The sequence below is a fragment of the Streptomyces sp. NPDC043896 genome (genome assembly GCF_056435605.1).
Genome location: NZ_JBWKEE010000016.1, coordinates 128,265 through 180,652 on the forward strand (window position 1 = coordinate 128,265; position 52,388 = coordinate 180,652).

At 74.2% G+C, this 52,388-nt stretch carries 61 protein-coding genes, 1 tRNA gene and 1 pseudogene (1 of these 63 only partly in view); 34 read left to right on the plus strand and 29 right to left on the minus strand.

The genetic code is table 11. The features are described from left to right. Positions 1 to 106: 106 nt before the first annotated feature. Positions 107 to 1,561 (minus strand): argininosuccinate synthase, encoded by a 1,455-nt coding sequence (gene argG, locus AC069X_RS23315; RefSeq protein WP_478731000.1) that lies wholly within the window; start codon positions 1,559 to 1,561, stop codon positions 107 to 109. Positions 1,562 to 1,711: 150 nt separating this feature from the next. Further along, positions 1,712 to 2,296: an RNA 2',3'-cyclic phosphodiesterase gene (thpR, locus tag AC069X_RS23320; RefSeq protein ID WP_478731002.1), complete on the minus strand. Its 585-nt coding sequence runs from the start codon at positions 2,294 to 2,296 to the stop codon at positions 1,712 to 1,714. 60 nt (positions 2,297 to 2,356) lie between these two features. Here thpR and AC069X_RS23325 point away from each other — a divergent pair, with 60 nt between their 5' ends. From AC069X_RS23325 to AC069X_RS23340, 4 genes are all read left to right on the plus strand, one after another. Next, positions 2,357 to 2,602 carry a hypothetical protein gene (locus tag AC069X_RS23325; RefSeq protein ID WP_478731004.1) on the plus strand — a complete coding sequence of 82 codons (246 nt, stop codon included), beginning with the start codon at positions 2,357 to 2,359 and terminating at the stop codon, positions 2,600 to 2,602. Further along, positions 2,599 to 3,474: a hypothetical protein gene (locus tag AC069X_RS23330; RefSeq protein ID WP_478731006.1), complete on the plus strand. Its 876-nt coding sequence runs from the start codon at positions 2,599 to 2,601 to the stop codon at positions 3,472 to 3,474. Before AC069X_RS23325 ends, AC069X_RS23330 begins: the two co-directional genes overlap by 4 nt. Positions 3,475 to 3,565: 91 nt before the next feature. Continuing rightward, complete coding sequence (locus AC069X_RS23335; RefSeq protein WP_478731008.1) at positions 3,566 to 3,907, plus strand: antibiotic biosynthesis monooxygenase family protein; 342 nt, start codon at positions 3,566 to 3,568, stop codon at positions 3,905 to 3,907. A 136-nt stretch (positions 3,908 to 4,043) separates the two neighbouring features. After that, positions 4,044 to 5,246 (plus strand): FAD-dependent monooxygenase, encoded by a 1,203-nt coding sequence (locus AC069X_RS23340; protein WP_478731010.1) that lies wholly within the window; start codon positions 4,044 to 4,046, stop codon positions 5,244 to 5,246. 22 nt (positions 5,247 to 5,268) lie between these two features. On the opposite strand, the gene AC069X_RS23345 is transcribed toward AC069X_RS23340, so the two are convergent. Further along, on the minus strand, positions 5,269 to 6,030 hold the full coding sequence (locus AC069X_RS23345) for a DeoR/GlpR family DNA-binding transcription regulator (RefSeq protein WP_478731012.1): 762 nt from the start codon (positions 6,028 to 6,030) through the stop codon (positions 5,269 to 5,271). 161 nt (positions 6,031 to 6,191) lie between these two features. Continuing rightward, a complete protein-coding gene (locus tag AC069X_RS23350; RefSeq protein WP_478731014.1) occupies positions 6,192 to 7,121 on the minus strand; it encodes an MBL fold metallo-hydrolase in 930 nt (309 codons plus the stop codon). Between the two features lie 102 nt (positions 7,122 to 7,223). On the opposite strand from AC069X_RS23350, the gene AC069X_RS23355 reads away from it, so the two are divergent. After that, complete coding sequence (locus tag AC069X_RS23355; RefSeq protein ID WP_478731016.1) at positions 7,224 to 8,081, plus strand: helix-turn-helix domain-containing protein; 858 nt, start codon at positions 7,224 to 7,226, stop codon at positions 8,079 to 8,081. Between the two features lie 37 nt (positions 8,082 to 8,118). Here AC069X_RS23355 and AC069X_RS23360 read toward each other — a convergent pair whose 3' ends face one another. Both AC069X_RS23360 and AC069X_RS23365 read right to left on the minus strand, forming a co-directional pair. After that, positions 8,119 to 8,619, minus strand: a complete 501-nt coding sequence (locus tag AC069X_RS23360) for a GNAT family N-acetyltransferase (protein WP_478731018.1) — start codon at positions 8,617 to 8,619, stop codon at positions 8,119 to 8,121. A gap of 61 nt (positions 8,620 to 8,680) precedes the next feature. Then, positions 8,681 to 9,532 carry a GNAT family N-acetyltransferase gene (locus AC069X_RS23365; protein WP_478731020.1) on the minus strand — a complete coding sequence of 284 codons (852 nt, stop codon included), beginning with the start codon at positions 9,530 to 9,532 and terminating at the stop codon, positions 8,681 to 8,683. 153 nt (positions 9,533 to 9,685) lie between these two features. On the opposite strand from AC069X_RS23365, the gene AC069X_RS23370 reads away from it, so the two are divergent. Then, on the plus strand, positions 9,686 to 10,561 hold the full coding sequence (locus AC069X_RS23370) for a helix-turn-helix domain-containing protein (protein WP_478731022.1): 876 nt from the start codon (positions 9,686 to 9,688) through the stop codon (positions 10,559 to 10,561). 125 nt (positions 10,562 to 10,686) lie between these two features. Further along, entirely contained in the window at positions 10,687 to 10,809 is a 123-nt protein-coding gene (locus AC069X_RS23375; RefSeq protein ID WP_478731024.1) for a hypothetical protein, read from the plus strand. A 34-nt stretch (positions 10,810 to 10,843) separates the two neighbouring features. Here the strand turns inward: AC069X_RS23375 and AC069X_RS23380 are convergent. Beyond that, positions 10,844 to 10,918: transfer RNA gene (locus tag AC069X_RS23380), tRNA-Trp, on the minus strand. Between the two features lie 68 nt (positions 10,919 to 10,986). Continuing rightward, positions 10,987 to 11,373 carry a VOC family protein gene (locus tag AC069X_RS23385; protein WP_478731026.1) on the minus strand — a complete coding sequence of 129 codons (387 nt, stop codon included), beginning with the start codon at positions 11,371 to 11,373 and terminating at the stop codon, positions 10,987 to 10,989. Between the two features lie 189 nt (positions 11,374 to 11,562). On the opposite strand from AC069X_RS23385, the gene AC069X_RS23390 reads away from it, so the two are divergent. Continuing rightward, complete coding sequence (locus AC069X_RS23390; RefSeq protein ID WP_478731027.1) at positions 11,563 to 11,757, plus strand: hypothetical protein; 195 nt, start codon at positions 11,563 to 11,565, stop codon at positions 11,755 to 11,757. A 56-nt stretch (positions 11,758 to 11,813) separates the two neighbouring features. Here the strand turns inward: AC069X_RS23390 and AC069X_RS23395 are convergent, their stop codons facing one another. Continuing rightward, entirely contained in the window at positions 11,814 to 12,011 is a 198-nt protein-coding gene (locus AC069X_RS23395; protein ID WP_478731029.1) for a hypothetical protein, read from the minus strand. A gap of 313 nt (positions 12,012 to 12,324) precedes the next feature. Between AC069X_RS23395 and AC069X_RS23400 the strand changes: the two genes are divergently transcribed. Then, entirely contained in the window at positions 12,325 to 12,942 is a 618-nt protein-coding gene (locus AC069X_RS23400; RefSeq protein ID WP_478731031.1) for a hypothetical protein, read from the plus strand. A gap of 494 nt (positions 12,943 to 13,436) precedes the next feature. Next, positions 13,437 to 14,225, plus strand: a complete 789-nt coding sequence (locus AC069X_RS23405; RefSeq protein WP_478731033.1) for a CAP domain-containing protein — start codon at positions 13,437 to 13,439, stop codon at positions 14,223 to 14,225. A gap of 98 nt (positions 14,226 to 14,323) precedes the next feature. Here AC069X_RS23405 and AC069X_RS23410 read toward each other — a convergent pair whose 3' ends face one another. Both AC069X_RS23410 and AC069X_RS23415 read right to left on the minus strand, forming a co-directional pair. Continuing rightward, positions 14,324 to 15,430 (minus strand): DUF7847 domain-containing protein, encoded by a 1,107-nt coding sequence (locus AC069X_RS23410; RefSeq protein ID WP_478731035.1) that lies wholly within the window; start codon positions 15,428 to 15,430, stop codon positions 14,324 to 14,326. Between the two features lie 151 nt (positions 15,431 to 15,581). After that, a complete protein-coding gene (locus AC069X_RS23415) occupies positions 15,582 to 15,818 on the minus strand; it encodes a chaplin (RefSeq protein WP_478731037.1) in 237 nt (78 codons plus the stop codon). Between the two features lie 228 nt (positions 15,819 to 16,046). On the opposite strand from AC069X_RS23415, the gene AC069X_RS23420 reads away from it, so the two are divergent. Continuing rightward, the gene (locus AC069X_RS23420; RefSeq protein WP_478731039.1) at positions 16,047 to 16,934 is read left to right on the plus strand and encodes a TIGR03619 family F420-dependent LLM class oxidoreductase; all 888 of its coding nucleotides are present in this window, start codon (positions 16,047 to 16,049) and stop codon (positions 16,932 to 16,934) included. A gap of 16 nt (positions 16,935 to 16,950) precedes the next feature. On the opposite strand, the gene AC069X_RS23425 is transcribed toward AC069X_RS23420, so the two are convergent. After that, positions 16,951 to 17,406: a GNAT family N-acetyltransferase gene (locus AC069X_RS23425; protein WP_478731041.1), complete on the minus strand. Its 456-nt coding sequence runs from the start codon at positions 17,404 to 17,406 to the stop codon at positions 16,951 to 16,953. A gap of 335 nt (positions 17,407 to 17,741) precedes the next feature. Between AC069X_RS23425 and AC069X_RS23430 the strand changes: the two genes are divergently transcribed. From AC069X_RS23430 to AC069X_RS23445, 4 genes are all read left to right on the plus strand, one after another. Next, entirely contained in the window at positions 17,742 to 18,608 is an 867-nt protein-coding gene (locus AC069X_RS23430; RefSeq protein ID WP_478731043.1) for a DMT family transporter, read from the plus strand. Positions 18,609 to 18,828: 220 nt separating this feature from the next. Beyond that, on the plus strand, positions 18,829 to 19,662 hold the full coding sequence (locus tag AC069X_RS23435) for a hypothetical protein (RefSeq protein ID WP_478731045.1): 834 nt from the start codon (positions 18,829 to 18,831) through the stop codon (positions 19,660 to 19,662). Positions 19,663 to 19,794: 132 nt separating this feature from the next. Continuing rightward, a complete protein-coding gene (locus AC069X_RS23440; RefSeq protein ID WP_478731047.1) occupies positions 19,795 to 20,619 on the plus strand; it encodes a DUF1206 domain-containing protein in 825 nt (274 codons plus the stop codon). A 235-nt stretch (positions 20,620 to 20,854) separates the two neighbouring features. Further along, a complete protein-coding gene (locus tag AC069X_RS23445; RefSeq protein ID WP_478731049.1) occupies positions 20,855 to 21,091 on the plus strand; it encodes a hypothetical protein in 237 nt (78 codons plus the stop codon). A 43-nt stretch (positions 21,092 to 21,134) separates the two neighbouring features. Here AC069X_RS23445 and AC069X_RS23450 read toward each other — a convergent pair whose 3' ends face one another. Next, positions 21,135 to 21,953, minus strand: coding sequence for a class I SAM-dependent methyltransferase (locus AC069X_RS23450; protein ID WP_478731051.1), 819 nt, complete (start codon positions 21,951 to 21,953; stop codon positions 21,135 to 21,137). A gap of 116 nt (positions 21,954 to 22,069) precedes the next feature. Further along, on the minus strand, positions 22,070 to 22,909 hold the full coding sequence (locus AC069X_RS23455) for a class I SAM-dependent methyltransferase (RefSeq protein ID WP_478731053.1): 840 nt from the start codon (positions 22,907 to 22,909) through the stop codon (positions 22,070 to 22,072). Positions 22,910 to 23,180: 271 nt separating this feature from the next. Here AC069X_RS23455 and AC069X_RS23460 point away from each other — a divergent pair, with 271 nt between their 5' ends. Further along, entirely contained in the window at positions 23,181 to 23,606 is a 426-nt protein-coding gene (locus AC069X_RS23460) for a contact-dependent growth inhibition system immunity protein (protein WP_478731055.1), read from the plus strand. A 116-nt stretch (positions 23,607 to 23,722) separates the two neighbouring features. Here AC069X_RS23460 and AC069X_RS23465 read toward each other — a convergent pair. The 5 genes and pseudogenes from AC069X_RS23465 to AC069X_RS23485 form a co-directional block, all read right to left on the minus strand. Continuing rightward, a pseudogene (locus AC069X_RS23465) lies at positions 23,723 to 24,429 on the minus strand (IS630 family transposase); the annotation flags it as partial. A 90-nt stretch (positions 24,430 to 24,519) separates the two neighbouring features. Then, positions 24,520 to 24,867, minus strand: coding sequence for an ArsR/SmtB family transcription factor (locus tag AC069X_RS23470; RefSeq protein ID WP_478731057.1), 348 nt, complete (start codon positions 24,865 to 24,867; stop codon positions 24,520 to 24,522). A gap of 198 nt (positions 24,868 to 25,065) precedes the next feature. After that, the gene (locus AC069X_RS23475) at positions 25,066 to 25,440 is read right to left on the minus strand and encodes a hypothetical protein (RefSeq protein ID WP_478731059.1); all 375 of its coding nucleotides are present in this window, start codon (positions 25,438 to 25,440) and stop codon (positions 25,066 to 25,068) included. Positions 25,441 to 25,557: 117 nt separating this feature from the next. After that, entirely contained in the window at positions 25,558 to 26,229 is a 672-nt protein-coding gene (locus tag AC069X_RS23480) for a lysophospholipid acyltransferase family protein (protein ID WP_478731061.1), read from the minus strand. 135 nt (positions 26,230 to 26,364) lie between these two features. Beyond that, positions 26,365 to 27,402 (minus strand): helix-turn-helix domain-containing protein, encoded by a 1,038-nt coding sequence (locus tag AC069X_RS23485; RefSeq protein WP_478731063.1) that lies wholly within the window; start codon positions 27,400 to 27,402, stop codon positions 26,365 to 26,367. Positions 27,403 to 27,521: 119 nt separating this feature from the next. Between AC069X_RS23485 and AC069X_RS23490 the strand changes: the two genes are divergently transcribed. The 3 genes from AC069X_RS23490 to AC069X_RS23500 all read left to right on the plus strand — a co-directional run bounded on the left by AC069X_RS23490 (position 27,522) and on the right by AC069X_RS23500 (position 31,397). Continuing rightward, on the plus strand, positions 27,522 to 28,436 hold the full coding sequence (locus tag AC069X_RS23490) for an alpha/beta hydrolase (RefSeq protein ID WP_478731065.1): 915 nt from the start codon (positions 27,522 to 27,524) through the stop codon (positions 28,434 to 28,436). A 200-nt stretch (positions 28,437 to 28,636) separates the two neighbouring features. Then, positions 28,637 to 29,722 (plus strand): serine hydrolase domain-containing protein, encoded by a 1,086-nt coding sequence (locus tag AC069X_RS23495; RefSeq protein ID WP_478731135.1) that lies wholly within the window; start codon positions 28,637 to 28,639, stop codon positions 29,720 to 29,722. Between the two features lie 247 nt (positions 29,723 to 29,969). Beyond that, the gene (locus tag AC069X_RS23500) at positions 29,970 to 31,397 is read left to right on the plus strand and encodes an amino acid permease (RefSeq protein WP_478731067.1); all 1,428 of its coding nucleotides are present in this window, start codon (positions 29,970 to 29,972) and stop codon (positions 31,395 to 31,397) included. A 60-nt stretch (positions 31,398 to 31,457) separates the two neighbouring features. Here the strand turns inward: AC069X_RS23500 and AC069X_RS23505 are convergent, their stop codons facing one another. The 3 genes from AC069X_RS23505 to AC069X_RS23515 all read right to left on the minus strand — a co-directional run bounded on the left by AC069X_RS23505 (position 31,458) and on the right by AC069X_RS23515 (position 35,087). Then, positions 31,458 to 32,948 (minus strand): TerD family protein, encoded by a 1,491-nt coding sequence (locus tag AC069X_RS23505; RefSeq protein WP_478731069.1) that lies wholly within the window; start codon positions 32,946 to 32,948, stop codon positions 31,458 to 31,460. A 47-nt stretch (positions 32,949 to 32,995) separates the two neighbouring features. Then, entirely contained in the window at positions 32,996 to 34,534 is a 1,539-nt protein-coding gene (locus AC069X_RS23510; protein ID WP_478731071.1) for an SDR family oxidoreductase, read from the minus strand. Positions 34,535 to 34,694: 160 nt separating this feature from the next. Beyond that, entirely contained in the window at positions 34,695 to 35,087 is a 393-nt protein-coding gene (locus tag AC069X_RS23515; RefSeq protein WP_478731073.1) for a hypothetical protein, read from the minus strand. A gap of 383 nt (positions 35,088 to 35,470) precedes the next feature. Between AC069X_RS23515 and AC069X_RS23520 the strand changes: the two genes are divergently transcribed. The 3 genes from AC069X_RS23520 (at position 35,471) to AC069X_RS23530 (ending at position 37,711) form a co-directional block, all read left to right on the plus strand. Continuing rightward, positions 35,471 to 36,178 carry a scabin-related ADP-ribosyltransferase gene (locus tag AC069X_RS23520; RefSeq protein WP_478731075.1) on the plus strand — a complete coding sequence of 236 codons (708 nt, stop codon included), beginning with the start codon at positions 35,471 to 35,473 and terminating at the stop codon, positions 36,176 to 36,178. Between the two features lie 71 nt (positions 36,179 to 36,249). Next, positions 36,250 to 36,681 (plus strand): NUDIX domain-containing protein, encoded by a 432-nt coding sequence (locus tag AC069X_RS23525; protein WP_478731077.1) that lies wholly within the window; start codon positions 36,250 to 36,252, stop codon positions 36,679 to 36,681. 148 nt (positions 36,682 to 36,829) lie between these two features. Further along, positions 36,830 to 37,711 (plus strand): NAD-dependent protein deacetylase, encoded by an 882-nt coding sequence (locus AC069X_RS23530; protein ID WP_478731079.1) that lies wholly within the window; start codon positions 36,830 to 36,832, stop codon positions 37,709 to 37,711. A gap of 32 nt (positions 37,712 to 37,743) precedes the next feature. Here AC069X_RS23530 and AC069X_RS23535 read toward each other — a convergent pair whose 3' ends face one another. Then, positions 37,744 to 38,925: an MAB_1171c family putative transporter gene (locus AC069X_RS23535; protein WP_478731081.1), complete on the minus strand. Its 1,182-nt coding sequence runs from the start codon at positions 38,923 to 38,925 to the stop codon at positions 37,744 to 37,746. 81 nt (positions 38,926 to 39,006) lie between these two features. Continuing rightward, positions 39,007 to 39,723, minus strand: coding sequence for a helix-turn-helix domain-containing protein (locus tag AC069X_RS23540; RefSeq protein WP_478731083.1), 717 nt, complete (start codon positions 39,721 to 39,723; stop codon positions 39,007 to 39,009). A 215-nt stretch (positions 39,724 to 39,938) separates the two neighbouring features. Between AC069X_RS23540 and AC069X_RS23545 the strand changes: the two genes are divergently transcribed. Both AC069X_RS23545 and AC069X_RS23550 read left to right on the plus strand, forming a co-directional pair. Next, a complete protein-coding gene (locus tag AC069X_RS23545; protein WP_478731085.1) occupies positions 39,939 to 40,679 on the plus strand; it encodes a VOC family protein in 741 nt (246 codons plus the stop codon). Positions 40,680 to 40,774: 95 nt separating this feature from the next. Further along, positions 40,775 to 42,232 (plus strand): hypothetical protein, encoded by a 1,458-nt coding sequence (locus AC069X_RS23550; protein WP_478731087.1) that lies wholly within the window; start codon positions 40,775 to 40,777, stop codon positions 42,230 to 42,232. A gap of 36 nt (positions 42,233 to 42,268) precedes the next feature. On the opposite strand, the gene AC069X_RS23555 is transcribed toward AC069X_RS23550, so the two are convergent. After that, positions 42,269 to 42,973: a TOPRIM nucleotidyl transferase/hydrolase domain-containing protein gene (locus tag AC069X_RS23555; protein WP_478731089.1), complete on the minus strand. Its 705-nt coding sequence runs from the start codon at positions 42,971 to 42,973 to the stop codon at positions 42,269 to 42,271. A gap of 101 nt (positions 42,974 to 43,074) precedes the next feature. Then, complete coding sequence (locus AC069X_RS23560) at positions 43,075 to 43,776, minus strand: 2-phosphosulfolactate phosphatase (protein WP_478731091.1); 702 nt, start codon at positions 43,774 to 43,776, stop codon at positions 43,075 to 43,077. A 204-nt stretch (positions 43,777 to 43,980) separates the two neighbouring features. On the opposite strand from AC069X_RS23560, the gene AC069X_RS23565 reads away from it, so the two are divergent. The 5 genes from AC069X_RS23565 (at position 43,981) to AC069X_RS23585 (ending at position 46,125) form a co-directional block, all read left to right on the plus strand. Further along, entirely contained in the window at positions 43,981 to 44,664 is a 684-nt protein-coding gene (locus AC069X_RS23565; RefSeq protein ID WP_478731093.1) for a hypothetical protein, read from the plus strand. A gap of 147 nt (positions 44,665 to 44,811) precedes the next feature. Further along, complete coding sequence (locus AC069X_RS23570) at positions 44,812 to 45,330, plus strand: alpha/beta hydrolase (RefSeq protein WP_478731095.1); 519 nt, start codon at positions 44,812 to 44,814, stop codon at positions 45,328 to 45,330. Positions 45,331 to 45,335: 5 nt separating this feature from the next. Beyond that, a complete protein-coding gene (locus tag AC069X_RS23575; protein ID WP_478731097.1) occupies positions 45,336 to 45,581 on the plus strand; it encodes a hypothetical protein in 246 nt (81 codons plus the stop codon). 33 nt (positions 45,582 to 45,614) lie between these two features. Continuing rightward, the gene (locus AC069X_RS23580; protein WP_478731099.1) at positions 45,615 to 45,881 is read left to right on the plus strand and encodes a DUF6400 family protein; all 267 of its coding nucleotides are present in this window, start codon (positions 45,615 to 45,617) and stop codon (positions 45,879 to 45,881) included. Further along, on the plus strand, positions 45,868 to 46,125 hold the full coding sequence (locus AC069X_RS23585; RefSeq protein WP_478731101.1) for a hypothetical protein: 258 nt from the start codon (positions 45,868 to 45,870) through the stop codon (positions 46,123 to 46,125). Before AC069X_RS23580 ends, AC069X_RS23585 begins: the two co-directional genes overlap by 14 nt. A 62-nt stretch (positions 46,126 to 46,187) precedes the next feature. Here AC069X_RS23585 and AC069X_RS23590 read toward each other — a convergent pair whose 3' ends face one another. Then, positions 46,188 to 46,670: a flavodoxin family protein gene (locus AC069X_RS23590; RefSeq protein WP_478731103.1), complete on the minus strand. Its 483-nt coding sequence runs from the start codon at positions 46,668 to 46,670 to the stop codon at positions 46,188 to 46,190. A gap of 180 nt (positions 46,671 to 46,850) precedes the next feature. Here AC069X_RS23590 and AC069X_RS23595 point away from each other — a divergent pair, with 180 nt between their 5' ends. From AC069X_RS23595 to AC069X_RS23605, 3 genes are all read left to right on the plus strand, one after another. Continuing rightward, entirely contained in the window at positions 46,851 to 47,528 is a 678-nt protein-coding gene (locus tag AC069X_RS23595; RefSeq protein WP_478731105.1) for a helix-turn-helix transcriptional regulator, read from the plus strand. Between the two features lie 31 nt (positions 47,529 to 47,559). Next, positions 47,560 to 48,063, plus strand: a complete 504-nt coding sequence (locus AC069X_RS23600) for a DUF3291 domain-containing protein (RefSeq protein ID WP_478731107.1) — start codon at positions 47,560 to 47,562, stop codon at positions 48,061 to 48,063. A 412-nt stretch (positions 48,064 to 48,475) separates the two neighbouring features. After that, on the plus strand, positions 48,476 to 48,880 hold the full coding sequence (locus tag AC069X_RS23605; RefSeq protein WP_478731109.1) for an aggregation-promoting factor C-terminal-like domain-containing protein: 405 nt from the start codon (positions 48,476 to 48,478) through the stop codon (positions 48,878 to 48,880). Between the two features lie 151 nt (positions 48,881 to 49,031). Here AC069X_RS23605 and AC069X_RS23610 read toward each other — a convergent pair whose 3' ends face one another. Then, entirely contained in the window at positions 49,032 to 49,433 is a 402-nt protein-coding gene (locus AC069X_RS23610; protein WP_478731111.1) for a RidA family protein, read from the minus strand. A 135-nt stretch (positions 49,434 to 49,568) separates the two neighbouring features. Here AC069X_RS23610 and AC069X_RS23615 point away from each other — a divergent pair, with 135 nt between their 5' ends. Together AC069X_RS23615 and AC069X_RS23620 are read left to right on the plus strand one after the other, a co-directional pair. After that, on the plus strand, positions 49,569 to 50,570 hold the full coding sequence (locus AC069X_RS23615) for a helix-turn-helix transcriptional regulator (RefSeq protein ID WP_478731113.1): 1,002 nt from the start codon (positions 49,569 to 49,571) through the stop codon (positions 50,568 to 50,570). A 129-nt stretch (positions 50,571 to 50,699) separates the two neighbouring features. Next, positions 50,700 to 51,134 (plus strand): hypothetical protein, encoded by a 435-nt coding sequence (locus tag AC069X_RS23620; RefSeq protein ID WP_478731115.1) that lies wholly within the window; start codon positions 50,700 to 50,702, stop codon positions 51,132 to 51,134. A gap of 45 nt (positions 51,135 to 51,179) precedes the next feature. Here AC069X_RS23620 and rocD read toward each other — a convergent pair whose 3' ends face one another. Beyond that, positions 51,180 to 52,388 carry the 3' portion of an ornithine--oxo-acid transaminase gene (gene rocD, locus AC069X_RS23625; protein WP_478731117.1) on the minus strand. 48 nt of this gene lie beyond the right edge of the window, so 1,209 of the gene's 1,257 nt are visible here — the last part of the coding sequence; its start codon lies beyond the right edge, outside the window; its stop codon occupies positions 51,180 to 51,182.

Genomic DNA, 52,388 nt, shown 5'->3' on the forward strand with positions numbered 1-52,388 from the left:
CCCAACCCCCCCCCCCCCCCCCCTCCCCCACCCCCTCCCCCCCCCCCCCCCCCCCCCCCCCCCCCCCCTCCCCCCCCCCCGGGCCCGTCGTCGTACCGCCGGCCGGTCAGTCCGTGCCGAACTCCATCGCGGCCCGGTCCAGCATCTCCTCGTCGGCCGAGACCTCGCCGCGCGAGGCGATGGCCTCGGCGCCGCCCTCCGGCATCTCCGGCATGGTGCCGATCAGCCCGGTCGCGGCGGCCTGCGCGGCACCGACGGCGGGGCTGCCGGTCCCGATCAGGCCGAGGACGGCGTACTGCTCCAGCTTGGCGCGGGAGTCGGCGATGTCCAGGTTGCGCATGGTGAGCTGGCCGATGCGGTCCACCGGGCCGAAGGCGGAGTCCTCGGTGCGCTCCATGGACAGCTTGTCCGGGTGGTAGCTGAAGGCCGGGCCCCGGGTGTCGAGGATCGAGTAGTCCTCGCCGCGCCGCAGCCGCAGGGTGACCTCGCCGGTGACGGCCGCGCCGACCCAGCGCTGGAGGGACTCCCGGACCATCAGGGCCTGCGGGTCCAGCCAGCGGCCCTCGTACATCAGCCGGCCCAGGCGCCGGCCCTCGTTGTGGTACTGGGCGAGGGTGTCCTCGTTGTGGATCGCGTTGACCAGGCGCTCGTAGGCGGCGTGCAGCAGGGCCATGCCGGGCGCCTCGTAGATGCCGCGGCTCTTGGCCTCGATGATCCGGTTTTCGATCTGGTCCGACATGCCCATGCCGTGGCGGCCGCCGATGGCGTTGGCCTCCATGACCAGGTCGACGGGGGAGGTGAACTCCTTGCCGTTGATCGTGACGGGGCGGCCCTGGTTGAAGCCGATCGTCACGTCCTCGGTGGCGATCTCGACGGACGGGTCCCAGAACCGCACGCCCATGATCGGCTCGACCGTCTCCACGCCGGTGTCCAGGTGCTCCAGCGTCTTCGCCTCGTGCGTGGCGCCCCAGATGTTGGCGTCGGTGGAGTACGCCTTCTCCGTGCTGTCGCGGTAGGGCAGGTCGTGGGCGACCAGCCACTCCGACATCTCCTTGCGGCCGCCCAGCTCGGTCACGAAGTCCGCGTCCAGCCAGGGCTTGTAGATCCGCAGGTGCGGGTTGGCGAGCAGGCCGTACCGGTAGAACCGCTCGATGTCGTTGCCCTTGAAGGTCGAGCCGTCGCCCCAGATCTGGACGTCGTCCTCCAGCATCGCCCGGACCAGCAGGGTGCCGGTGACGGCGCGGCCGAGCGGGGTGGTGTTGAAGTAGGCCCGCCCGCCCGAGCGGATGTGGAACGCGCCGCAGGTCAGCGCGGCCAGGCCCTCCTCGACCAGCGCCGCCCGGCAGTCGACCAGGCGGGCGATCTCGGCACCGTAGGTCTTCGCGCGGCCGGGCACCGAGGCGATGTCGGGCTCGTCGTACTGGCCGATGTCGGCGGTGTAGGTGCACGGGACGGCACCCTTGTCGCGCATCCACGCGACCGCGACGGAGGTGTCGAGTCCGCCGGAGAAGGCGATGCCGACGCGCTCGCCGGCGGGAAGGGAGGTGAGGACCTTAGACATAGGAAGATTATGCATGCCGCCGCATGGTCATGCAATTCCGGGTTCGTGCGGCCGCGCCGTGCCGGTTCCCGGCGCGCGCCGGCCCGCCCCCGGCCCGTCCTCACGCCCGCCGGCCGCCCTGGCCCCGGCCGCTCTCACCTCCGGCCGCCCTCACCCCCGGCCGTCGAAGGGCCACGACGCGATGTCCCGGTAGTGGATCGGTCCCGGCCCTCGGCCGACGTTGCTGCCGACCAGGTGCAGGCGCCCGGCCTCCCACTCCCGCCCGGCGAAACCGGCCAGCCCGGCGGCGGCCTCCACGGCGGCCGCGGGATCGCCGCGGCGGGCCCGGGCCAGCGTCAGGTGCGGGCGCAGCGGCCGGTCCGGGAAGGAGATCCCGCACTCCTTGACCACCGCCCGCACCTCGGAGGCCAGGACGTGCAGCTCCGCCAGCTCCCCGGCTATCCCGCTCCAGAGCACCCGCTCGTCGAAGTGCCCGCCGCCGCGCAGCGACAGCCGCAGGGGCCGGCGCGCGGCCGCCAGCCCGGCGAGCGGCTCCCGCAGCGGCGGAACGGCCGCGACCGGGAGCTCGCCGAGGAACGCCAGGGTGATGTGCCAGTCCTCGACGCGGTTCCACCGCATGCGCGGGTACGCCGCGTACGCGGGGCCGAGCGCCCGCTCCAGCTCCTCCTTCGCGTCGTCGGGAGGCGCGAGGGCGATGAACACGCGGACGGTCGAAGCCTGGGTCTGTTCCTTCACGTACGCCTTCGTACCGCCTCCCGGCCGTGGAAGTCACCTCCCGCCCCGTCAGGCACCGGGGTGCGCCGGCTACCGGCATGCGTCGAACGGCTCCTCGAACAGCGGCTCATCGCCGTCCACGGGGAAGAGGTGGTCGACGGCCGCCGGCGGCGCAGCTACGCGCTGGCCCCGCCCGGCCGCGAGGTCCTGGCCGCCGAGGCCGCCCGGATCGCCCGCACCGCCCAGGAGGCCACCCGCCGCCTCGGGCTCGGCGCGAAGGCCGCGCCCGGCCCGGCGGGCTTCACCGGCGGGACGGTGACGGCATGACCGCGCTCCTGCGCCTCTACCCGGCCGCGTTCCGCCGGGAGTTCGGCGACGAGATCGCCGAGGCCCACCGCGAGGCCACCCGCGGAGCGGGCCGGGCCGCCCGCGTGCGGGAGGGGCTGGACATCGCCGGCCACGCGCTGCGCATGCGCCTCGGGATCGGCTCGGCGCGACGCTCCGGACGGCTCCTGGCGGCGGTGGCCCCGTTCGCGGTGGCGGCGGCCGGTGCGAACGCGCTGTGGTGGGCCGGCCTGCTGCTCCCGGCCGCCACCTACCCCGGCCTGCCCGCCGCGCTCGCCGTGCCCTTCGACCTGCTGGTGGCGGGCCACTTCGTCATGGTGCCGGGCGCCGCGCTCGCGCTGAGCGGCCGCTGGGCCCCGGGCGTCTGGACCACGCTGGCGGGCTTCGCCCTGACCGCCGTGACCGACCTGTTCCGCCTGGGCGGCGGCGTCGGAAGCCTGGTCCTCTTCAGGGGGCCCCTGCTCCTCGCCGTCCTTGTCGCCCTGCTCTGCCCGGCGGACCTGCGCCCGCGGCCCCGCGTGCGGACGGCCGCCGGGCTGGGCGCCCTCCTGCTGTGGACGGCGCTGACGGCCGGCGTCCTGACGCTGGGCCCGCTGTCGGAGGCCGTCGGCGCACTCGGCTTCGCCGTACCGGCGGCGGCCGGGCCGGCCCTGGCCGGGCGGACGGCGTTCGCCCGTCTGCGCACGGCACCCGCCGTCCTCCTCGCCGCCCTGCCCTTCGCGGTCCTCGGCACGCCGCTGTGGACGCGGGACGTCTACAGCGGCCCGCTCGCGGTGGGCCTGGTCCTCGTCTGCGCGGCCACCGTGAGCATCCGCCGCCGCCGGGCCGGGCGGAGTCCGCTCACCGGAGCCTGAGGCCGGGGCCGCCGCCGGCGCCCCGCACCGTACGGTGGACCCGGGGAACGCCGCACGACCGGCGGCGGCCGACGAGGACGACGGGGGAAGCATGTTCGCGGTGATCTACCGGTGGCGGCTGCGGCCGGGCATGGAGGAACGGTTCGCCGAAGGGTGGCACCGGGTGACGGAGGCGATCCTGCGCGACTGCGGAAGCCACGGCTCCCGCCTCCACCGCGCGGACGACGGCACCTGGGTCGCGTACGCGCGCTGGCCGGACGAGGAGACGCGCGAACGCTGCGCCGTGCCCGACCCGGAGGGCGTCGCGATGATGGCGGAAGCCATCGAGGAGAGGTTCCCGGAGACGCGGCTCCGGCTCGTCGACGACCTCCTCGCGGAACCACCCGCCCCGGCGGTCCCCGACGGGGCCGCGACGCGGCAGCGGAACCCCTGACCCCCGGCCGGCCGCGGAAACGCGGACCGGAGGAGGCGAAGGCGCTTCCCGGGGTGACGGCCGAACCCCGGCTCTACGGCTGTAGAGTCGGGGTTCGGCGGCCATGGGCCGTCCCCGAGGGAAGGGGTGGTGTCGCATGCGGCAACGTCACGCGGTGGTGGCCGGGGCGGGGATCGGAGGCCTCACGGCGGCCCTCGCCCTGCACCGCCGGGGCTGGCACGTCACCGTCTGCGAACGGGCCCCCGAACCGCCCGCCACCGGCGCCGGCATCGGCCTCGCCCCCAACGCCCTGCGCGCGCTCGAAGCCATCGGGGTCGACGCCGCCCACGCGGCGGGCAGCTCGGTACCCGCGGCGATGGGCGTACGCCGCCCCGACGGCCGCTGGCTCACCCGGGCCGAAACCGCCGACATGACGGCCCGCTACGGCCTGCCCCCGATCGCCGTCCCCCGTCCGGTCTTCACCGCGGCCCTGGCCGCCGCCCTGCCACCGGGGACCGTCCGCCACGGCACGGAGGTGACCGGCGTCGACCCGGCCGCAGACACGGGACGCGCGACCGTCCGTACGGCGGCCGGCCCGGCCCTGCCCGCCGACCTCGTCGTCGCCGCCGACGGCATCCACAGCCCGCTGCGCCGCGCGTACTTCCCCTCCCACCCCGGCCTGCACTACATCGGCGAGACCGCCTGGCGGACCATCGTCGACGCCCCGGACCTGCGGGTGCCGGCCATGAGCGAGACCTGGGGGCGGGGCGAGCGGTTCGGGGTGACCCCGCTCGCGGACGGCCGGTACTACCTCTACGCCACCGCGCGCGTCCCGGCCGGCACCCGCCCCGCCGACCCCCGCGCCGAACTCCGCCGCCGCTTCGGCTCCTGGCACGCGCCGATCCCGGCGCTGCTGGACCGCATCGGCCGTCTCGACGCCGCCGCCGTCCTCCAGAACGACCTCTACGACCTCGCGGCCCCGCTCCCGCGCCTGCACCACGGCCGGATCGCCTGGCTCGGTGATGCCGCCCACGCCATGGCCCCCAACCTCGGCCAGGGCGGCTGCCAGGCCATCGAGGACGCGGTGGTCCTCGCCCACCTGCTCCCCGCCGGAGACGTCACCGGCGCCCCGCACCCGGACGGCGGGGACCCGGTCCCGGCCGCCCTCGCCGCCTACACCGCCGTCCGCCGCGACCGCACCGACGCCGTCCGCGTCCGCGCCCGCCGGGTCGGCCGCCTGGGCGCGCTCCGCAACCCGCTGGCGGCGGCGTTCCGCGACCTCGCCGTCCGCGCCACCCCCGGCCGCCTGGCCCTGCGCGGCATGGACGACCTCTTCAACGGCTTCCGGCTGCCGTCGTAGCCCTCGAAGCGCCCACGGGCCCTCAGGCGCGGATCACCTGCGGCCCCCGGGCGGAGATCCCGGCCGCCTGTTCCTCCGTCAGCCCGGTATCCGTGACCAGCACGTCCACCTGCTCCAGCGCGGCGAAGCGGGCGAAGTGCCGGGCGCCGTACTTGGAGGAGTCCGCGACGAGCACCACCCGGCGGGCAGCGGCCACCATGGCCCGCTTGACCGCCGCCTCGGCCAGGTCGGGGGTGGTCAGCCCCGCCTCCGCCGAGAAGCCGTTGGTCGCGATCACGGCGACATCGGCCGTCAGTTCCGCGAGGTCCCGCAGGGCCCAGGCGTCCACCGCGGCCTGCGTACGGTGACGCAGCCGGCCGCCGGCGATGTGGAGGCTGAGCCCGGGGTGCTCCGCGAGCCGGGCGGCCACCGGGAGCGCGTTGGTGACCACCGTGAGGGTGGAGTCGACCGGGAGCAGGGCGGCCAGCCGGGAGACGGTGGTGCCGGCGTCCAGCAGCAGGCTGCCCTCCTCGGGGAGCAGCGCGAGCGCGGCCCGGGCGATCCGCTCCTTGGCCGCCGCCGCGGTGGAATCGCGTTCGGCGAGCCCCGGCTCCAGGCGCAGCCCCCCGGCCGGCAGGGCGCCGCCGTGCACCCGGCGCAGCAGGCCGGCCCGCTCCAGGGCGGTCAGGTCCCGCCGTACGGTCTCCTGCGTGACTCCGAACTCCACTGCCAGCGCGGGGACTTCGACGCGGCCGCGCTCCTGGGCCAGCTGGACGATCCGGTGCTGGCGCTCGGCTGCGTACATGGGGGATCGGGTCCGTTCCGTCTGGGCTGCTCCCTGTCCATGACGGACCCTACTCGCATCCGGCCGCCTCATCCCTCCGCCGCACCCCTCGCCGCGTACCCCTGCCGCGCACCGCTCCGGCGGCCCGGGGACCGGGCGGCCCCGGGGCGCGCCGCCCGGCGTCAGCCCTCGTCGCCCGGTGTGTACGCGGCGAACGGCGCCCAGCCCTTCACCGCGAAGGCCCCCGCGTCCCGTACGACCTCCAGGGCACCGTGCGAGCCGAAGTGCGCCGGTACCAGCAGCGCGTTGTGGTCGGCGGCCCAGCCGAGCAGCCGCCGCCGGGTGGCCCGGGACTGCACGGCGTCCTCGCAGAAGCAGCTGTTGGCGTCGGGTTCCATGATCTGCACCGGGCTGTGCAGCAGGTCGCCCACGAACACCGCCCGGTCGCCGCCGGAGGCCAGGGTCAGCACGCTGGAGCCGGGGGTGTGCCCGGCGGCGAGGTCCAGCCGCAGGTTCGCGTCGATCCGGTAGGAGTCCTCCCACAGCACCACCTGCCCGGCCTCGTGGACGGGGGCCACGCTGTCCTCGAAGACTCCGGCGTTGCCGTCGCCGAGGACGGAGGGGTGGCCGTTGGCGGGGTTCCAGAACTCGAAGTCGTTCCGGTTGACGAGGTAGCGGGCGTTGGGGAAGGTGGGCACCCACGCGTCCCCTTCGAGCCGGGTGTTCCAGCCCACGTGGTCCCCGTGCAGATGGGTGTTGACCACCAGGTCGACGTCCTCGGGCCTGACCCCGGCCCGGGCCAGCTCCGCCAGGAACGCCGTCTCCTGCCGGTCCCAGGGCGTTCCGGGCCGGGCCTTGTGGTTGCCGCCGCCGGTGTCGACGAGGACGACGCGGCCCTCGCTGCGCAGCACCCACGTCTGGAGGGCGACCCGGGAGACGGGCGGCTCGCCGTCGACGAAGTCCGGCCGCAGCCAGTCGGCGTGCGCCGGCCAGACCTCCTCACTGCTCCCGGGGATGAACTCGTGCGGGGTGAGCCCGAGCGGCCCGTAGTACTCGCGGACCCGGGTCACGCTGATGTCGCCGAGTCCGATGGTGTCGGTTGCGTTGTTCATGGCCCCAACCCTGCGCGGGCTTCCGCCGGGCAGCCACACCCTCCGCTGCCTATCCCCGGCAGGGAGAGGCAAGCCCCCGCCCGCCCCGCGATACTGGCAGGCATGGAAGGACACAGCAGCCTCGGCGCGTTCCTGCAGGCCCGCCGGTCCCGGCTCACCCCGGCGGACATCGGCCTCGACACCTATGGCGAACGCCGCCGCGTCCCGGGCCTGCGCCGCGAGGAACTCGCCCTCCTCGCGGGGGTCAGCGCCTCCTACTACGCGCGGCTGGAGCAGGGGCACTCGCACAACGCCTCGCCGGAGGTGCTGGACGCGCTCGCCCGCGCGCTGCACCTGGACGAGGCCGAGCGGCGGCACGTGCACGACCTCGCCGGAACGGCCGCGAGGCGGCCGGCCGCCCGCCGCCCGCCCGCGGAGCGGGTCGACGAGCCCACCCGCGTGCTGCTGGAGTCCATGCCCGACGTCCCGGCCGTCGTCACCGGCCGCCGCGCCGACGTCCTCGCCTGGAACCCCCTGGGCCACGCCCTCTTCGCCGGCCACCTCGACCCCACCGCGCCGGACCGGCCGGACGACCGGCCCAACATGGCCGCGCTCATCTTCCTCGACCCCGCCCTGCGCGAGCTGTACGGCACCTGGGAGTCCAAGGCCAGGGCCGCCGTCGCCAACCTGCGGTACGCGGCCGGCCGCCACCCGGACGACGCGATGCTGGGCGCCCTGGTCGGCGAACTCAGCATGAAGAGCGACGAGTTCGCCACCATGTGGGCCGACCACCGGGCCCGCCCCTGCACCGCCGCCGAGCAGGAGATGTGGCACCCGCTGGTCGGCAACCTGACCGTCACCCAGCAGGCCCTGCGCATCACGGAGGACCAGACCCTGCTGGTGGCCACCGCCCCGGCCGGCTCCGCGGACCACACCGCCCTCCGGCTCCTCGCCCAGACCACCGCGACCGTCCGCCCCTGAGGAGCGCGCAGCCGAGGCCCCCCTGCAAGATCGCGGCTCACGGCTGGAGCAGGAGGTCACGCCGATACCAGCTGCCCGGCTCACCGCCGAGGTCCGCCGGGTCGGCTGGGCCGGCCAGGACGAACCCGGCCCTGGCCAGCACCTTCCGGGACGCGGCGTTCTCGTGGGCGGCGGCCGCCCGCAGTGTGCGCAGCCCGTGCCGCGACGCCGCCAGCCGGCACAGCTCCTGAACGGCCGCGGTCGCCATGCCGCGGCCGGCGACGTGCTCGGCGACCCGGTAGCCGAGATCCGCGGCGTGCTGCTCGATGTCGACCAGGTTGAACCTGCCGAGTACCGAGCCGTCCTCGGCGACGAGCACGTAGAAGGCGCAGACGCCGGCCTCCTGCTCAGCCAGCAAGGCGCTGTACCGGTCGGCGAACCGGTCGAAGAAGCCGTCGCCGCGGTCGGGGACCGAGGCGGCGAAGTAGGTGCGGTTCGCCAGCTCGAAGGCCAGGACCGCCGGGCCGTGGTCGGCATGCAGCCGCTTCAGCTCGGGCATCGCCCGACCCTACCCGGATGGCGCGCCGGGGCCACCCGGGTTTCCGTACCGGGGCCTTCCGTCAGAGGTCGATGGAGCGGAACTCGTCCAGCACCGCGAAGCCCGTGCTGTCGTACAGGCTCATCGCGACCTCGTTGCCGCCGAAGACGTTGAACATCATCGCCTCGTCACCGCCCTGCCGGGTGGCCCACTCGCCGACCGCCATCGCGGCCCGGCCGTACCCCTTGCCGCGGTGCTCCTCGTACACCTCCAGCGAGAAGCCGAAGGTGACGCCCGGCAGGAAGCCGTGGTTCACCCAGCCGGTGCCTATGACCCGCCCCTCGGCCTCCAGGGCGTAGAAGGCGTGGCCGGGCGTGAGGTAGCCCTCCGGAAGGTACCGGGCGAAGTCCCGGTCGGACTTCTCCTTCGCCTGCTCCGGGGTGAGCGCCCCCGCCCGGACGATGTCCGAGACGTACGCGGCCTCCTCGCCCGCGTACCAGCCCGGGTACTCCTCCTCGGTGAGCCGGCGGACCGTCAGCCCCGGCGGCAGCTGCGGCCGTTCGGCCACCTTGCGCATGCGGTTCTGTCCCCGTACGGGATAGTCGGCGAAGGCCCCCGCACCGCCGGTGAGCCGGACCTCCACCCGCTGCGCGCCGCGCTCGGCGCACCACCGCTCCGCCCAGGCGCGCCCCCGCGGCACCGTGAGGTCGTGGATCCGGCCGACCGTCGCCCCGTTGTCCTCGGCCACCTCGACCGCGGCCCACCCGTTGCCGTCGGTGGCCACCGTCCAGCCGTCGATGCCCTTCACGGCCCGCTCCAGCAGGGCCCGGGCCAGCGGCTCCGAGCACCCCGCCGCCCGGTACCCGGCCAGCACCCGCTCCTCGAACCCGCCCCGCCACGCGCCCTGTTCGGCGACGATCTCCATCTCGCTCATCGGTCCAGCCTAGGCCGTGTCTTCTGGATCCGGCCTGATCCAGAAGACACGGCCTGGCCACGGGCGCCGACAGCGGACGTGGCGCGAACATCAGGCGCCCGCGGCCCGGCTCTCTGCGATGCTGAGGGCCGATCGGGAAGCGGGGGTGTGCCGGTGGACGCGAGCGCGGAGCCGCCCGGCCGGGGAGTCGCGATGACCCGGGTGGGCAACGGCCGTTGGCGGGTGACCCGGCCGTGGCCCGGCCACCTGCGCCCGTACGTGCACAGCTACGCCGGCTACTGGGAGACCGCGGCCGCGCCCTACCGGGTGCGGCTGGTGCCCACGGGCCGGGCCGTCGTGGTGATCAGCCTGGGCGAGCCCTTCACCCGGCTGACCCGGCTGGGCGACACGGGCCCCGGGGAACCGGCCCGGGTGACCGGCTCCCTGGTCGCCGGCCTGGAAGACGGGCCCAGGGAGTGCGACCACCCCGGCGGGCAGGAGGCGATCCGGCTCGAACTGACCCCGCTGGGCGGGTACCGGCTGTTCGCCGTGCCGATGAGCGAACTCGCCAACCGGGTCGCCGACCTCGGCGACGTCCTCGGCCCCCGGGCCCGCGACCTGGTCGAGCGCCTGGCCGCCACCCGCGACTGGGCGACCCGCTTCGACCTGCTGGACACCGCCCTGTCCGCCAGGCTCGAACGCGGCCCCGAGCCCTCGCCCGAGGTGGCCCGCGCCTGGCAGCTGCTGACCCGGGCGCACGGGGCGGTCCCGGTCGCCCGGCTCGCCGGCGAAGTGGGCTGGAGCCCGGGCCACCTGACCCGCCGCTTCACCCGGCAGATCGGCCTGACGCCCAAGACGGCCGCCCGGGTACTGCGCTTCCAGCGGGCCCTGACGCTGATCACCCGGGAGGGCGCGAACCCCGTCGAGGTCACCGCCGCCTGCGGCTTCTACGACCAGGCGCACCTCAACCTGGAGTTCCGCGCCCTGGCCGGGACCACTCCCGGACGGCTGGCCGCCGTACGCGTCGCGGAGGGAGCGCTTCCGCTGTGAGGGGCGAGGCCGGATTCTTCCAAGCCAGGCGCGGCGCGCCTCGTTAGTGTCCCCGTTCGTCATCGAACAGAGGTCCCAGCGGATGGAAGACCTCTGCCCGGAGCCGACCAGAGGGGGAGTACTCCATGGAAGACCTGCTGCGCATCCTCGTCGCCGGAGCGATCACCGGCGGCCTCGTGGGACTGGCGGGGGCCCTCGGCCGACGCCGCCGGGAGCGCCGGGAGGGCGGTGGCCCGCACCGCCGCTGACGCTCCGTGCCCGGTGCCGGGGCGGGGAGGAGGGCGGAGCCGACCGGATTCGAACCGGCGTCCTCGCGGTTTTGGAGACCGCGCGCGACGACCTCTGCGCTACGGCCCCGCCCGCCCGGCATCCTAAGGGGCGGTCACCCCGGCTCCCGCGCCCGGGCCCGATCCAGAAGACACGGCCTACGCGCCGTGGATGATCTGGATGAGGTTGCCGCAGGTGTCGTCCAGGACCGCGGTGGTGACCGGGCCCATGTCCCGCGGCTCCTGGGTGAAGCGCACCCCGAGCGCGGACAGCCGTGCGAACTCCGCCCGGACGTCGTCCACGGCGAAGGCCGCGGCCGGGATGCCGTCCTTGACCAGCGCCGTCTTGTACGGCTTCACGGCGGGGTGACCGTCGGGCTCCAGCAGCAGCTCGGTGCCGTCGGGATCCTCCGGCGAGACCACCGTCAGCCACCGGTCGGCACCGAGCGGCACCTCGGTCTTCTTCACGAAGCCCAGCACGTCCGTGTAGAAGCGCAGGGCCTTGTCCTGGTCGTCGACGAAGACGCTGGTCAGGTGGATCCTCATGGGTGCTCTCCCTCGTCTCGGCCCGGGCCGCGGGGTGCCGCCGTGCGCGGAGGCGGGTCCGGGGCTCCCATGGAACGCGCGACGCGCCCGGCGCCGTGCGGCGACACGCCTGCTCCCGGCCCGGGAAACCGGGGCCGATGGGAGCAACGGCGGCTGCGGAAGTGCCGGGGGCGTGGTGGCATCGGTCCCATGAAGGATCCCTTCGCCTGTGACGAGCCGGCGCTGCTGGCCCCGGCCGGCCGTGTGGACCGGGCCGCCGCCCGCCGTGCGGTCGCCGCCCGTGCCATCGGTGCCGAGGACCTGGAGGCCCTGCTGGACATGATCGGGCTGTGGCCCGACGACGACCCGCCGGAGCAAGGGCGGCGGCGTCCGCCCGTCAGGTGAGCGAGAGCGGGCGCGGGCGCGGGTAGGGCACTTCACGCGCCCGCCGGCCCCGCGCCTCAGGAGTCCCCTTCGTCCTCGTCGTGTCCGGCACGCCGGCGTTCTTCCCGCCGGCGCCGCCCCAGTTCCTCGGCCCGCTTGCTGCGGGACTTGGTGATGGGCTCGGGGTGGACGGGGTCCTGGCTGGGCGGCTGCGGGCGCTTGCGTTCCTCGCGCCGTTCGCCGGGCTCCTCGCGCTGGTCCTTCGTACCGCCCATGACGGGTGACTCCTCGGTGCCGGGGTGCGGATGCCTCCCGTTCACCCTGACACGCATCGTCGCGGGCCGCGCCCCGTCGGGCGGGGAGGGCCGCGTGAGGGTGATGTGTACCTCCGGTGCGGATGTGGCGACGGAGATGTGCGGTCGCGGTGGCGGGTGCGCCGCGGGACCCTCTTCGACTTGCGGACCGGCCGTCAGAGCCCGTGCGACGCGCCGACGGAGGGTGTCCGGATCACTCTCCTGGCCGCTGTAGGGTGACGTGCGCCCGTCAAGACGGGCCGTCTTGCTCACTGATAGTCAACGGGGTTTGAACGTGAAGCTTCGCCATGTCCGCGCGGTCGCCGTATTCGGCATCGCCGTCGTCGCACTCACCGGAGCCCGTGGTTCGCACGGCGCGAGCTGTGGTGGCAGCAGCTCCGGCTCGGGTTCCAGCGGCTCCAGCAGTTCCAGCAGTTCCAGCAGCTCCAGCGGGGGCAGCCTCGACAGCAGCTCCAGCGGGGGCAGCACCGGCGGCAGCCTCGACAGCAGCACCGTCGGCGGCAGCAGCACCAGCACCGGCACGAGCACCGGTACCAGCAGTGGTACCGGCTCCAGCACCAGCTCCTCCACGTCCACGGGCGGTTCCAGCCGTGACCGCGCCGAGCGTGACATCCGCATCGACGGGTGCAAGCTGGACAGCACCGGCAAGAACCTCGTCGCCCGGCTCACCGTCACCAACAGCGGTGCGGTGGACTACACCTACAACATCACGATGAAGTTCCGCGGCGACGCGACCTCGACGGCGGTCCCCGCCCAGGCGATGGTGAGCGGTCTGAAGGTCAAGGCGGGCTCGTCCCAGTCGACCGAGGCCAAGACCCCCTACCTGGGGAAGGGCAACGGCAGCGAGTACAAGGAGTGCGTCGTCTCCACCGCCTCGAAGTACTCCTTCTGAGCGGCCCGCACCCGCCCTGCCGCAGGAGCCCGTGAGCTTCGCCCCGGCCGGGGGACCCCGCCGTGCGGCAGCCGAGCCCCGCACGTCCGTCAGCCGACGGCGTGCGGGGCTCGGCGGTTTCGTGACATGCGACACACGGCCCGCGGGGGCCGGGCGAGGCCTCGGGAGACGCTCCGTGCACGTGCATTTCATCTTTTGTCCCTGTTTGGCGTAGACATGCCGCACACCGCCGGAAACGGAATTGGGGACCCTCATTTCAGCCCTCCCAACGTTCCTGATGAGAGGTGCTTCTAGCGGCGCGTCAGCTCGGCGCAGACGGGGCCGCGACGGGGCATGCACGTTCTCCCCGCCCTTTCAAGCCGGGAACCGCCGCCCTCGCGGGCGCCACCGGTGCCGGCTTGCCATGCCCCTGCGGGGCTTCTAAGAATGGCGACTCCTCCGGCGCCCTCGCGGTCCGGCGCCGGGAGCTTCGCGATCACCGAGTGAGGTCCCGCATGAAGAAGCACCGTAAGAAGACGCATTACCGGAAGATAGCCGTCGCCGTCGGCGCCCTGGCGGTCGTGGGCGTGCCCACCGCGGCCATGGCGTGCCTGGACACCGGGGACACCGGCCGCGTACGGCCCGCCGCAGCCCGGCACGACGTCCCCTTCGCCGACCCCGGCTCCCAGCCGCCGGCCGGCGCCCCGGTCCTGGCGGGTGCCCCCGCGGTGCCGGAGGCCGAAGCCCCGGCCCCCGCGCAGCCCGTCGCGGAACAGCCCGCCGAACAGCCCGCCGAGCCGGTCGTCGAGGCCGCGCCGCCCGCGCGCCCCCAGCAGCCCGAGCCGCGGCAGGAGCGGCCGCAGCAGCCGGCCGGGCCCGCCTCCGCTCCCGCCGGGCCCGCCGCCCCGGAGGCCTCCGGGGCGCCCACCGGCGCCCAGGCCGAGGTCCTCGCGCTCGTCAACCAGGCGCGTGCCGCCGCGGGCTGCCCGGCGCTCACCGTCAACGCGAAGCTCACGAAGGCCGCGCAGGACCACAGCGCCGACATGGCGGCCCACCGCACCATGTCCCACACCGGCTCCGACGGTTCGGACGCGGGCCAGCGCCTCACCCGCGCGGGGTACGAGTGGCGGACGTACGGCGAGAACGTCGCCTACGGCTACAGCACCGCCCAGCAGGTCATGGAGGGCTGGATGAACAGCCCCGGCCACAAGCGGAACATCCTCGACTGCTCCTACAAGGAGATCGGCATCGGCCTCGCCCAGCCCGGCCAGTACTGGACGCAGAACTTCGGCGCCACCCGCTGACCCGGCGGCCCCGCGCGGAAGCCCGGGCGCGCGGCGGCCGTCCGGCGCCGTGACCGGGCCGCCGCGAACCCGGTGCGGGGCCCCGTCCGGCGCCCTCGTCAGGGCGACGCGGGGCCCTGGGCCGGCGGCTGCGGGGCGGCGTAGGCGGCCGCGATCAGCGCCGGCGCCAGGTTCTCCTTGCGCATGCGCTGGTCCACGTACAGCAGCGAGACCGCCAGCTGCGGGTAGCCCAGCTGGAACAGCGTGCTGACCACGATGCCGAGCAGCAGGCAGAGCAGGTACACGGTGATGCCGAGGATGAGCGTACCCGTCACCCCGTCGTTCGCGCCCGCTGCCAGCGCGGCCGGGAAGAGCGCGAGCATGCCGACGAAGCCGAACGGCAGCTGGATGGCGTAACCGCCGATCATCCCCACGAGGTACGTGAGCAGGGTGACGCCGAACACGCGCCACCAGCTCCCGGACACCAGCTGGGCCGAGCGCCGCAGCGCGGCGACCGGGCGGAGCCCCTCGAACACCGCAGCGGCGGGCGCGAGGGCGAACCGCGTCGCGAGCCAGGCGGCCACGGGCATCCAGGCCAGGACGGCCGCGATCAGCAGGAACAGGCCCGCCGGGAGGCCGGAGTCGTCCGAGCCCATGATGACGAGCGGGAATCCGACCGCGTAGATCAGGACGACCGGGCCGCCCGTGATCAGCCCGATGAGCGAAACGGCGCCGAGCACCGAGGGGAGCCGGGACCAGCTGCGCCGCCACATGGTGCGGAACGTGGCGGACCGGCCGAGCACGGCCTCCTGTGCCACCGCCGGACACAGGGCCGCGATCGCCGCCGTGCCCACCAGCATCACGAGCAGCAGGACCACACCACCGGGCACGAGAGTCAGGAACGCGGCGGCCACGTCCGAACCGTCGGTCGTGTCCCGGTCGAGGTCGAAGGCCCCGGAGAAGCCGCTGCCCACGGCGAGGACGGCGATGGCGACCGCCGCGGCCACGAGCAGGAGTCCTGCGGTCTGCACCACGAGCATCACGCCGACCAGCGGCTTCCAGTACCGGCGGAACGCCGAGAAGGAGGCGCCGAGTATCTCGCCCACACCGAGCGGGCGCAGGGGGATGACCCCCGGCTGGGGAGGGGCCGGCGGGAACCAGCCGCCGCCTCCCCACTGCGGTCCGGCCTGTCCCGGGTGGGGTCCCCACCCCGCGTCGTGCGACATCACTGTTCCCCCTTCTGAACTGGAGGAACACGGTATCCCGCCGGACCCGGGGACCTGCCCGGGGGTGCGGCCCGCACGTGACGGCGGTCCCGCCCGGGGGCAGTGCCCACCGGGCGGGACCCATGGGAGCGCGGCCGGGGCCGCGCCGGGATCAGGTGTTGACGCAGACGTTGCCGGCGGCCGGGTTGACCAGGCCGATGACGTTGATGCTGTTGCCGCACACGTTGATCGGGATGTGGACCGGCACCTGGACGACATTGCCGGACAGCACGCCCGGGGAGCCGATGGCCAGGCCCTCGGCGTTGGCGTCGGCGAGGGCCGAGCCGCCGGCGCCGAGGATGCCGGCCGCGGCCAGGACGGTGGCGGCGATCGCAGTTCGAATACGCATGTCACTCCAAGGTCGATGACGGAACGTCGAAGCAGGATCACACCGCTTGTACGGGTCTCCTGCCCGGCATTCACCTGACCAACGGCGTGTTACGGCGCCCAGGGTGACCGGCGCCGGCAGCGCGGGGTCCGCGGGAGCCGCGGCGGGACTGCGGGACAAGGCCGTTGTGTCACGTGTCACGCGTGGCACCCTTCGGCCGCGAGGCCACCGGGCGTCCACGATGGGCCCATGGAGATAGGCATCGCACTGCCCCAGTACGGCACGCACGCGCGGCCCGCCCGGATCGCCGGCTTCGCACGCGACGCGGAGGACGCCGGCTTCGACTCGCTCCGGGTCGGCGACCGCTCGCTGACCCCGGTCGAGCCGAGCGACATCTACCCCGGCCACACGCCCGAGAACCCCTACCCTCCGGAGTACCGGACCTTCCTCGACCCGCTCACCGTCCTGACCGTCGCCGCCACCGCCACCAGCCGGGTCCGGCTCGGTACCAGCACCCTCAACGCGCCCTGGTACCCGCCCCTGTTGCTGGCCCGCAGCCTCACCTCGCTCGACCTGGTGTCCGGAGGCCGCCTCGACGTGGGCTTCGGCATCGGCTGGCTCCGTGACGAATACACCGCGGTCAACGCCGACTTCGGAAGGCGGGGCGAACGCCTCGACGAGATCCTCGACATCCTCCAGGGCATCTGGACGCAGGAGGAGTTCGGGCACGAGGGCCGCCACTGGCGCGTCCCGCGCGCCCACTTCGGCCTGCGCCCCGCCCAACAGCCGCGTCCCAGGCTCTACTTGGGAGGCTTCTCGCCCGCCGCCATGCGCCGGGTGGGCCGCCGGGCCGACGGCTGGGCCGGCGCGGTGCTGCCGCCCGAGGCGCTCACCCGCCTCTGGGCCGTCGCCCGGCAGGCCGCCGAGGAGGCCGGGCGCGACCCCGGCGCCCTGCGCCGCGACATCCGCTACAACCCCAAGCCCGGCACCTCGTACGAGGAGATCGCGGCGGTGCTCACCGGCATCGGGGAGACGGGGGCCGACGGCTGCTTCATCGACCTCCAGCAGTGCGTCCGCGAAACCGACGAGGCCCTGGAACTGGGCGCCAAGGTCCTCGGACTCGTCCGCACCGGCTGACCTGGCCTCCGGCGGCCTACTCCGGCGCCGGGAGGCCCTCGCCGTCCAGCGGCTTGTCGAAGTGGAACGCGCCGACGGACATCCGCTCGCGGAAGTAGAACCGGTGGGCCTCCAGGCGCTGGGTCCCGGAGTCGAGGTCCAGGAGGCCGCAGCCGGCCTCCCGGGCCTTGGCCTCCAGGTACGCGAGGACGGCGTGCCCCACCCCGCCGGACCGGGCGCGTGCGGCGGTGACGAGGTCGTCCACGTACAGCTTGCGGAGGGAACTGGTGTTGGCGATCACCCGCCAGCCGGCCGCGCCGACGCACACCCCGTCCGCGTCATAGGCGGCGGTGAAGCGCAGCCCCTGCCCGTGGCCCTCCTCGTAGACCTCGCGGAAGGACTGCTCGGTGAGGTGCGGCCGCAGCTCGCGCAGCACCGGCAGCAGGTCGTCGCTGAGCCGGGGGTCGCCCGGCTCCAGGTCGATGATCTTCATGCGGCCACGCTACCGGCCGTGCGTACCGGTGCTCCGCGTGCCGTATAGTTGATCTCGAGCTCGCCGCCGCGAAACGCGGGGGACGGGACCCGCGTTGGTGGTCCAAGGAAAGACACCCCACTTCCCGTGGGGGAATGCAGGTGCAAGGCCTGCCCAGCGCTCGACCGAAGGCCCCGGTCTCCTCACGGAGACCGGGGCCTTCCGCGTACCGGACGGTGCGCCGGAGAACGCGGCCGGCGCGCGGTGTCGCTCCGGGGCCGGCCGGTGAACCGGCAATCGGGAGTTCCCGGTGCGCCGACGCGGCGGGCGGCGGCGAGTGCGGTGAGGATCGGGGCATGGGCTTCCTCCTGCCGGTCCTCTTCGCGCTGTTCGCGGCGTTCAGCAACGCGCTCGCCACGGTCCTCCAGCGGCGTGCGTCGCTCACCGTGCCGCAGAGCGACGGATTCCGGTTCGGGCTCGTCCTCGACCTGCTCCGGCGTCCCGTATGGCTCGGCGGGATCCTCGCGGTGATCGCGGCCGGCGTCGGACAGGCCCTCGCGCTGGCCACGGGCGCGCTGGCCCTCGTACAGCCCCTCTTCGTGCTGGAGCTGCCGCTCGCGCTGCTGATCGCCTCGCTGCTGGCCCGCAGCCCGCTGCCGGGCGCGCTCTGGCTCGCCGTCGCCGGGGTCGTCGCCGGACTCGGGGTGGTGCTGGTCGCCGCCGCGCCGACCGGTAACCGCACGGACGTGCCGTTCGACCGCTGGGTCCTGGCGCTCGCGGCGTGCGCGGCGGCCGTCGCCGCCCTGGCCGTGGCCGGACTGCGGCACCCGCCCGGCCGGATGCGCGCCGGATGCCTCGGCGCGGCCACCGCCGTCTGCTACGCGCTGACCGCGGCCCTGATGAAATCCGCCGTCCACGTGTTCCAGGACGGCGGCGTCGGAGCGTTCCTGACGGCCTGGGAGACGTACGCCTTCGGCGCCAGCGGCATCTGCGCACTGCTGCTGCTCGAACACGCCATGCAGGGCGGACCGCTGGTCGCCTCACAGCCCGCGCTGACCCTCGGCGACGCCGGGGTGAGCATCGCGCTGGGCGTGCTGCTGTACGAGGAGCACCTGCGGGCCCGGTGGTGGCTGCTCCCGCAGTTCCTCGGCCTGGCCCTGATCTGCGCCGGGGTGCTGGCGCTGGCCAGGACGCAGACCCCGGCCGACACCGGCGGCACATGACGGGGCTCCACGCGCCCGTCAGCGGGCCTTCTCCCCTCCGGGGCCGCAGGCCGTGAGGGTCAGGGCCGCCGGTGCCACGGGCACGGCGGTGCGGAACGGACGGTTGGCGGCCCCGGGATCCCGTGGACGGCCAACCGCTCAAGATCCGCTAGGGTGTTCGACGTTCGCGGCCGGGCACATCCGCCGCGCGGAGCACACGCAGGACCCGGGGGAGCAGCACGTGAGCACGGTCAGACCGCAGGCGGACGACGAAGCGGCGGGACCCCTCGCCACGGTGAACGCGTTCTTCAACACCTGCATGGGCGCCCACGCGCCGGGACTGGACGAACGCCCGGACGACCGGCTCATCAGCGGGATGCAGGTCGGGCGGACCCTCCTCGGCATGGTCGCCGCCGTATGGCTCGTCGTGGCCTACCCGCTGACTTCGGGGCGCGAGGAGTTCGTCCTCGGCAAACTCTTCGAACTCGGCATCGCCTGCGCCATCCTGCTGGTGGGGAGCATCCTCGGCATCACCGCCTTCCTCATAGCCGGCACCCCGGACCGGCGCCGCACCTTCGCCCGCCGGCTGCTGGGACCGCTGGTGTGCATGCTGGGGCTCGCCCTGGGCCCCGCGCTGTTCTGGCTCTCCCTCACGACCGTCAAGGGCGACCTGGTCGACGGAGTGGACCTGACGGACTTCTACTCCGGAATCTTCGGCCGCGGCATCCTCTGCTCCCTGTTCAGCTTCATCACCCTCCTCGTCGGCTGGCTGCTCTCCCTCGCCGTCCTGATCGTCTCGGTCCCGTACACGGTTCTCGCGGCCTACGTCTGCGTGGCCTCCTGCTTCCGCGCCTCGGACGTCCACCAGCTGCTCCCGGCGCTGCTCTCGCCCCTGCTGGTGTGGTCGCTCTTCGCCTTCCAGCTCTTCAACGGCCCGGACGTCGCCGCCCCGCCGGAGGTGCTCTACACCTTCCTCTTCGGCGGCCCGCTCTCCGTGACCGCGCTCTCGGTCTGGGAGGTGTACCGCCTGCGCACCCGGTACGGGATCACCCTGCGCGGAGCGCTGGGCCGCTGACCCGCTGACCCGCACCGGCCGTGGAACACCCCTCCACGGAACGTGACGCCCCCGACGCGCCTGGGACAACCGCGCGGGACGGGGCAGACGCCCCCGGGGAGCGCGCCGGCGCTCCGGACCGGAGAGGTGATCATGCAGACGGCTTCTGAGCGAAGCCCGGTCGAGGCGGGCGCCCCGCGCACCGGGGTCGTGGCCGCGGCCCGGGCGGGACTCGCCACGCGCGGGGTGCTGTACGTCCTGGTCGGGGCGATCGCCCTGCGCATCGCCTTCGGCGAGGACCCGGGGCAGCAGGCGGACCGGCAGGGCGCCCTCGCCGGACTGGCGGGCGGGCCGCTGGGCAGGCTCCTGATCTGGGCCGTCGGGGCCGGACTCGTCGCCATGACCCTGTGGCGGCTCTCGGAGGCCGTCTTCGGGGGCGCCGGACCCGACGGGCGCAAGGCGGGCAAACGCGTGGCCGCGGCCGCCAGGGCGGTGTTCTACGCGGTGGTCGCCGCGTCCGTCATCGCCTTCGCGGCCGGACAGGGGGGCGGGAAGTCCGGCGACGAGCAGTCGCGCGACGCCACCGCGGCCCTCATGGAACTGCCCGCCGGCCGCTGGATCGTCGGCCTCGCCGGACTCGGGGTGGCCGTCGGCGGCCTCGTGATCGCGGTGAACGCGGCGCGGCGCACCTTCCGCGAGCAACTGGATCCGCCCGCGCGGCCCGCGTGGCTGACCGGCGCCGTCGAGGTGCTGGGGGTGTCCGGCGGCCTCGCCCGCGGCGCCCTGTTCGCGGCCGCGGGCGGGTGCGCGCTCTACGCGGCGCTGGAGTACGACCCCGACAAGGCCAAGGGCGTGGACGACACCCTGCGCACCTTCGCCGAGACCCCGGCCGGCCCGTGGCTGCTGGTCGTGGTGGCGGCGGGGCTGGTCCTGTTCGGCCTGTTCTCCTGGGCGGCCGCCGCCTGGCAGCGGGTCTGACCGCCCACGGCCGGCCCTGAGCACCCACGGCCGGCCCTGAGCACCCCGGCCTGCCCCGACCACCCCGGCCCGCCCCGACCACCCCGGCCCGCCCCGACCACTTCTGACCCGTCCCGCCCGTCCCGCACCGGCCGGCTCCCGCCCGCCGGGCGGCCGCTCGCCCGTACGCCGCCGATCGGCCCCCCGGGCCGTGTCGCCGCGCCCCTCACCGGTCACGGCGTGCAACCGTCTCCCCATGACCGAAGGCTTCACACCGCACCTCTCCCCGGCACGCATCACGGTCCTGGGCGTCCAGCCCGGCACCCCGCCCTTCCGGATCGTCGAGCTCGACGGCGAGTTCGTCGGCCGGGCCACGTCGATGACGGACGTCCTGCTGGTCGCCGCGGAGGCGGGCATCACCATCCACAACCTCGACGACCTGGACGAGGTCCGGTGGGTCGGGGGCGGCAAGTTCACCTGGACCGCGCACTGAAGGACCGGGGACGGGCCGCCCGGCGCGGGGAGGGAGAGACCGGTCAGCCCGGGGGCAGGCGGCGGCCCCACACCGTGAGCATCCCCGGCCCGATCTCCGCCAGGCCCGGCGCGTCGAGGTAGGCGAGCGCCTCGTCGAAGACCGCCGGTTCGAGCCGGCCCGGAGCGACCAGGTCCGTCCGCATCCGCTGCCAGGTCTCCCGCCAGAAGGCGGCGAGCGGGGCGCCCGGGGTCAGCGGCGGGCAGACCAGCTCCGCCGCGACCCCGGCCAGACCGGCGGTGCGCAGGATGTGCGGGTAGGCGCGTACGGCCGCGATGTCGGTGCCGATGGTCTCGGCGAGCGTCCGCCACATCGTGTCCATCGTGCGGCGGTACGCGGAGTGCGTGTCACCGGGGTCGGGGACGTCCACCGCGTCGCTGAGGACGAGGTACCCGCCGGGCCTGAGGCGTTTGGCGAGCCGGTCGACCAGGGCCCGGCGCTCGGGGAGGTGCATGAGCACGAACCGCGCGTGGACGAGGTCGAACCCGCCCGGCTCCGCGTGGGCGTCGAGCTCGTGCACGTCACCGGCCACCACCCGCAGCCGGGGCCCCGCGAGCGGCTCCAGCCGGCTGGTGTCACGGTCCAGGGCGACGACCTCCTCGGCACCGGCCTCCTCGGCGAGCCAGCGGGCCACGGTGCCCGTACCGGCGCCGACCTCCAGGCAGCGCCAGCCGGGACCGACGCCGAGCGCGCGCAGCCGCTCCCGCGTGACCGGGTCGTAGACGACCGCGGCATGGTCGATGCGCTCGCCCTCCCCCGGGTGCTCGGGCCGGAAGAGCGCCTCGCCGTACCGCCCGGCCGACTCTTCGGATACCACTGCCACCGAGACTCCTTCCGCCGGCAGGTCCCGTACCGGCCCGGCCCTCCACGATCGCCCGCCGGCCGCCGCGACGCCGCCATTGGGCCGGTCGGCGGCGCGCCCCGGGGGACCGTCCGAGGTCAGCCCGCCCGGTCGCCGCGGCGGGCGGTGAGCAGCAGGTACTCCCACTCCATGACGCCGTCCCGCAGCGCGCCGGCCGCCAGGCCGGCGAGGGCCTCGTCCAGGGCGGCGGTCCGCCCGGGGTCGTCGGCGATGCTCCGGTAGACGGCGATCGTCGGCCCGTAGGCGCCCTTGAAGAACTCGCGGAAATCCTCCGGCTCGCGGAACGCGTCCACGCGGAGGGACCGGCGGCGTGCCTCGGTACCGGTGACGCGGTCGCCGAGCAGCGTCCGTACGTGCTCCTCCCGCCCCCACAGCGGCGGCGGCTGGGCCCCCGGCGGAGGCGGCGGCGCGTACGGCTTCATGGTGGCGAACATCTGCCCGATGAACCCCTCGGGGGTCCAGCTGAGCAGCCCGATCGTGCCGCCGGGCCGGCAGACCCGGACCAGTTCGTCGGCGGCGCTCTGGTGGTGCGGGGCGAACATGACCCCGACGCAGGACATCACCGTGTCGAAGGTGCCGTCCTCGAACGGCAGCGCCTCGGCGTCCGCCTCCTGCCAGCTCAGCACCGCGCCGCGCGCCTCGGCCTCCTTGCGCCCCACGGCCAGCAGCTCCGGCGTGAGGTCGGAGGCCACCACGTCGGCGCCCGCCAGGGCGGCCGGGATCGAGGCGTTCCCCGACCCGGCGGCGACGTCCAGGACCCGGTCCCCGGCCTTGACCGCGCAGGCCTCCACGAGCGCGGGGCCGAGGCCCGCCACGACCTGCGTGGCGACCGCCGGGTAGTCGCCGAGGGCCCACATCGTCCGGTGCTTCGCCTTGAGCGCCCGGTCGGCCTCGCGGTCGTCCGCCGTTCCGGTCATGCCACCCGCCTCCCTCGTCCGTACGGTGCCGATGGCCGTCCTCCTACGAGCATAGGAACCCTGCGGGCCCCCGGCCCGGCGAGCGGGCGGCGGCGGGAGCACGGTGCGGAAGGGAGCGGGGAGGCGGTGCACGACCGGTGCGACGGCCCGCGACCGACGACAACGCGGTAAGCCGCGGTGCCAGGCGGCCCGGGCCCGGCCATGATCCGGCGGACACCCTCTAGTGTCCTGAGTCAGAGATTCCCTTCCTGTTCCAGCGACAATGAACCCTATGGACCGTCTGCTGCACCTCGACCGCACGCTCGATGAGCTGGACCCGCCTCGCTGGGCGCCTCCTGGCTCTGACGCGACCCGTTTGATACGCAAGGTGCATGAGCTGCGGCAGGTTCCGCTCGGCGAACTCGGGTCGGCGGATCTACGCACCCTCATCTCCCAGCAGGTGGCCCTCTCCTACGTGCTTCCGCTCGCAGTGCGCTTGCTGCTTGATGAGCCGATGCTTGACGCCTATTTCTACGAGGGTGACTTGTTGCTTGCTGCTGTGAACGTCCCGGCTTCGGCCTGGGCCCTGTTCCCGGACCTCGGGACCCGGTTGCGTACCGTGATCACGGCCTTGCCGGACGCAGCGGTGGCCAGCCTGCCCCGCGGCGCCGCCGAGGAGCTCACCCGCTTCATCGCCCGGCCTGAATCGCTTCGCTAACCGGACAAGGAACCCGCAGTGAGCTAGCGATCCGAACCAGAGATTCGTCGGCAATAGGCAGCGACTTTGTCGAGGATCTCGTCGGCTGTCTTCGTCCAGACGAATGGACGGGGTTGATCGAGATCTGCCGGCACTTCCTTGTCGAGCTTGACCAGGAACTTCTTGAACTCCACCGCACGGTGACGGCGGTGGATCGAACCGATGACCTTCCCGGTCGTGGTGTCCAGGGCGGTGAAGAGGGTGGTGGTGCCCGCGCGCACGTAATCGTGACTGCGGCGCTCGGGCACCCCGGGCATCATCGGCAGTACCGGCTGAGACCGGTCCAGGGCCTGGATCTGCGACTTCTCGTCCACACAAAGCACCAAAGCCCGCTCCGGCGGATCGAGACACAAGCCCACCACGTCACGGACCCTGTCGATGAACAGCGGATCCTTCGACAGCTTGAACGTCTCCGCCCGGTGAGGCTGGAGGGCGAAAGCCCGCCAGATCCGGTAGATCGCTGACTGCGGCATCCCGGTCGCCGCGGCCATTGACCGAGTCGACCAGTGCGTGGCGTCCTTCGGTGTCTCCTCCAGCGTCTTGACGATGACACGTTCCAGGCGTCGGTGATCTTCCGGGGAACGCCGGGCCGCGGTTCGTCGCACAGGCCGTCCAGCCTGCGTTCCAGGAAGCGCCGTCGCCAGGCCCGAACGGTGTCGGTAGTGATGCCCAGCCGCCGGGCGACCTCCGCGATCGCGTGACCGTCCGCACTCTCCAGGACGATCCGTGATCGCAGTGCCAGCGACTGGGCACTCGAACGACGGCGCACCCATGACTGCAACATCGCCCGCTCGGCATCGGACAGCGCCACCGGCGGGATCTTCGGTCCAGGACGACTCACACCAGACCAACGACGAATCTCCGACTCAGGACACTAGGTGCGGACCGCCGCGGGGTCGGACTCGTTCAGCTCGGCGATCAGGGCGTTGCGGCCCGCCAGCATCTCCGTGAGGATCCGGCGCGCGGCGCGCAGGAGTTCGGCGACGTCGCCGCCGGCGAGGGCGTAGGTGACGGTCGAGCCCTCGCGGGTGGAGACGACGATGCCCGAGCGCCGCAGGACGCCCAGCTGCTGCGACAGGTTGGACGCCTCGACGTCGATCTCCGCCAGCAGGTCCCGCACGGGCATCGGGCCGTCCTGGAGGAGCTCCAGCACACGGATGCGGACCGGGTGGCCGAGCATCCGGAAGAACTCGGCCTTGGCCTGGTACAGCGGGACCTGCATGCCCACGACGCTCCTGTTCCTCTTCGCACGGACTCCGGCTCGGACGGGGACCACGGGGCCGAGGGATCAAGGGATCACCGCCCCGACCATCGTCGCGTCCTGCCGGCCCACGCGGAACCGATGTTGACCGGTTTCACATGTTCCGAGTTGAAGACTTCTTCAACTCATGGGCATGCGTGGGCCCGACGGACACCGGAACTAGACCTCCAGATCGTGTTCGATGCGGCTCAGCTGGTGGCGGGCCATCGCCAGGTTCGACCGGCCCCGGTCCAGCACCAGGTAGAGGAACAGACCGCCGCCGGAGCGGTTCCGCCGGATCCGGATCAGGTGGTACTGGCTGCCGAGCGTGATCAGCACGTCCTCGATCTCGTCCTGGATCCCGAGCATCTCCATCGTGCGCAGCTTGGCCCGGATGACGTCGGTGTTCCCCGCCGCCGCCACCATCAGGTCCAGGTCCTTGCCGCCGCCGAGCGTGCCCAGGGCCATGCCGCTGGCGTAGTCCACCAGCGCCACTCCCAGGGCCCCCTCGATCGAGGTCATCGCTTCCTTCAGTGACACTTCCACGTTCGCCATGGCTGTCCTCCGGTGGTGTCGTGTGCCGGGCGCGGCACGGATCTTCCGTATCGGGACGCTACCGATCGCGCGGCTCCGTACGGCCGGATCACCGGAATTGGCTCGAATCCACCCCCGTCACGCGGCGTCCCGGAGGTACGCCGCGGGCTCGCGCAGCCGCCCGGCCGCCGTCCGCCACGCGTCGGTCACCGCGGCGTGCGCCTGGAGGGTGCGGGCGGCGGTGTTCCCGGTCAACTCCACCGGCCGGCCCACGTGTACGTGCAGCCGCGGCCGCCGCAGCGGGGCGGTGACGAGGCCGGCGACCTGCTTGGCCGCACCGCCGGAGGTGATGCGCCGGGCCCCGGCCTGCCCCACCGGGACGACGGGCGCCCCGGTGCGCGTGACGAGCCGGGCGAGCCCGCTGCGGAAGGCCAGGGGCGCGGCCTCGGCGGCGTCGCGGCGGGCGGGGATGCCGCCCTCGGCGTACATGAGCACCGAACGCCCCGCCGCCAGTGCCGACTCGGCGTGGTCGAGGGCCTCGGCGGCCCGCCGGTCCCCCCGGCGGACGGGGATGTGGCCCTCGCGGACGAGCAGGCGCCCCAGGACCGGGGCGCGCCACAGACCGGCCGCGGCCATGACGACGGGCTCGACACCGCAGTGCCGCAGGGCGGCGAGGACCACGGCGGGATCGGCGAGGGAGGTGTGGTTGGCGACGATGACGCTGCCGGGCGGCACGTGGGCGCCGGGCGCGGTGGTGACGCCGACGCGTCCGAAGGCGGGGACCAGGAGCTGGGCGAGGCGGCTGAGCATGGCGTTCTTTTCCCGTTCGTGACGGCGACTGGGGCGACCGAGTGGACAACGACGGCCTGCCTCCAGCGTCGTCAACACGGCGCCCGCCCACCTGAGTCGTCCTACTCAGACCCGCGAGGACGCCCTACCCAGACCTCAGCCCCCGAGCAGCCGCCACGCGGCGAGGGCGAGCCCGGCCCGGGTCAGCCCCGCCTGCCCGGTGAGGTCGAGGTCCAGGGCCCTGCCCAGCTGCTCCACCCGGCGGGCCACGCTGCTGTGGTGCAGGTGGAGCAGCTCGGCCGCCCGGCGCAGCGACCCCGTGGCGCAGTAGGCGTCCAGCGTCTCCAGGTCCTCCGCACTGGCGGCCACGCCGGCGAGCGCCGCCACATCGGGATTGGCGCGCAGGACCTCCTCGGGCACCTCCGCCAGCAACGCCAGCGCGCCCAGCCCGGCGTAGCGGACGACGGGTTCGCGCGGGGTCGCGAACCGCAGCGCGGTACGGGCCTCCCGCCACGCCAGATCGGGCCGCACGGCGGCGCCGATGCCCGCGCGCACGCCCTCCGGGAACCGCTCCGGGTCCACGGAGCCGGCCAGGATCACCCCGACCCCGCCCAGGACCGCCCCCCTGACCGGCCCGCCGGGACAGACGAGCCCTCCCACCCGGTCGAGCGGCAGCCCCCGCGACCGTACGGCGGCGACCCGCACCGGTGGTCCGGCGGGGAAGCCCAGCAGCCGCAACGCCCGGGCCCGGGCCGCCTCGTCGCCGTCGGCACTGATCACCAGCTCGACGAGGGCGGGGTCCGCCATGGTCGTACGGGCCGGCCCGTACCGTTCGACGGCGGCCGCGACGGCGATGGCGAGCCGCTCCAGCAGCACCTCGTCCAGCCGTCCGGAGGTCCCCGGCCGCTCCAGCCACACGGTGCCGATCTCCTCCTCGTCGAGGACGACCGCCACCGTGCCGGACGCGGGCACCGCCGCCCCCGGCGTCTCGCCGCCGTCGGGCGCGACGCGGATCACCCGCCCCGTCCCGTGCAGCCGGATGCCGGCCACGCACTCGGCCAGACCCGCCGAAGCCCGCGCCAGCGCCGCGAGGTCCACCCGTCGGCGCATCAGCGTGTCGTAGAACGCGACGATGCGGAGCGCCCCGTCGACGTACGGATCGAGCCCCGACAGCCGAACGGCCAGTGCCTCCATGGCAGAAGCATAAGAGGGCGGCCCGGCGGAGCGGGGCCGCCGAACGGCGCGTGATCGGGCCGCGATCCCCGACGGACGGCGGAGGACCCGGCCCCGCCGGGCCCGTGAGGATGTTCGCCATGGACCCCGAACTCGAAGCCTTCGTCCCGTTCTTCCCCCGGACCGACCTCGGCGACCCGGTCGCCGCACGCGAGGCCTTCGCCGCGCTGGCCTCCGCGGTACCCGCACCCGACACCGCGGACATGGTGGTCGAGGACCGCACGGTCCCCGCCGGCCCCGCCGGCCCCGCCGGCCCCGACGTCCCCGTACGGATCTACCGCCCGCACGGAGCCGTGGGAGCCGTCGTGTGGATGCACGGCGGCGGATTCCTCATGGGGGACCTGGACACGGAACACCCGTGGGCCGCCCGGATCGCCGCCGGCTCGGGCGCGATGGTGATCTCCGTGGGCTACCGGCTCGCCCCCGAACACCCCTTTCCCGCCGCCCTGGACGACGCGTACGCCGTACTGGCCTGGACGGCCCGGCACGCCGCCGACCTCGGCATCGACCCCGGCCGCATCGCCGTCGGAGGCCACAGCGCGGGCGCCAACCTCGCCGCGGCGGTGACGCTGCGGGCCCGCGACGAGCAGGGCCCCCCGATCCGGTTCCAGCTGCTCAACCAGCCGGGACTCGACGACCGCCAGGACAGCTGGTCGGCGCGCAACTTCACCGACACGCCCTGGTTCCACCGCGACAAGGCCACCGCGGGCTGGCGGCACTACCTGGGCGGGCGCCCCGCCACCCCGTACGCCGCCCCGGCCCGGGCCGGCGACCTCTCCGGCCTGCCCCCGGCGTACCTCTCCACCGCCGAGTTCGACCCGAACCGCGACGAGGGCCTGGAGTACGGCCTGCGCCTGCTCCGGGCGGGCGTCCCCGTCGAGATCCACCAGTGGCCCGGCACCTTCCACGGCTCCCAGGCGCTGCTGTCCGCCGAGGTCTCCCAGCGCCAGAACGCCGAACTCGGCGCCGTCCTGCGCCGCGCCCTCGCCCGCTGACCCGCCCACCACCCCGAAGGGAACCCATCGTGACGACCCGGCAGACGAACCGGCAGACGTCCCGCCCGACCACCACCCGCCCGAGGATCCGCCTCGCCCTCTGCGCCGGCGCGGCCGCACTCGCCACCGCCGCGGGCCCCGCGGTGGCCGCCCCCGCGACCGCCCCCGCTCCCGTCACCCCCGCCGGGCTCCAGACGGCCATGGACGCCGTCCACCGGGCGGGAATCCCCGGGGTGTACGGAGAGGTGCGCGCCGCCGGCCGGACCTGGCGCGGCGCCTCAGGGGTCGCCGACCTCACGACCGGACGCCCCGTCACCCCGGACATGCGCCAGCGCGTCGGCAGCGTCACCAAGACCTTCACCGCCGCCGCCGTCCTCCAGCAGACCGAGCGCGGCCGGATCCGTCTCGACGCCCCGGTCGGCGACTACCTCCCCGACCTCGTCCCGGGGGAGCGCGGCAGGAAGATCACGGTCCGGATGCTGCTCAACCACACCAGCGGCCTCCCCGACTACATCCCCTACGCCTTCCCCTCCCTCCAGGTCAACTCGCCCCAGAGCATCGAAGACAACCGGTTCCGGCGGTTCCGCCCGGCCGAACTGATCGAACTGGGGCTCGCGGCACCGCCCACCGGGGAACCCGGCGGCCCGGTCGGCGTGTACTCCAACACCAACTACCTCCTCCTGGGCCGGCTCCTGGAGCGGGTCACCGGCACCCCGGCCGAGCAGTACATCACCCGCAACGTCATCCGGCGGGCCGGCCTGCGCCACACCGGCTTCCCGTCCGGCCCCCGCATCGACGGCCCGCACCCCCGCATGTACGAGGCCGCGTACGGCATGCTCGAACCGCCCCGCGACTACAGCGTCTACGACATGTCCTGGACCGGCACCGGCGCGGCCCTGGTCTCGACGATGGAGGACCTCAACCGCTTCTACGCCAAGCTCCTCGACGGCCGGATCGTCAGCCGCTCCTCCCTCGAACAGATGCGGCGCACCATCCCGGTCCGCGCCCTGGACGGTTCGACGATCCAGTACGGCCTCGGCCTCCACAAGGTCACCGTCCCGGGGTGCGGCACCTTCTGGGGCCACGACGGCACGGTCTGGGGCGCCGGAACCCTCTCCCTCACCCGGGAGGACGGCGGGCGCCAGCTGTCGGTGGCCGTCAACCTCCAGCGGTGGAACGCCCTGGACGCCTCCGGGAACCCCCAGCCCCACCCCGTCGACGACGCCCTCGCGGAGCTCTACGACGAGGCCATGTGCGACGGGGGAGGAACTCCCCACGGCAGGTGAACCCCGGCCCGCACGCACGCCGCCCCGCCGGTCCCGGAACGGATTCCGGCCGGGGCGGCCCCCGCGCCGGGGGGCGGCGGCCTCGCGGGGGTTCTCCGAAGGGGGTGTCGCCCGAAGGGGGTGTCGCCCGAAGGGGGTGGCGGCCGGTTCGGGCCAGAGGCGCACCAGTCGGCGGAGCGCCTCATTCCACAACGGCGGCGCTTCCGCGATGATGTGCGCTCGTCACCCCCGGCGAAAGGAACGGAGCATGGCCGGCTTGTGGTCAGGTCAGGGCGTACTCCGCCGCAAACCGATCGAGCACATCGAAGAACCCGAAGGCGCCCCCAGCGAGCAGCTCACCCGCACCCTCGGCCTCTGGCAGCTCACCGCGATCGGTGTCGGCGGCATCATCGGCGCCGGCATCTTCACGCTCGCCGGGACCGTCGCCAACGGCGTCGCGGGCCCGGCGGTGCTGGTCTCCTTCCTCATCGCCGGCGTGGCCAGCGCCGCCGCGGCCTTCTCCTACGCGGAGTTCGCCGGTCTGATCCCGAAGGCCGGTTCCGCCTACACCTACGGGTACGCCGTCCTCGGCGAGCTGGCGGGCTGGCTGATCGGCTGGGACCTGCTGCTGGAGTACACGGCCATCGTCGCCGTCGTCGCCATCGGCATCTCCGGCTACTTCAACTTCCTGCTGGAGGAGACCGGCACCGCCCTGCCCACCTGGATGCTCGGCGCGCCCGGCACGGGCGAAGGACACCGCTTCGACCTCATCGCGGCCGTCCTGTGCCTGTTCACGGCCTACCTGCTCACCCTCGGCATCAAGAACGCGGCTCGCTTCGAGACGGTCGTCGTCGTCCTCAAGGTGCTGGTCGTCCTGCTGGTGGTCGTCGTCGGCTTCTTCCACATCACGTCCGAGAACTACACGCCGTTCTTCCCCTTCGGGGTGGGCGGCGCCTTCACCGGAGCCGCCACCGTCTTCTTCGCGGTCTTCGGCTACGACGCCATGAGCACGGCGGCGGAGGAGTCCAAGGACGCCCAGCGGCACATGCCCCGGGCGATCATCTACTCCCTCGCCATCGCCATGGTGCTGTACGTCCTCGCCTGCCTGGTCCTGACGGGCATGCAGAAGTACACGGAGATCGACCCGGAGAGCGGCTTCTCCAGCGCGTTCAAGGCCGCCGGGCTGCCCGTGGTCGCCGACGTCATCGCCGTCGGGGCGATCATCGGCATCCTCACCGTGATGTTCACCTTCATGCTCGGCGTGACCCGCGTGTGGTTCTCCATGAGCCGTGACGGACTGCTGCCCCACTGGTTCGCCAAGACCCACCCGACCCGGCACGTCCCGACCCGCGTCACCTGGATCGTCGGCGTCGCCTCGGCGGCCATCGCCGGTTTCGTGCCGATCGGCGAGGCGGCGGAACTCACCAACATCGGGATCCTGCTCGCCTTCGCCGTCGTGTGCACCTCGGTCATCGTGCTCCGCTACAAGCGCCCCGAGCTGCCGCGCACCTTCCGCACCCCGTTCATGCCCCTCACCCCCGCGATCGGCGTCGTCGCCTCGATCTGGCTCATCACCTACCTGCGCGTGGAGACGTGGCTCCGCTTCCTGGCCTGGTTCCTCATCGGCCTGGTCATCTACTTCGGCTACTCCTACCGCAACTCCAAGATGGCCGGACGCACGCCCACTGGCCGGTGAGCCGCCGGTGGCCGCGCGGTGAGCGGTCCGCGGGGCCGTCCGGCCGTCCCGCCCCCGAGGTCAGCGCAGGCGCCGCCAGAAGGGCGGGACCTCGCCCTCCCGCCGGTTGGGGTGGGGGGTCACCTCGCGCGGGGTGAGGGACCAGGCGCTGTCGTACCGGACGACCAGCAGCCGTGCCCCGCGCGTCAGCGCCACCGTGCTCCGCCCCGGCCACCTGTCACCGCTGTGCAGGCGGCGGTACGAGGCGCTGCGCCGGACGGACTCCAGCTCGAACCAGGCGTCGTCCTTGCTGTTCCGGTACCTGACGGCGAGGTCGATGGCGGGCCCGGAGTAGGCCAGGACGTCGGAGCCGACGCCCTCGACGCGCTCGGAGGCGTCCCGCAGCACCGAGACCGGGCTGACGGTGATCTTCCACTCGCCCCGCGCCTTCACACGCAGCCGCAGCGGTCCGTTCCCCTCGTGGTCCACGATCCCGCGCCCGGTGAAGTCCTCGTTCCAGCCGCGCAGCGCCGCCGGGGTCTTCTCCCGGTTGCGGTGGTTCAAGGCGTTGACCTCCACGAGGCCGTCCCCCAGGCGGACCAGGTCGACCACCGCGAAGCCGGCCGCCGTGGCCGTCTCCACCCGGACGATCTCCTCCCCCCTGCCCTCCTGGGTGAAGACGGGGAAGTCCGGCCCGAAGTCCGTCCGAAGGCTGTTGTTCAGCCTGGTGATGGTGCCCAGCAGGGGGGCGCCGGACTTGGAGACCGGGAGACCGGCGGGTACGGCGGGGGAGGCCGTCGCGCCCGCCTCGCCCTCGCCCTCGCCCGTGCCTTCGGACGGGACGGACACCACCGGAGCGGGAACTTCCGCGGCCGGAGCCGTCTCGGCCGGAGCAGTCTCAGCCGGGGCCGTCTCGGGCGGCGCCGCCCCGGCGGGAGCCGCCGTCGTCGGGAGCGGCGGAGCGGGCGGCGGAGCCTCGGGCAGTGCGGGTGCGGGCGGCGGACCGGCATCCGGCTCCTCCGCCTCCGCCTCCTCCTCCACCGTGAACCCGTAGTCCTCGGCCAGCCCCGGAAGCCCGGAGTCGTAGCCCTGCCCGACCGCGCGGAACTTCCATCCCCCGTCGCGGCGGTAGAACTCGCCCAGCACGTAGGCGGTCTCGGTCGCCGCGTCGTCGTCGTCGACCGAGTACACCACCATCCTCTCGCCCGTCGCCGTGCTGACCGCCTCCAGGTACAGCCCCGGAATCTCCCCGAAGGTCGCGCCCTCGGAGGAGGCCGCGATGACGATCCGCTCGACCTCCGGCTCGACCCGGCCGGGGTCGATCTCCAGCCAGTCCGCCGTCCGCCCGTCCTCGCTCCGGGCGTTGCCCAGGAGTGCCACGGCGCTGGTGGCGTGCGCGCGCTGGTTGTAGAAGACGAGGTCGCTGCGGCCCCTCACCTTCCCGCTGCCGTCCAGTAGCAGTGCCGCCGGGTCGATCTCGGGCACACCGGGCCCGGCCGCGCGACGGACTACGGCGACCCTCATGGGCTCACCGGACATGGGCAGATTGCCCCCCTTGATGATCTGCGTCATGAGGGCATCGTCGCAGGCCAGTTGGGTTCAAGTCGAGCGTTCGTTCCTCAGCGGCGGCCCTCCGGGAAGACTTCGGGGGCGGGCGTCCGGGAGGGGACGGCGGCACCGGCTTCCTCGGCCGCGTGCGCGATGTTGCGGGCCATGCCGCCGAAGACCGCCGCGTGGAAGGGGCTCACGGCCCACCAGTACAGGTGGCCCAGCAGGCCGTGCGGATGGAACAGGGCGCGCTGCCGGTAGCACGAGCGACCCGCGTCCTCCGGGTCCGGTTCGGCGTACATCTCCAGCCACGCCAGGCCCGGTACCCGCATCTCGGCGCGCAGCCGCAGCAGCCGGCCCGGTTCGATCTCCTCGACCCGCCAGAAGTCGAGCGCGTCGCCCACCCGCAGCCGGCTGGCGTCGCGCCGGCCGCGGCGGATGCCGGCCCCGCCCACGAGCCGGTCCATCCAGCCGCGCACGGCCCACGCCAGCGGGAAGGAGTACCAGCCGTGCTCGCCCCCGATGCCCTCGACCACCTGCCACAGGGCCCCGGGCGGGGCGGCCACCCCGGTGCTGCGGTGGTCGGTGTAGAGGCTGCCGCCGGCCCAGTCGGGGTCGGTGGGCAGGGGGTCGCTCGGGGCGCCGGGCAGGGAGGCCGAGGACCACCGCGTGGTCACCTGGGCCTCCCGGACCCGCTGGAGGGCGAAGGCCAGCGCCCGGTCGAACGGCAGGGGTGCGCCGGGCGGGTCGGGCACCCAGCGGGCGATGTCGTGCTCCTCGCACACCACCTCGTACCGCAGGGACTCGGCGAGCGGACGGGCCAGTGCCCGGGGGACCGGGGTGACCAGGCCGATCCAGAGGCTGGAGAGCCCCGGGCTGAGCATGGGCACGCGCAGGATGCGCCGTTGGGGGAGCTCGGCGACCGCCGCGTAGCGGTGCATCATCTCCTCGTACGTGAGGACGTCGGGGCCGCCGATGTCGAAGGACCGGCTCACCCCGGCCGGCATGCCGGCGCTGCCGACGAGGTAGCGGAGCACGTCCCGGACCGCGATGGGCTGCACCCGCGTCCCCACCCAGCTGGGCGTGAGCATGACGGGCAGCCGTTCCGTGAGGTAGCGGAGCATCTCGAACGAGGCGGAGCCCGAGCCGATGACCACGGCCGCCCGCAGCACGGTGCAGGGAACGCCGGAGGCCAGCAGGATGCGGCCCACCTCGTCCCGGGAGCGCAGGTGCGGCGACAGCCGCTCCGGAGGTACGCCCGACGGGGTGAGACCGCCGAGGTAGACGATGCGCCGCACCCCGGCCAGCCGGGCCCGCTCCGCGAAGAGGCGGGCGGCCGCCCGGTCACGCTCCTCGAACCCGGGGCCGCCGCCGAGCGCGTGCACCAGGTAGTAGGCGACGGCCACCCCGCGCAGGGCCGCGTCCAGCGAGTCGGCATCGGTGACATCGCCCCGTACCACCTCGGCGCGCCCGGCCCACGGGTGGTCGCGCAGCCGTTCGGGGGAACGGGCCAGCGCCCGGACCCGGTGTCCGGCGTCGAGCAGCTCGGGCACCAGCCGGCCGCCGATGTAGCCGGTCGCGCCGGTGACCAGGCACAGGTCAGCCGTCATGGGCTCGCTCCCATCCCCGGGCGGCGGTGTCCGGGCCGCGCCGCTCCCTCCCGAGCCTGGACCGGATCCCGCCCGGCCGCAAGGCGCATCGCTTCCGCGTCGATTTCGCCGGCGCCCGGCCGCCCCGGCTCACCGGCCGCCCCTCACCGGCCGCCCCGCCTCACCGGCCGCCGGTGAAGGCATCGGCGGGGACGAAGAGCTCGTGCCCGGCCGGGAAGCGCACGCGCACACCGGACTCCGTCCACGTGGTGGACTCGACGCCCTCCGCTGCCAGGTAGGCGTCGACGTCCAGCCAGTGGCCGTAGCCCTCGGCGCCGGAGGAACGCCCCACCAGCATCCGGTAGGACTCCCGCCCCGACAGGCTGTGCCGGTGCACCAGGGTCAGGAAGTAGGGCGAAAAACCGTCGTACGGGATGGCCGCCGGAGCGCTGCTGCGGTACACGACCTCGCTCCGCGGCCACCACAGGACCGTCATCAGCACGGAGGTCAGCACCACGCCCGCCACGCCCCCCAGCAGCACCCTGCCGAGCCCGCGCCTCCGGCGGGGTCTCACGGTCGGATCGGGCAGGTCGGGGACGGAAGTGGTGATGACGTGCTCCAGGTTCGGCTCTGCTCCGCACCCGCCGGCCGGAGATGACTCACCAGGGAGGACGCACGACGGCGGCTGCCGGTTGTGCCGCCGGGCGGTACTTGACGTCGACGGCCGCCGCCCGGGCCGGCGCGAGCGCTCTCAGACCGGGTCATGTGCCGATCGCACGCGGCGCAGTGCAACTGCAGTCAGGTACCTGACCAGTTGTCAAGGGCGGGCTCCGGCCCGGGGGAAACCTTTTCCCGGTACGACTGATCCACCCGCTCGGGTGGATCACCGCTCCGCGCCGGTCCGGCGGGTGCCGGGCGCGTCTATAAACGGTGTGATTCCCCCCGACCGTTCGACTGATGGGTCGTCACGCCATGCTGAAGGCCGCGCTGCGCCTCGCCGCCACCACCTTCCTCCTGTCCGCCGCCGTCACGCCGGCCGCCGCGGCCGCGCCCGCCGCGGACGGGGACAGCACCGCCCCGTGCGGTCCCGTCGTCGAGTACCGGGCCTGGGACTGGTGGCGCACCACGACGAATCCGGACATCGCCCGCACCGTCGCGGCCACCGCCGCCGCCGAGCGCTGGCAGTGGCGTGAGGACGTCAACACCCTGTGGCGGGGCGACACCAGGGAGAACGTCGAGGAGATCTTCAGGACCGGCTTCACCCCGCGCGGAGACCGGCTCATCCCGCTGGCCGAGTACATCGTGAAGGGGGGCGGCCAGCTCAGCGCCCACCTCAGCACCAGCTGCGACCAGAGCGTCGCCAAGCGGTTCGCGACGTACGGGGAGGAGAAGACCGGCTGGGTGTACGAGATCTACGCGCCCGGCGGCATCGACGTCAACGCCACCGCGCAGGTGAACAACTACCAGTCGCCGTACCTGTGGAACAAGGAGATCGACTTCCCGGGCGGCGTGCAGGGGAACTTCATCAAGGGGGCCTGCAAGTACCGCCTGACGGCCACCGATCCGGTGACGAACGAGAAGACCTGGCAGCAGCTCGGCTGCAAGGACAACGCGGGCTTCGCCCCCTACAAGGCCGCTCCGGCCGCGTACGCGCTGGCCCGCTGAGCGGGTGCCGGGGTTAGAGTGCCCGCCTCTGGATCCGGCTGCGGATCCGACGTGGAGGAGGGGCGGGTAGCGTGGACGCCGAGGTACGGACCCGGGTTTCGGCGTACGCCGTCGCGGTGGAGGGCGGCAGGCTCCTCCTGGTGCGGCTGACGGACGCGTCGCCGCTCTTCGCGCCGGGGCTGTGGCACCTGCCCGGCGGCGGGATCGATCCGGGAGAGCAGCCCGTGGAGGCCCTGGCCCGCGAGCTCCGGGAGGAGACGGGCCTCGGGCTCCTCGGGGCCCGGCTCCTCGACGCGCGCACGTACGCCGTCCAGCGGCGCGGGGTGCACTGGCACCTCACCGCGCTGTTCTACGCCGTCGACCTGGACACCGGGACGCCCCCGGTCGCCGAGGCCGGCGGTTCCACGGACGCGGCGGTGTGGATCCCGGCGGCGGACCTGCGGGACCCCGTCCTGTCCCCGGTGGCCGCCGACGCCCTGCGCATGCCCGGCATCCGGGGGTAGGGCCCGCCCCGCTGGGCAGTGGCACGGGTACCTCCTGGTGACCGTCCGGCCGGTGCCGGTGCTCCGAGAACGGGTGGCGGGCGGTTTCGGCACGGCCCGGCACGGCCCGGGCCGTGCCGATGGCCTGGCCCTTCCGTACGCTGGCAGCATGCGCATGCGCCCCACTCTGAGCTGGACCCCGACCGGGAGCCCGCATCCCGGCAGCACGGATCCGGCCCCCGTCGCCGACGCGCTCGCCGCCGGCGGTGTGCTGGTGCTCAGCGGGGCCGGCATCTCCACGGAGTCGGGCATCCCCGCCTACCGCGGCGACGGCGGCAGCCTGACCAGGCACACCCCGATGACCTACCAGGACTTCACCGCCGGCGCCCAGGCCCGCCGCCGGTACTGGGCGCGCAGCCACCTCGGCTGGCGTACGTTCGGCCGCGCCAGGCCGAACGCCGGGCACCGGGCCGTGGCGGCGTTCGGGCGGCACGGGCTGCTCGCCGGGGTGATCACCCAGAACGTCGACGGCCTGCACCAGGCGGCGGGCAGCGAGGGCGTGGTGGAGCTCCACGGCAGCCTGGCCCGGGTCGTCTGCCTCTCCTGCGGCGCCGCCGGCTCGCGCGCCGAACTCGCCCGGCGGCTGGAGGAGGCAAACCCGGGATTCGCGCCGACGGCCGCCGCGATGAATCCGGACGGCGACGCCGACCTGACCGACCAGCAGGTCGGGGACTTCCGCGTCGTGCCGTGCACGCGCTGCGGCGGCGTCCTCAAACCGGACGTGGTGTTCTTCGGCGAATCCGTCCCGCCGCAGCGGGTCGAGCACTGCCGCGAACTGCTGGCCGGGGCCGGCGCGTTGCTGGTCCTGGGCTCCTCGCTGACGGTGATGTCCGGGCTCCGGTTCGTCCGCGAGGCGGCCCGCGCCGGGAAGCCCGTACTGATCGTCAACCAGGACCCGACCCGCGGCGACCAGCACGCGGCCACCCGAGTCGCCCTCCCGCTCGGCGAGGCCCTGACCACCGTCGCCGCCCGGCTGGACATCACGGTCTGAGCCGGGCGCCGGCGCCTCGGCCGGGCTCGCCCTCAAGCCGGCCGGTCCGACCGGAGGGATGGCGTCCGGTCGGGTTCCCGTGCGGACGCCTGGTCGAGCACGGTGAGGACGCCCAGGGCGTCGGAGAGCCGGGCCAGCTGTTCGTCGTCACCGGCGAGCATGTCCTCCAGGCCGCGGTCCTCCTGGCCGGGCTGGGTGCCGCGCAGCGCCGCGAACGCCGCGGCCACCATGGCGACGTGGCGTGCCGCGTCGGGTCTCAGCGCGCCGGGCAGGAACTCCGGCCGCCCGTCGTCCGCCGGAGCACCGTCGACGAGCCGGGGTGAGATCAGCCGGAGGCCGTCGCGGATGTCGCAGGTACGGCGGAGCTGGCGCTTGCCGAGCGAGGACCACCAGGGGATGCGCACCAGTTCGTACGGGGTCACCGCGCGCATGGTGACCCAGAGGGGGCGCAGCCGGCGGTAGTGCGACCACCGGCGCCACAGGCGCACCGCACCCTGGCCCGCGGAGGGCAGGGCGAGGCCCACGCACTGGAGGAGCGCGGCCAGCGACGACAGGGACGGGGCGACGGTGGTGCTGACCCCGTCCCAGTCGCGCCCGGTCCAGCGGGCTCCGACGGCCACGAGCTTGCAGAGCACGTACGCCTGGCTCAGGAGGGATCCGGCCGTGATGAGGAGCAGTCCGCCGCGCAGGAGGCCGGGGACTTCGCGGGCCCAGCGCCGGCACAGACGGGCCAGGACGAGGTTGGCCAGCCCGTAGGACAGGACGCACAGGACGATCATTTCCCGTACGTAGGGGGTGGTGGCGTAATGGGTGTCGAAGTCGCGCAGGCGTTCCTCGGAGGTGTCACCGAGGGTGAAGAGGGCGGACTGCGCCGCGATGACGGCGCCGTAGACGCCCAGGCACCAGCGGGTGGCGCTGCGGCGCTGCCGTTCGGGGCCGCCGCGCCAGATGATCGTGAGGTTGATGAGGGCCGCGCTGGCGGCGGTGACGATGCCGTAGACCAGCGGGACGGAGAAGTTGGCGATGCCCGTGAGGGCGTTGACCTGGGAGATCGTCGGTGGTGCGGCGAAGAAGAAGACGGCGGCGCCCAGCGGCAGGACCAGGGACACCGAGCGGACGAGGGGGTCGCGCCAGTGTCTGACGAGCGCGGGGACGCGCAGGGCGAAGGCGAGGCAGAGGACGCCGACGAGGAGGTAGAACCACACGGTGGTCATGCGTGCTCCCTGTCCTTCGTGGGGGCGGGCCGCCGTGTGCCCCGCGGCCCGGACGCGTACCTCTCCTCGTGTTCCCGCGCCTCAGTGCGCATCGGCGGCCTCGGCCGGGGCCTGGTTCCCGGCGGCGTCCGCTCCGGCGGCGTCCGCTTCGTCGGCTTCGGCTTCGGCGGCGCGCTCGTCCATGTAGGCGTCGAGCCATTCGAGCAGCCTGGTGCGTGCCTCCACGGGCAGCAGGGCGGCGCGCAGCGCGATGCCGTCGACGCCGTGCCGTTCGTACAGGCTCGGCGGGCCGGAGCCGGCGCCGCGTTCACCGTGCTCCCGATGGTGTTCCCGAAGCAGCGTCTTCTCGACGGCGGCCAGGGCGCAGCCCACGGCTTCGGCGTCCTCGGACTGGAGGAAGCCGGCCGGGCGCCGGAAGAACCGTTCCAGCCGGGCGCAGTGGTCCATGGTCGGCCGCCGGTCCCCGCCGAGCAGTGCCTGCACCTGCTGGCGGGAGATGCCGCTGTGGCGGGCGATCTCCCCGTGCGAGAACCTGCGGCCGTTCTCCTTGAGGTACGTCCCGTGCAGCAGGTCCAGGCGCTGGCGGAACCGCTCGTGGATGTCCGGTTCACCGGCCGCCCGGCCCTCCAGGAGGGCGCGTACGACGGGGAGGGGAACCCCGGACGCGAGGTGCAGCTCCTCCGGGACCAGCACCTCGGCGCGGCCGCGGCCGAGCTTGGCCCCCAGGCGGACGATCCGTTCGACGGCCGAGGCCAACTGCGGTGCGGCGGAAGGCGGTACGGGGAAGGCATCTGTCACCGGCTGGTCTCCCGAAATCGCGCAGGACGAATTCCCCGGCATCACCGGGACGCAGAGCCGGTGCGGCGGCTGATGCACCGCAGATGCTGCCACAGTGGTGGCAGCCGTTCCACGGATCTCCGGCCAAACTGCCACAGCGGGGGCAAGAAGCCGGTGGCCTCCCAACAGCTGTGCGGCCGAAGGGGCTTCGGGCCGGACCGCGTAAGATCGTCGGCATGGCGCTGCGACCGGTTCAGGTGAACATCAAGGCCGTCGACCCCGCGAGGGTCGGCCACTTCTGGGCGGAGGCGCTCGGCTGGACCGCCTACCGTCCCGGAGCCGCCGCCTACGTCGGACCCGCCGGCGGACTGGTCTGGCCGGACCCGGTCTTCGTCTGCGTCGACGTCATCCCGGTCCCGGAAGCCAAGACCGCGGCGAAGAACCGCCTCCACCTCGATCTGGCCACCACCTCCGCCGCCCATCAGGCCGAGCTGGTCGAGCGTCTGCTGTCCCTCGGTGCGACACCCGCCGACGTGGGCCAGGGAGATGTGCCGTGGACGGTCCTCGCCGACCCCGAGGGCAACGAGTTCTGCGTACTGGAGCCGAGGGAGGTCTACCGGGACACCGGGCCGATCGCCGCCATCGTCGTCGACTGCGCCGATCCGCGGGCCATGGCCCGCTTCTGGGGCGAGGCCACGGACTGGACCCCGCGCGAGGTGACCGACGATCAGGCGGTGCTGCGCTCCGCCAAGGGCGGCGGCCCGTACCTGGAGTTCCTCCGTACCCCCGACGCGAAGACCGTCCCGGACCGTATCCACCTCGACCTGCTGCCGTACCCGGGAGACGACAAGGAAGCGGAGGCGGCGCGGCTGCGGACCCTCGGTGCCACCGACCTCGACATCGGCCAGGGCGACGTCCCGTGGACCGTCCTCGCCGACCCGGAGGGCCACGAGTTCTGCGTCCTCGCCCCCTCCTGACGCGGCGGAGCGGCCACCGGAGGCCGGTGAGCACTCCCGACGGGCGCGTGGAGGACCGGGCGGTCAACTCGCCGAGACAGAAAGGGCGCCGGCCCATGACGGACACCACGCCACCTCCGGTCCACCTCGACGAGGTGCTGGACGCGCTCGCGCAGAACCCGGCGCTGCCGCCCGAGCTCGTCGGCCGGCTGCTCCGGCACCAGCACGGCGAGGCCGTCGCCCGGCGTCCGGACCTGGGCGACGAGGTGATCGCCGCGATCATCGCCGCCGACGAGCACTGGTCCACCCACGCGCTCGCCCTCAACCGCAGCCTGCCGCACGCCTTCCGGACGGCCCTCGCCCGGCACCCCGACCCGGCCATCCGCGCCGCCGTGGTGACCGGCGCCGGCGAAGGAGCACCGCGCGAGCTGTTCGAGCGGCTGACCGGCGACCCCGACCCGGGGGTGCGGGAGAGCGCCGCGCGGCACGACGCCGTGCCGGCCGACCTGCGCGCCCGGCTCGCACGGGACCCCGATCCGCAGATCCGGGCCGCCCTGGCCCAGTGGTGGCCGGGCGCCCCCGAGCCGGTACGGCGACTCCTGCTGACGGATCCCGAGGCGACGGTCCGCTCGGCGGCCTGCGCGACCTACTACAGGCGGCTGCCCCATCCCGTCCCGCCCGCCGACCTGGTCCCGGCCCTGCTGGCCGACCCGGTCACGCGCGCCGGGGCCGTACGCCACTGCACGCTCGACGCCGGCACCGCCCGCCGGCTGGCCGACGACCCGGACGACGAGGTCCGCCGGGAGCTCGCCGCGCACCCGGCCCTCCCGCCCGGGCTGCGCGACGAGCTCGCAGCCGATCCCAGCATGCGGGTCCTGCTCCGCGTCTTCGCCCGCGAGGACACCCCGGAACCGGTCCGTGCCGCGGTCCACGCACGGATCGTGTCGTTCGTGCCGGGCGACGGCGAGGACCTGGACGACGCCGCGCTCGAACGCGAGTTCATGAACGAGCTGGCGGCCACGGAACTCCGGACGCTGACCCTGCCGTGGGTGACCGCGGATCCCCTGCCGTACGCGGACTCGCCGTACGTCGGCTTCCGCGTCTCGGCCGCGTTGTCCGAAGACCTCCCGGGGCCGGTCGTGGAGCGGCTCCTCGACGACGAGGAGAGCAGCGTACGCACCACGATGGCCCGGCGCGCCCGCGACCGGATCGACCCCGCCACCGCGGAACGCATCGACCGCGCCCACCGCCCGCTGAAGCGGGTCCGGTGGCGGCCGGCCGACGACCTCCCGCTCCCGGCGGAGGTGCTCCGCCGCCTGGCGGACGACCCCGACCCGAGGATGCGGTGCCTGGCCCCGCGCGACCCAGGCCTCCCGGCCGGAATCCTCCTCCGCCTGGCCGGGGACCCGGACGCCTCGGTGCGCCGCGAGACCGCGGCCCACCCCCGCCTGCCGGCCGAGGCACTGACGCGGCTGCTGGCCGACCAGGACCCCCGGGTGGCCTCCGCCGCGGCCGCCAGCCCCCACCTCCCCCCGTCCCGCATGCGCGGCCTCCTCACCCGGGCAGGCCTGTGACGCGGAGCCCGCAGGGCGCGCGGCGCCCGCCCCCGGTCAGGCGGGCCCGCCGGCTCCGCCGGACGGCGCCGTCGCGGGCGCGGGCAGGGCGGCGAGGAGGGCGTGGAGGGGCGCGGGTATGCGGTCGGGGTCGAGGGCCTGGACGAGGAGGTGGCCGTAGCGGATCTTGCGGCCCTTCCTGGTGCCGAGGAACCGCCGGATCCGGTGGTGCGGGTCGCGTCCCTGCTGGGCCGGCTGGCGGGTGAAGGTCTGCCACGGGACGAGGTCGCCCTCGGCTTCGATGACCTCTTCGACCCTCGGAATGCCCAGCGCGCGGACGAGTTCCTCCTCCAGGTCCCTGACGCAGACGAAGACTTCGGGGCCGGCCGCGCCGGCCTGCTCCAGGGCGCGGTCGTAGTACGGCCGTTCCCGTTCGTCGCACAGTCCGGCGACGCGCAGTCCCAGCCCGGACGGTCCCAGGACGCGGGCGTAACGGCCGACGTTCATCGCCCCGCCCATGGAGAGGACGCAGACGCCCTCGGCGGACAGGTCGCGGCCGACGCGTGCGGCGAGCGTCTCGACGGCGGCCAGGTCGCTCGGCCCCTCCACCAGCACCACGGTGCCGATTCCCCGTTCCGCGGCAGACCGTGCGGCCCGTTCCGCAGCCGTCGCCCCGGCCGGCCCCGTCGGCCCGCCCGGTCCGTCCGCCGCCGCCCACGCGGCGACCGCGTTCCGGAATGCTTCCATGTCTGCCTCTGCCATGCGGTGATTCTGCGGCACGGCGCGGCAGGAGCGGCACGCATTTTCCGCCCGCCGTGCGGACGCGGCCCGCCCGCACGCCGGGAACCGGGGCTCGGCGGCGGTCAGCCCAGGGCGTCGCCGGCCGGAGAGGGCACGGCGTGGGGACGCAGGACCATGAGCGAGTCCTCCGGGGACGCCACCACGGCGAACGGGAACCGGTCGAGCTCCAGGCAGAGCGCGACGTCATCGGGATGGGCGCCCTGCCGCACCCCGTCCGTCAGCTCGGCGGCGGCGCGCGAGCGGGCGCCCCGGCGCAGGAACCCGGCGGCGTCGGTCGCGGCCCCGTCGGCCCTGCGCGCGATGTACTGGGCGCACGCCAGGTCCTCGTCCGCCCGGCCGCCCTCGCCCGTGACCACGAACGTGACCTCCTCGCACCCACGGGCCCGCAGCAGCCGCGCCGTCGCCTCCGCGACGACGAAGCCGGCGCACAGCACCAGCGAGGCGTCCTTGACCGCCAGTGCGCCGACCGTCCCCGCCGTGGTCTTCTGCACGACGGTCCGTCCGCCGAGGTCCACGGACCGGAGCAGGGCGGGCGAGTTGACGGCGTCGAAGCCGGGCGCGAGCGCACCGTCCTTGAGTGCCACCCAGTCCGGGTGACGGGACTTCAGCTCCAGGGCCTCGTCCGGCGATCCGGCCAGTACGATCTTCTCCGCGCCCTGGGCGAAGGCCCAGGCGGTCACGGTGAAAGCCCGCATGACGTCGACCACGACCGCCACGGCGGGGGCTTCGTCCAGCTCGTCGATGGCGAGGAATCGGGCGTCCATGCGGCCATGATCACGGACACCCGGCCCCGAGCGCCCGCAAAGTGCGCCGCGTCACAGCTGCCGTACGGCGACGCCCGCACCGCGCCTACCACAACCGCCCGCCCGGCGGCGCACCTTGGGCATGCCCGCTTCCGGCGCCCCCGGTGCTGGCTACCGTGCTCTGGACGGCCGGGCCCGGGCGGCGCCCGGGGGAGGAGCGCCCTGATGAGCACGACGGTGGTGGGGTTCCGGCTCGGCTGGGACGCGAAGGGCCGGCAGGCGACGGTGGTGCTCACCCAGGCGGGCGTCCTGCACCACAGCACCGGCCTCCTCGGGCTGGCGCCGAGACCCGCCCGGCCACGGGCCCCGGCCGCCCCCGACCCGCACCCGGTTCCGCGCCAGGCCGCGACGCTGCGCAAGCTGTACGCGGAGCTGGTCCACCGGGGCTACAGCCGCGAGCTGATCGCCCCGGCCTGCGTCCGCCTCGATCTCGACGAACGCCCCCTCCACCCCCGCCCCTGGGGCGAGCACGCGCCGCGCGCCCATCCGGAGCTCATCGCCGGCTTCACGGGCGCCGCCCCGGCGGGCCCGGGGTCCCTGGAGGGCGCCCTCGCCGCCTTCTACACCGAGATCGGGCTCACCCCGCGACCACGCACCACCCCGGCGCCCGGCGCGGCCCGCGTGCCCCCGCCCGTCCGCGAAGCGCTGCGGGCCCTGGCCGACGGCCGCACCCTCGCCTCGCGGCCGCGCCGTCGCACCGGGTGGACCGTGACCGCGACGGGCGTACGGCTGTGCGCCGGAGCCGTCGCGGAGAGCCTCACCCCCCGCGAAGTCGCCGAACTCCAGGCCGCCCTGACGGCCTGGCTGCGCCACCAGCGGCGTCCGGGGGAGGGCGTCGGCGGAGGGTGAGCCGTACCCGCGGTCACCCGTCCGGAACCGGTCCGGCAGCCCGCGCGGCCGGTGGATTCCAGCCATCTAACGGGCGGCCCGGCCGCCTGCTTGTCGGTGGCCGAGGCCCGGGCACTGCTCACCGATCGCGGGGAACCCGGGAAGCTCGTGACCCCCGAGCAGGTCGCCGCCGTACGGGCCGACGCGCGGGCGGGCGCGCTCCCGAGGCCGGTCCGCGGCGGGTACCCGCTCGTCGTGCTCTCGCCCGGCTTCACCCTGCCCCGCTCCTCGCTGACCACCCTCGCCGAGGACGTGGCGTCCCGCGGCTACGTCGTGGCCGCCGTGGACCACGCCTACGAGTCGGACGCCACCTCCTTCCCCGGCGGCAGAGCGGTCCTCGGCTGCGCAGCGTGCGGGCAGGTCTTCCCCGACCGGTCCCTGGGCCGCGTGTCCGACGCCCGGGCGCGCGACGTGACGTTCCTGCTCGACCGGCTCACGGGAGACCGTCCCGCGTGGCGGTACTCCCGGCTGACCGACGCCGGGCGGATCGGCATGGCCGGGCACTCCATCGGCGGCCGTTCCTGCTGCTCGGCGGCGACCCGGCCCTGCTGCCCCCGGACCTGGAGGACACGAGCCGGGAGGAGGCCTGGCCCCGGCTCGACGGCTGGAAGCGCTGGCTCACGGTGACGGGCATGGGCCATCCCGGGTTCACCGACCGGCCGGTGCTCGGCGACGCGGCCGGGTACCCGCACCCCGAGACCCCGCTGTCCGGCTCGCGCTCGCGGCAGATCACCCTGGCGTACGCCGGCGACTTCTTCGACCGGCACCTGAAGGGCCTGCCGGCGCCCCGGCTGGACGGCCCGACGGCGGCCGACCCGGAAGTGGTCTTCCAGCGGAGCCGACCCCGCACCCCTGTGACTCCTCCCACCCTCCCTTGACCCGGCAAGAAAGGGCTACCTAACTTCGAGGGCATGCACCGCCACGACCCGACGCCTTCCCCCGACGCGTCCCCGCTCACCGACTTCGCTGTCGACCTCACCGCCCAGGAGGTCCTCCGGCGCGCCCAGGTGATGGAAGCCCTCGGCCCGGACTGGGATCCGGTCGAGGTGCTGCGCGGCGAGGAGGCCGCGTACGACCTGCTGTACTCCGGACTCGACGCGGAGCAGCAGCGGATCCACGACGGCCTCGTCGCGGCCGGTGTGCTCCCCGTACGGGGTGACGGCCGTGCTGCCTCTTGACCCGCAGGCGGACCCCGGGCGGCGCGCCTGGGTGGCCTGCCCCGCATGCGCGGACTCGCGGGGCTGTGAGCCCTGCGGGCGGGGACGGACCTGCTCCGCGCACTGGCGGTACCTGCTGACGAACACCGGGAGCCTGCTCCACCTCCAGTGCCCGGGATGCACCCACGTCTGGGTGCACGAGAGCGGTTTCGGAGCGACGCGCTCCCTGTGGGACCGCGTCCTCGGCGCGCTGCCCGGCTCCTGAACCCGCCGGACCGGGCCGCGCCCGCGTCCGTCCCCGCCCGTGCCGTTCCCCCCTCCCGGCGCTCAGGACCGGTCCCCGCTCCCGTCCCGCAGCCGCTCGGCGAACGCCCGCGCGGCGGCCAGGTCCGCCCCGTCCGGCCGCCCCTTGCGGATGCCGCCGACGAGCCTGAACGGCGCCCAGGTGTCGAACGCCCGGCACGAGAAGCTCTCCTCCACCCGGAAGCCCTTGCCTTCCAGGCTCCGGACCAGGGGACGGGTGAAGGGCGCCGGAGGCAGCTCCGGAAGCCCGCTGGTGGCGAACACGAACGCCCGGCCGCGCATCCGCGGCAGCGCCGAGACGAAGCCGACGAGGCCCGGGTGGAGCCTGCCGTAGAAGACTCCCGAGCCGAATCCCACGAGCTGGGCGGCGGCCAGCTCCGCCGGGTCGGCCTCCTCGGGCGCCACGACCTTCGCGCCCAGGACCCGGGCCATGGCGTCGGCGACGCGACGCGTGTTGCCGTGCGATACGGAGGTGCAGACGATGACGGACTTCATGACGGACTCCATCCCGAAGCTCCCTTGTCTGGTGTCTGGGTTCCACAGGAGGGACAGCGCGGCCGCCCCGGACGTGACACCCCCCGGATGTGACCGCCGCCACACGGGGCGTCCCGGTCCGTGAGCCGTGAGCCGTGCGCAGCCGGTCCGCGGGTTTCTATCTCCAACCTGCGTTGTTCCTAGACTGGGCAGGTGGAAGACATCGATGTGATCGCGGTGCTGCAGGATCCGGTCCGGCGCCGCCTGTACGAGTACGTGGCGGCGCAGGGCCGGGAGGTCGGCCGCAACGAAGCCGCCGAGGCGGTCGGGGTCGCGCGTACGCTCGCCGCGCACCACCTCGACCGGCTGGCCGAGGCGGGGCTGCTCGACAGTGGCAGCCGCCGCCTGACGGGTCGCTCGGGGCCGGGGGCCGGCCGTCCGGCGAAGGTGTACACCCGGGCGCGCGTCGAGCGGTCGGTGTCGCTGCCGGCCCGCGACTACCGCACGGCGGCGGAGCTGCTCGCCGAAGCCGCGGAGGAGGCCGGGCTGGACGCCGGGCTCTGCGCCGCCGCGCGGCGGCGCGGAGAGTCGCTGCGCGGCGGCGCGGCACCCTGCGGCGGCCTTGAGGAGGCCGTGGAGCTTCTGTCGGCCCGCGGCTACGAGCCGCACCTGGAGGAGGCCGAGGGTTCCGGAGGCGCCGCGCGCGTCGTCCGCATGCGCAACTGCCCCTTCCACGCCGTGGCCGAACGCTTCCCGCCGCTGGTCTGCGGCATGAACCTCGCGCTGCTGGAAGGGCTGCTCGGTTCGGACGGCGCCGTGCGCGCCCGCATGGACGCCCGTCCGGGGGAGTGCTGCGTGGTGGTCGAGGTTTCTAAAAACAACGATCATTGACATAGAAATCGGCGCGTGCTGGGATGAGGTCATGACCTCACCCGCGCACGCCGCCGCCCACCTCGCCCAGCTGAACGTCGCGACGCTCCGCCACCCCCTCGACGACCCGCGCATGGCGCCCTTCGTCGAACTGCTCGACCCGGTCAACGCCGCCGCCGACGGCGCGCCCGGCTTCGTGTGGCGGCTGGTCGAGGAAGGCGAGGCCGACGCCACCGGCATGCGTCCGGCGGGCGAGGACGTCATCGTCACCCTCTCGGTGTGGGAGACCCCGGAGGCCCTGTGGGAGTTCGCCTACCGCAGCGGGCACCTGGAGGCGATGCGGCGGCGCCGCGAATGGTTCGAGCGGCACGTCGAGGCGCACCTCGTCCTCTGGTGGGTCCCGGCCGGTCACCGCCCGACGGTCGAGGAGGCGCTGGAGCGGCTGGCGGAGCTGCGGGCGTACGGCCCCTCGTCCCGCGCGTTCACCTTCGCCACCCCCCACACGGCGGCCGATGCGGCCGGCCACCTGCACCCCGCGCCGCCAGCCACGGTCTAGTACCGGCGCACTGCGGAAGGCGGGATCCGGCACCCCGGTTTCCTTTGATTCGGGGGGCGGGAGTGACGGGGGACACCCACCTCAGAGGGTGTGAGTGGTTACGGGGGGTGACTTCGGGGGTGTGGGGCGGTGAGGCGGCCCACAGGACCCAGGTCACATCCGGTCCGGGTTAGTAGGCCCGCCGGCCTGTTGCCGCACGGGCTGGGGGCCGGGTCCAAGGTCCCGGTGTGCGGGGGTGGTTCGTAGGCGGGGGGCGTTGCCAGGGCGGCGCCGGGCTGGCTAACTGGTGTTGTCGCCGAGGCGGCCGGGGCGCACCGCCCCCCGCCGGACGATCCCCTCTCCTTCGCGTGAGTGGCTCACGCATGTCTTCGGCATGCCGCGACCGTCCTTGTCCCCGTCGGAAGGTTCCTCCGTGTCCAACGCCGTCATCCGCCGCATCGCCGCTTCGAAGAAGGCCCTCGCCGGTTCCGTCCTCGCTCTGGGTGTCGGGGGTTCCCTGCTCGCCGCGGTTCCCGCGCAGGCCGCTCCGGCGGGCGCGAAGGCGATCGCCCAGCAGATGATCAAGGACCCGGCCCAGTTCGCCGCCTTCGACAAGATCGTCACCCGTGAGAGCGGCTGGGACTACACCGCGGTCAACTCCTCTTCCGGCGCTTACGGCCTGGTCCAGGCCCTGCCCGCGTCGAAGATGTCCTCCGCGGGCTCCGACTGGAAGACCAACCCGGCCACCCAGATCAAGTGGGGCCTGGACTACATGAACGAGCGCTACGGCAGCCCCGTCGAGGCCTGGAACTTCTGGCAGGCCAACCACTGGTACTAAGCCACCAGTGCGGCAGCACCCGCACGTCAGTACGGCAGCACACGAAGACGCCCGGCCGGGACCTCCCGGCCGGGCGTCTTCGCGCATGCGGCGGCCCCGACGGGCCGCGTACGGCCGCCCGCGGGACGGCGGTTCACCGGCGGCCGCGCGGTCAGGGGCGGGCGGCGACGGCCTCGACCTCGAACAGCACGTCGGGTGTGGCCAGGCTCGCCACACCGATGAGGGTCTGCGTCGGCGGCTGCGCACCCCAGCCCTCCTGGAGTGCGCCGGCGATGGGCCCGAGCTTGTCGAGGCCGTGGTCCACCACGTATGTCTTGAGCTGGACGACGTGGTCGAGGCCGAGCCCGTGCGCCGCGAGGGCGATCCCGAGGTTGTGGAACGCGCGCTTCACCTGCTCCGCGAAATCGGCCGAGACGACCGAGCCGTCCGGGCCCGATCCGTACTGACCCGAGACGAAGACCAGTTCCGTGCCCGCGGGGACGGTGGCGGTGTGGCTGTAGCCGAACGGGACCGGGTTGTGCAGACCGTCGGGGTTGACCAGGGAGTGCGCCATGAGGGCCACCTTCTCGTGTGTGCGACGGGTCTGCCGTGAGGCCCGTCGTGGGGCTTGTCCTGCGGTTCGTGCTGCCGGGCAAGCCTCGCAAGCATTCACGACACCCTGTGTCGTGTATTCCCGTACAGTTTCCGGATGCGCGCCGACCGGCTGGTATCGCTCGTGCTCCTCCTGCGGCAGCGCGGCCGTCTCTCCGCGACCGCCCTGGCCCGCGAGCTGGAGGTGTCCACCCGTACGGTGCTGCGCGACATCGAGGCGCTGGCCGCCGCCGGCGTCCCCGTCTACGCGGAACGCGGCCGGCACGGGGGCTTCGAGCTGCTGCCCGGATTCCAGACGGAACTCACCGGGCTGAACCACGACGAGGCGCTCGCCCTGCTGGTCGCCGGATCGCGGCGCGGCGCCCAGGCGTTCGGCCTCGGCTCGGCACTGGCCTCGGCGATGCTCAAGGTGGTCGACGCGCTGCCCGGCACCTACCGGGACACGGCGGCCGGCGCGGCGCAGCGCCTGCTCGTCGACCCGGAGACCGACCTCCTCTCGCGCCGCGTGGCCGCCGAGGAACTCCCCGACGCCGTGGCGGCCGAGGTCCGGCGCGCGGTCCTCGCCGGGTACAGGCTGCGCATCCGCTACGAGGCCGTGGGCCAGATCCCGCAGTGGCGCACGGTGGACCCGATCGGCCTGGTGACGGTACGGGAGCAGGGCTACCTGCTGGCCACGCGCTCCGGCGCGGACCGTACGTACCGGCTGTCCCGGATCCGGGACGCGGAGGTACTCGACGAACCGGCGCAGCGGCCGGACCGGGTCGACCTGGACCGGGCCTGGCAGGAACGCGGCGCACGCTTCCGGGCCGGCGGTGAACAGGTCGCCGTGCTGCTGCTGGTGGACGCGGCGCGGCGGGAGGAACTGGCGGACACGGTGCTGGCCGTCCAGGCCGAGGAGGCCGACGCGGACGGCCGACTGCGGCTGGAGGTCACCTTCCAGGATCCGAGGCACGCCGAATGGGCGCTGTGGCAGCTCGGCACGAGTGCGGAGGCCCTGTCCCCGCAGTGGCTGCGCGACTCCCTGCGCGAGCGGGCCGCCGCGATCGCCACCAGCTACGGAGCACCGTCCCGAGGGCGGCCGCCCGCCACGCAAGGGTGAACCGGCGGCCGCGGCGGTGACTCCGAACGGGCCGCGTACGGATGCGGGACGCCGCCTTTCTGCTTAGTTTTTCCACGAATGCAGAAAAGATCGCGTTCATCCGTTCTGCCCCCGTGAGGAAGGCCTCCCATGAAGCGATTCCCCGTTGTCGCCGTGCTCTGCGCCAGCGCGGTGCTCGGACTCGCCGCCTGCTCCGACGACAGCGACGACAACTCGGCCGCCGAGCAGGCCACCCAGGCGGCGGCCGATCTCTGCACGGACCTGAACGCCCTCAAGTCCGACAACGCCAAGCTGAAGGCCATGAACCCGGCATCCGCGACCAAGGACCAGGTGAAGGAGGCCTATGACGCCGTCCAGAAGGACTGGGAGGACGTCAAGAGCAACCTCACCAAGCTGAAGGAGGCGGAGCAGGACGCGGTCAAGCAGGCCGCGGAGAACCTGAAGAAGGGCTACGAGGACCTGCCCGGCGACACCACCGGGCAGGACGCCCTCACCAAGCTCCAGCCGCAGATCCAGAAGCTGGACGAGGCCTCCACGGCCGCGTCCACCGGCCTCAAGTGCTGACGCGGGTCTGAAGCCGCCGACCCGAGGACCGCCCGGCGGCGGGCCCTACGCCAGGACCTTCCGCAGGGCGGCGAGCGCGGTGAGGAGTTCCTCCTCCGTGATGGTCAGCGGCGGGGCCAGCCGGATCGTGGATCCGTGGGTGTCCTTGACCAGCACCCCTTCGGCGAGGAGCCGTTCGCTGATCTGCCGTCCCGTGCCGAGCGCGGGGTCGACGTCCACGCCCGCCCACAGACCCCGGGCCCGGTAGGCCGTGACGGCGCCCGCACCGCTGATCGCGGCCAGTTCGCGGTCGAGTACGGCTCCCAGCGCGGCGGCGCGTCGCTGGTACTCACCGGTGGCCAGCAGGTCGAGGACGGCCGAACCGACGGCCGCCGATAGGGGGTTGCCGCCGAACGTCGAACCGTGCTCGCCGGGCCGCAGCACGGAGAGCACCTCGCGGCGGGCGACGACCGCGGAGACCGGGACGATCCCGCCCCCCAGCGCCTTGCCCAGCAGCAGGACGTCCGGCACGACCGATTCGTGGTCGACGGCCAGGGTGCGGCCCGTGCGCCCCAGGCCCGACTGGATCTCGTCGGCGATGAAGAGGCACCCCGTACGCCGGGTGAGCTCGCGGACCCCGGTGAGATAGCCGTCGTCGGGGACGATGACGCCGGCCTCGCCCTGGACGGGCTCGATCAGCACGGCCGCCGTCGTCTCGTCCACGGCCGCTTCCAGCGCGGCGAGGTCGTTGTAGGGGACGATCCGGAACCCGGGGGTGAACGGGCCGAAGCCGCCGCGGGCCGTGTCGTCCGTCGAGAAGCTCACGATCGTCGTCGTGCGGCCGTGGAAGTTGCCGTCCGCCACGATGACCGTCGCCCGGTCCGGGGCGACGCCCTTGACCTCGTACGCCCATTTGCGGGCCACCTTGACGGCGCTCTCGACGGCCTCCGCGCCGGTGTTCATCGGCAGCACCATGTCGAGGCCGGTCAGCTCGGCCAGCCGCTCGGCGAAGCCGGCCAGCATGTCGCTGTGGAAGGCCCGCGAGGTGAGCGTGACCCGGTCCAGCTGGCGGTGCGCGGCCTCGATGAGGGCGGGGTGGCGGTGGCCGAAGTTGAGGGCCGAGTAGCCGGCCAGCATGTCGAGGTAGCGGCGGCCCTCGACGTCCTCCACCCAGCTGCCCTCCGCGTGTGCCACGACCACCGGCAGCGGGTGGTAGTTGTGCGCGAGTACCGGCTCCTCCGCGCGGATCAGCTGGGCCGACGAGCGCGTCCCGGC

What these genes read in the sequence shown, in the direction of transcription:
- AC069X_RS23580 (WP_478731099.1), top strand. Translation starts at nt 45,615, where the DNA reads ATGCACCGCCACGACCCGACGCCTTCCCCCGACGCGTCCCCGCTCACC.
- AC069X_RS23550 (WP_478731087.1), top strand. Translation starts at nt 40,775, where the DNA reads ATGACGGACACCACGCCACCTCCGGTCCACCTCGACGAGGTGCTGGAC.
- AC069X_RS23350 (WP_478731014.1), bottom strand. Translation starts at nt 7,121, where the DNA reads ATGAACAACGCAACCGACACCATCGGACTCGGCGACATCAGCGTGACC.
- AC069X_RS23440 (WP_478731047.1), top strand. Translation starts at nt 19,795, where the DNA reads ATGCAGACGGCTTCTGAGCGAAGCCCGGTCGAGGCGGGCGCCCCGCGC.
- AC069X_RS23500 (WP_478731067.1), top strand. Translation starts at nt 29,970, where the DNA reads ATGGCCGGCTTGTGGTCAGGTCAGGGCGTACTCCGCCGCAAACCGATC.
- AC069X_RS23360 (WP_478731018.1), bottom strand. Translation starts at nt 8,619, where the DNA reads ATGCCCGAGCTGAAGCGGCTGCATGCCGACCACGGCCCGGCGGTCCTG.
- AC069X_RS23485 (WP_478731063.1), bottom strand. Translation starts at nt 27,402, where the DNA reads ATGGAGGCACTGGCCGTTCGGCTGTCGGGGCTCGATCCGTACGTCGAC.
- AC069X_RS23620 (WP_478731115.1), top strand. Translation starts at nt 50,700, where the DNA reads ATGAAGCGATTCCCCGTTGTCGCCGTGCTCTGCGCCAGCGCGGTGCTC.
- AC069X_RS23510 (WP_478731071.1), bottom strand. Translation starts at nt 34,534, where the DNA reads ATGACGGCTGACCTGTGCCTGGTCACCGGCGCGACCGGCTACATCGGC.
- AC069X_RS23565 (WP_478731093.1), top strand. Translation starts at nt 43,981, where the DNA reads ATGAGCACGACGGTGGTGGGGTTCCGGCTCGGCTGGGACGCGAAGGGC.
- AC069X_RS23425 (WP_478731041.1), bottom strand. Translation starts at nt 17,406, where the DNA reads ATGAAGATCATCGACCTGGAGCCGGGCGACCCCCGGCTCAGCGACGAC.
- AC069X_RS23365 (WP_478731020.1), bottom strand. Translation starts at nt 9,532, where the DNA reads ATGAGCGAGATGGAGATCGTCGCCGAACAGGGCGCGTGGCGGGGCGGG.
- AC069X_RS23415 (WP_478731037.1), bottom strand. Translation starts at nt 15,818, where the DNA reads ATGCGTATTCGAACTGCGATCGCCGCCACCGTCCTGGCCGCGGCCGGC.
- AC069X_RS23575 (WP_478731097.1), top strand. Translation starts at nt 45,336, where the DNA reads ATGGGCCATCCCGGGTTCACCGACCGGCCGGTGCTCGGCGACGCGGCC.
- AC069X_RS23405 (WP_478731033.1), top strand. Translation starts at nt 13,437, where the DNA reads ATGAAGAAGCACCGTAAGAAGACGCATTACCGGAAGATAGCCGTCGCC.
- AC069X_RS23445 (WP_478731049.1), top strand. Translation starts at nt 20,855, where the DNA reads ATGACCGAAGGCTTCACACCGCACCTCTCCCCGGCACGCATCACGGTC.
- AC069X_RS23520 (WP_478731075.1), top strand. Translation starts at nt 35,471, where the DNA reads ATGGGTCGTCACGCCATGCTGAAGGCCGCGCTGCGCCTCGCCGCCACC.
- AC069X_RS23505 (WP_478731069.1), bottom strand. Translation starts at nt 32,948, where the DNA reads ATGACGCAGATCATCAAGGGGGGCAATCTGCCCATGTCCGGTGAGCCC.
- AC069X_RS23330 (WP_478731006.1), top strand. Translation starts at nt 2,599, where the DNA reads ATGACCGCGCTCCTGCGCCTCTACCCGGCCGCGTTCCGCCGGGAGTTC.
- AC069X_RS23345 (WP_478731012.1), bottom strand. Translation starts at nt 6,030, where the DNA reads ATGTACGCAGCCGAGCGCCAGCACCGGATCGTCCAGCTGGCCCAGGAG.
- AC069X_RS23430 (WP_478731043.1), top strand. Translation starts at nt 17,742, where the DNA reads ATGGGCTTCCTCCTGCCGGTCCTCTTCGCGCTGTTCGCGGCGTTCAGC.
- argG (WP_478731000.1), bottom strand. Translation starts at nt 1,561, where the DNA reads ATGTCTAAGGTCCTCACCTCCCTTCCCGCCGGCGAGCGCGTCGGCATC.
- AC069X_RS23545 (WP_478731085.1), top strand. Translation starts at nt 39,939, where the DNA reads ATGGCGCTGCGACCGGTTCAGGTGAACATCAAGGCCGTCGACCCCGCG.
- AC069X_RS23460 (WP_478731055.1), top strand. Translation starts at nt 23,181, where the DNA reads ATGGACCGTCTGCTGCACCTCGACCGCACGCTCGATGAGCTGGACCCG.
- AC069X_RS23535 (WP_478731081.1), bottom strand. Translation starts at nt 38,925, where the DNA reads ATGACCACCGTGTGGTTCTACCTCCTCGTCGGCGTCCTCTGCCTCGCC.
- AC069X_RS23455 (WP_478731053.1), bottom strand. Translation starts at nt 22,909, where the DNA reads ATGACCGGAACGGCGGACGACCGCGAGGCCGACCGGGCGCTCAAGGCG.
- AC069X_RS23335 (WP_478731008.1), top strand. Translation starts at nt 3,566, where the DNA reads ATGTTCGCGGTGATCTACCGGTGGCGGCTGCGGCCGGGCATGGAGGAA.
- AC069X_RS23480 (WP_478731061.1), bottom strand. Translation starts at nt 26,229, where the DNA reads ATGCTCAGCCGCCTCGCCCAGCTCCTGGTCCCCGCCTTCGGACGCGTC.
- AC069X_RS23610 (WP_478731111.1), bottom strand. Translation starts at nt 49,433, where the DNA reads ATGGCGCACTCCCTGGTCAACCCCGACGGTCTGCACAACCCGGTCCCG.
- AC069X_RS23475 (WP_478731059.1), bottom strand. Translation starts at nt 25,440, where the DNA reads ATGGCGAACGTGGAAGTGTCACTGAAGGAAGCGATGACCTCGATCGAG.
- AC069X_RS23410 (WP_478731035.1), bottom strand. Translation starts at nt 15,430, where the DNA reads ATGTCGCACGACGCGGGGTGGGGACCCCACCCGGGACAGGCCGGACCG.
- AC069X_RS23490 (WP_478731065.1), top strand. Translation starts at nt 27,522, where the DNA reads ATGGACCCCGAACTCGAAGCCTTCGTCCCGTTCTTCCCCCGGACCGAC.
- AC069X_RS23615 (WP_478731113.1), top strand. Translation starts at nt 49,569, where the DNA reads ATGCGCGCCGACCGGCTGGTATCGCTCGTGCTCCTCCTGCGGCAGCGC.
- AC069X_RS23340 (WP_478731010.1), top strand. Translation starts at nt 4,044, where the DNA reads ATGCGGCAACGTCACGCGGTGGTGGCCGGGGCGGGGATCGGAGGCCTC.
- AC069X_RS23560 (WP_478731091.1), bottom strand. Translation starts at nt 43,776, where the DNA reads ATGGACGCCCGATTCCTCGCCATCGACGAGCTGGACGAAGCCCCCGCC.
- AC069X_RS23530 (WP_478731079.1), top strand. Translation starts at nt 36,830, where the DNA reads ATGCGCATGCGCCCCACTCTGAGCTGGACCCCGACCGGGAGCCCGCAT.
- AC069X_RS23495 (WP_478731135.1), top strand. Translation starts at nt 28,637, where the DNA reads ATGGACGCCGTCCACCGGGCGGGAATCCCCGGGGTGTACGGAGAGGTG.
- AC069X_RS23395 (WP_478731029.1), bottom strand. Translation starts at nt 12,011, where the DNA reads ATGGGCGGTACGAAGGACCAGCGCGAGGAGCCCGGCGAACGGCGCGAG.
- AC069X_RS23355 (WP_478731016.1), top strand. Translation starts at nt 7,224, where the DNA reads ATGGAAGGACACAGCAGCCTCGGCGCGTTCCTGCAGGCCCGCCGGTCC.
- AC069X_RS23385 (WP_478731026.1), bottom strand. Translation starts at nt 11,373, where the DNA reads ATGAGGATCCACCTGACCAGCGTCTTCGTCGACGACCAGGACAAGGCC.
- AC069X_RS23590 (WP_478731103.1), bottom strand. Translation starts at nt 46,670, where the DNA reads ATGGAGTCCGTCATGAAGTCCGTCATCGTCTGCACCTCCGTATCGCAC.
- AC069X_RS23555 (WP_478731089.1), bottom strand. Translation starts at nt 42,973, where the DNA reads ATGGCAGAGGCAGACATGGAAGCATTCCGGAACGCGGTCGCCGCGTGG.
- AC069X_RS23470 (WP_478731057.1), bottom strand. Translation starts at nt 24,867, where the DNA reads ATGCAGGTCCCGCTGTACCAGGCCAAGGCCGAGTTCTTCCGGATGCTC.
- AC069X_RS23600 (WP_478731107.1), top strand. Translation starts at nt 47,560, where the DNA reads ATGACCTCACCCGCGCACGCCGCCGCCCACCTCGCCCAGCTGAACGTC.
- AC069X_RS23375 (WP_478731024.1), top strand. Translation starts at nt 10,687, where the DNA reads ATGGAAGACCTGCTGCGCATCCTCGTCGCCGGAGCGATCACCGGCGGC.
- AC069X_RS23420 (WP_478731039.1), top strand. Translation starts at nt 16,047, where the DNA reads ATGGAGATAGGCATCGCACTGCCCCAGTACGGCACGCACGCGCGGCCC.
- AC069X_RS23390 (WP_478731027.1), top strand. Translation starts at nt 11,563, where the DNA reads ATGAAGGATCCCTTCGCCTGTGACGAGCCGGCGCTGCTGGCCCCGGCC.